We start from the raw sequence: 57671 nt of genomic DNA, 5'->3' as shown, positions 1-57671 counted from the left end.
GTTTTCCAGCAGGAAGTCGGAGAAGTACTTGCCCATTTCCTGTTCGACCGCGGTCTTCACTTCGGAAGAAACCAGCTTGTCTTTGGTCTGGGAGCTGAACTTCGGATCCGGTACTTTCACCGAAATAATCGCGGTCAGGCCTTCGCGGGCATCGTCACCGGTGGTCGCGACTTTATGCTTCTTCGCCAGACCTTCAGCTTCGATGTAGGTGTTCAGGTTACGCGTCAGTGCGGAACGGAAACCCACCAGGTGAGTACCGCCATCGCGCTGTGGAATGTTGTTGGTGAAGCACAACAGGTTCTCGTTGAAGCTGTCGTTCCACTGCAGGGCGATTTCAACGCCGATGCCGTCTTCACGCTGGATGTTGAAGTGGAACACCTGGTTGACCGCAGTCTTGTTGGTGTTCAGGTATTCAACGAACGCACGCAGGCCGCCTTCGTACTTGAACAGCTCTTCCTTGCCGCTGCGCTCATCCTTGAGGACGATGCCGACACCGGAGTTGAGGAATGACAGTTCACGAATCCGCTTGGCCAGGATGTCCCAGCTGAAGTGGATGTTCTTGAAGGTTTCAGCCGATGGCTTGAAGTGGATCTGGGTGCCCGTGGTTTCGCTCTCGCCCACGATTTTCATCGGCTCTTGCGGAACACCGTGGACGTAAGTCTGTTCCCAGATCTTGCCGCTGCGGCGAACGGTCAGGATCAGTTCTTTGGACAGTGCGTTCACTACCGACACACCTACACCGTGCAGACCGCCGGATACTTTGTAGGAGTTGTCGTCGAACTTACCGCCGGCGTGCAGCACGGTCATGATGACCTCGGCTGCCGAAACGCCTTCTTCTTTGTGCACGTCTACCGGGATGCCACGGCCGTTGTCGCGAACGGTGATGGACTCATCCGGGTGAATGATGATGCTGATGTCGTCGCAGTGGCCGGCGAGAGCTTCGTCGATCGAGTTATCGACCACTTCGAACACCATGTGGTGCAGACCGCTGCCATCGTCGGTGTCACCAATGTACATACCGGGACGTTTGCGTACGGCATCCAGGCCTTTCAGCACTTTAATGCTCGTTGAGTCGTACGTATTTTCTTCGCTCAATGCCTTCACTCCCGATGGTCGTGGGTCTGGGTGATACGGCCCTGTTCCACGTGGAACAAAGCGACTGGCGTTTCCGTCTGCCAGCCTTCCCTCAATAATTCGTGATCTACACAGGTGATAAAGACCTGGCAGCGTAAGTCTTCCAGCAAGCGGCAAAGCGCGCGTCGGTGGTGCTCGTCCAATTCGGACGGCAAGTCATCCACCAGATAAATACACTGTCCGCGTCGGGCCTGGCTCACCAGATGCCCTTGGGCAATCCGCAATGCACAGACCACCAATTTCTGCTGACCCCGGGACAAGATGTCCGCGGCATTATGTGCGCCCAGTCTGAGACGCAAATCAGCGCGTTGTGGTCCGGCCTGGGTGTGACCCATTTGCTGGTCCCGTTGAAGGGACCCAGCGAGTACGGCACTCAGTTCGCGGTCTTTGTCCCAGCCTCGGTAATAGCTGAGGGTCAAGCCTTCAAGCTCGACCAGTTCGCTCAAGGTCTGTTCAAAGACTGGTTTCAAGGCTTTGATGTAAGCGCGGCGGTATTCATCGATTTCAGCGCTGGCCTGGCACAGTTCCCTGTCCCAAACCGCTTGCGAAACGGCGTCAAGTGTACCATGTCGCAGCCAAGAGTTTCTCTGGCGCAGCGCCTTCTGCAAGCGCTGCCAGGTGGACATGAATCGCGGTTCCACATGGAATACGCCCCAGTCGAGAAACTGTCGGCGAATCTTCGGCGCGCCTTCAAGCAAGCGGAAACTGTCAGGGTTGATCAGCTGGAGTGGCAGGATCTCCGCCAGTTGCGCCGCGCTTCGGGCGTTCTGGCCATCGATGCGGATCTGAAATTCGCCCTGACGGTCGCGTGAAATACCTAACGCGCTGTGTCCACCCTCAGCCAATTCAACCTGGCCAAACACCGTACACGCCAATTGCTCGTACTGGATGACCGGCAACAGACGGCTGCTACGAAACGAACGGGCAAGCCCCAGCAGATGAATGGCTTCCAGAACACTGGTTTTGCCGCTGCCGTTGGCGCCGTAAAGAATGTTGATTCGGAGGGAGGGGGAGAAGGTCACCGGGTGCAAATTGCGCACCGCGGTGACCGAGACGCGACTTAGCGACATCTAGCTTCTGCTGAACATGATTACAGGCGCATCGGCATGACAACGTAAGCCGAGTCGTCGTTGTCGGATTCCTGCACCAGCGCACTGCTGTTGGAATCGGACAGGATCAGGCGAACTTGCTCAGTGGTCATCACGCCCAGTACGTCGAGCAGATAGCTGACGTTGAAGCCGATTTCCAGATTGCCGCCGTTGTATTCAACGCCCACTTCTTCTTCCGCTTCTTCCTGCTCCGGGTTGTTCGCCTGGATTTTCAGCTGACCGTTAGCCAGTTGCAGACGGATGCCACGGTACTTCTCGTTGGACAGAATCGCAGTACGGCTGAAAGCTTCACGCAGCGCCTGACGGTCGCCGAGTACCAGCTTGTCTCCGCCTTTTGGCAGAACACGCTCGTAATCCGGGAATTTGCCGTCGACCAGTTTCGAGGTGAAGGTGAACTCGCCGGTGGTCGCGCGGATGTGGTGCTGACCCAGGACGATGCTGACGATGCCGTCCGGTTCGGTCAGCAGGCGTGCCAGCTCAAGGATACCCTTGCGCGGAACGATGACCTGATGGCGATCCGGCTGACCGATATCGGCCTGCATCGAACACATGGCCAGACGGTGACCGTCGGTGGCAACAGCACGGATGATCCCGGCCGAAACTTCAAGCAGCATACCGTTCAGGTAATAACGAACGTCCTGCTGGGCCATGGCGAAGCTGGTACGTTCGATCAGACGACGCAGTTTGCTTTGTTCCAGGCTGCAGGTCAGCGAGCCCGGGCCTTCTTCCACTGTCGGGAAATCATTGGCCGGCAGGGTCGACAGCGTGAAGCGGCTACGACCAGCCTTGACCACCAGCTTCTGCTCATCGACCTTGATGTCGATCAGCGCATCGTTCGGCAGGCTCTTGCAGATGTCCATCAGCTTGCGCGCAGGCACGGTGATGGAACCTGGGTCTGCCGGCTCTTCAAGTTGCACACGACCGACCAGCTCGACTTCCAGGTCAGTACCGGTCAGCGACAATTGCTGGCCTTCGACAACCAGCAGCACGTTGGAGAGCACCGGCAAGGTCTGTCGGCGCTCAACGACGCCTGCGACCAGTTGCAGGGGTTTCAACAGGGCTTCGCGTTGAATGGTGAAATGCATGGTCTAGTCCCTTGCCTTAATAAGCTGCGCTGGTGTTCATCAAGTGGTCAGTGTACGCAGCAGGTTCTTGTAGTCCTCGCGGATGTCCGCGTCGGATTCCTTAAGCTCGTTGATCTTGCGACAGGCGTGCAAAACAGTCGTGTGGTCGCGGCCGCCAAACACATCGCCGATTTCCGGCAGGCTGTGGTTAGTCAACTCTTTGGACAATGCCATTGCAACCTGACGCGGACGTGCGACCGAGCGTGAACGACGCTTGGACAGCAAGTCGGAGATCTTGATCTTGTAGTACTCGGCGACTGTGCGCTGAATGTTATCCACAGAGACCAGTTTGTCTTGCAGCGCCAACAAGTCTTTCAGGGATTCGCGAATCAGCTCGATGGTGATGTCGCGTCCCATGAAGTGCGAGTGGGCGATCACGCGTTTCAGCGCGCCTTCCAGCTCACGGACGTTGGAGCGAATACGCTGGGCAATGAAGAACGCCGCGTCATGTGGCAGATCGACTTTGGCCTGGTCGGCCTTTTTCATCAAGATCGCCACGCGGGTTTCCAGCTCCGGCGGCTCGACGGCAACCGTCAGACCCCAGCCAAAGCGGGATTTCAAACGCTCTTCAAGGCCTTCGATTTCTTTCGGGTAACGGTCACTGGTGAGAATGACCTGCTGGCCACCTTCAAGCAGGGCGTTGAAGGTGTGGAAAAACTCTTCCTGCGAACGTTCCTTGCGGGCGAAGAATTGAATGTCATCGATGAGCAACGCATCCACCGAACGGTAGAAACGCTTGAACTCGTTGATGGCATTCAGTTGCAGCGCCTTGACCATGTCGGCCACGAAACGCTCCGAATGCAGGTAAACGACCTTGGCATTCGGGTTTTTCTTTAATAGGTGATTACCCACAGCGTGCATCAAGTGGGTTTTACCCAAGCCGACGCCACCATAAAGGAAAAGCGGGTTGTAACCGTGCTTGGGATTGTCTGCCACCTGCCAGGCCGCGGCCCGGGCCAGTTGGTTCGACTTACCTTCGACGAAGTTTTCGAAGGTGAAGGTGCGGTTCAGGTAACTGGTGTGCTTGAGCGCGCCTTCGACCTGCACCGTGCGTTGCTCGGAGCGAACCGGAGCTTGCTGCGAACTGGCGCCGGCCATCGGGTCGAAGCTGTCACGAGACGGCTCTTCATTGATCTCGGCCACTTTTTGCGTCGCACGCTTGGTCGGTGCGTTGGCAATCGATGCTGGCGCCGGAGCGCTGACAGGTGCTTGAGCAGCTTGAGCCTGAGATGCAGCGGCAGCCAACGGCGCGTTAGGCGCAGCTCGCGGTGTCGAACTGCGTTTGCTGCCTATTAATAAGGACAGCACCGGCGCCATGCCGTTGCCATGCTCATCCAGCAGTTCAAGAACACGGCCCAGGTACTTTTCGTTGACCCAGTCGAGAACAAAGCGATTCGGTGCGTAGACACGCAACTCGTCGCCTTCGGCTTCGACCTGTAGTGGACGGATCCAAGTGTTGAATTGTTGGGCAGGCAGCTCTTCGCGCAAAAGCTCCACGCACTGCTGCCAAAGTTCCACTGACACGGATATCCCCTAAGTTGAAAGCCGGTGAGGCAAAAACAAGCGGCCATTGTAACGACCAGACGCCGACTTATCCACACGAGGTGGAGCACTGACCGAGAAGAATCAACGTTTTATACGCAAAAAAGACGACCAGCGGTCTGTGCATAAGCTCTGTGGATAACCGGGTCTAAGGTCGTTGCACAAGTGGGGGGGAAACTCGGTGGATAACCAGCCTGTGGATAACAAGCTGTTTCACACACAGGTTATCCGACAGCGCAGCACAGGCTGCCCCCTGTTTTCCACGGTAGTTGTCATTCTCTGTACAGCCCGTAGTAGAAGGCCTGAAGGCACTTATCCACAGATGACCGCCTGCCTAGCTTTTATAAGCTTTACAGAAAAGCTTTAAATAATTCCTTTCTTATTTCTATTTCTAACGAGGGGTTAATCACGAACAAAACCTCTGGAGATCTATTTATAAGGAAACGCTGGTTGGAAATTGACCTAGAGGCTTGCTTTCTCTAGAATCCCCGGTCTCTTAAAACGGGGGCCATTCCGGCCCGTTGTGGACGAACCAGGTAACACGACAATGAAACGTACTTTCCAACCAAGCACTATCAAACGCGCTCGTACCCACGGTTTCCGTGCTCGCATGGCTACCAAGAACGGTCGTGCCGTCCTGTCGCGTCGTCGCGCCAAAGGTCGTGCGCGTCTGGCAGTTTGATAATCCGGCACTGGAGGTGAGTCAGGACTTCAGTCGGGAAAAGCGTCTGCTTACTCCCCGGCATTTCAAGGCAGTCTTTGACTCCCCTACCGGCAAGGTTCCGGGGAAAAATCTCCTGCTCCTTGCGCGCAACAACGATCTTGATCACCCCCGTCTCGGGTTGGTTATCGGGAAAAAGAGCGTAAAGCTCTCCGTCGAGCGCAATCGCCTCAAACGTCTGATGCGCGAATCGTTCCGTCTGCACCAGGATTCACTGGTCGGCTGGGACATCGTTATCGTCGCGCGCAAAGGTTTGGGTGACGTAGAAAACCCCGAATTGATTCAGCATTTCGGCAAACTCTGGAAGCGTCTGGCACGCAGCACGCCAGTACCAGCAGTCAAAACCGAAACTGTAGGGGTAGACAGTCCCGATGCGTAAACTGGCACTCGTTCCGATCCAGTTTTATCGCTATGCCATTAGTCCCCTGATGGCCAACCACTGTCGCTTCTACCCCAGTTGTTCCTGCTACGCGTTAGAGGCCATAGAAAATCATGGTCTTCTGCGCGGTGGCTGGCTGGCCTTTCGTCGTTTAGGTCGCTGTCATCCGTGGAATCCCGGTGGTTATGACCCGGTTCCACCTATCCCTACCTCCCGTTCTTCTTCGATGGCCGAGTAATCATGGATATCAAACGCACGATCCTGATCGTCGCCCTGGCAATCGTGTCCTACGTTATGGTTCTTAAATGGAACCAGGACTATGGTCAGGCTGCCCTGCCGACTCAGAATGTTGCTTCCAGTACTACCGCACCGGGCCTACCGGATTCGGCTACTGGCAATAATGCTTCTGTCAGTGACGACATTCCACGCGCCGCAAGCGATACCAGTGCTACAGCACCTGCTGAAACTCCAGTAGCTGCAAGCAAAGACCTCATCCAGATCAAAACGGATGTGCTCAACCTGGCCATCGATCCACAAGGTGGTGATGTTGCCCAGCTGACGCTGCCGCTGTATCCACGTCGCCAGGACCATCCGGAAATCCCGTTCCAGTTGTTCGATAACGGCAACGAGCGGACTTATCTGGCTCAAAGCGGTTTGATCGGCACCGACGGTCCGGACGCAAGTCCTGCCGGTCGTCCGGTTTACGCTTCGGAGAAGAAGGTTTATCAACTGGCTGACGGTCAGGACCAATTGGTCGTAGACCTGAAGTTCAGCAAGGACGGCGTCAACTACATCAAGCGTTTCACACTGAAACGCGGCCTGTATGACGTAACTGTTTCTTACCTGATCGACAACGAAAGTGCCAAGCCTTGGTCGGGTGCGATGTTCGCCCAGCTGAAGCGTGACGCCAGCTCCGATCCTTCTTCCAGCACTGCCACCGGCACCGCCACTTACCTGGGCGCCGCCCTGTGGACCAGTAACGAGCCGTACAAGAAAGTGTCGATGAAAGACATGGACAAGGCTCAGCTGAAAGAAACCGTCAACGGGGGTTGGGTTGCCTGGTTGCAACACTACTTCGTGACCGCTTGGATTCCGGCGAAGGGCGAAAACAATGTCGTCCAGACCCGTAAAGACAGCAAAGGCAACTACATCATCGGCTATACCGCCCCGGCATTGACGGTTGCGCCAGGTGCTAAAGCTGAAGTGAGCGCCGTTCTGTACGCCGGCCCGAAAAGCCAGGCTGTGCTGAAACAGTTGTCCCCAGGTCTGGAACTGACCGTCGACTACGGCATCCTGTGGTTCATTGCCCAGCCAATTTTCTGGTTGCTGCAACATATCCACGCCATCGTCGGCAACTGGGGCTGGTCGATCATTTTCCTGACCATGCTGATCAAGGGGTTGTTCTTCCCACTGTCGGCTGCCAGCTACAAATCCATGGCGCGCATGCGTGCAGTGGCCCCGAAACTGGCCGCGCTGAAAGAGCAACATGGCGATGACCGGCAGAAAATGTCGCAAGCCATGATGGAGCTGTACAAGAAAGAGAAGATCAATCCGCTGGGTGGTTGCTTGCCAATCCTCGTGCAGATGCCGGTTTTCCTTTCGCTGTACTGGGTTCTGCTGGAAAGCGTTGAAATGCGCCAAGCGCCGTTCATGCTGTGGATTACTGACCTGTCGATCAAGGATCCGTTCTTCATTCTGCCGATCATCATGGGCGCAACCATGTTCATCCAGCAGCAGTTGAACCCGACACCACCGGATCCGATGCAGGCCAAGGTGATGAAGCTGATGCCAATCATCTTCACCTTCTTCTTCCTGTGGTTCCCGGCTGGTCTGGTGCTGTACTGGGTAGTGAACAACTGCCTGTCCATCACTCAACAGTGGTACATCACTCGTAAAATCGAACGGGCTACCAAAGCAGCCGCTTGATTTACACTGTGGATAACCACTCAAAACGCCCCCTAGTGGGGCGTTTTGCTATCTGTCACTTTTGTCTGGATACCGGTTTATGAGCGTTCCTCGTGAAACCATCGCAGCCGTTGCTACCGCTCAAGGTCGCGGCGGTGTGGGCATCGTCCGTATTTCCGGGCCGTTGGCGAGCCTTGCGGCCAAGGCCATCAGCGGTCGGGAATTGAAACCCCGGTTTGCCCATTACGGCCCGTTCCTCAGTGAGAACGAAGAGGTGCTGGACGAAGGCATTGCGCTTTATTTCCCGGGGCCGAACTCCTTCACCGGCGAAGACGTGCTGGAACTGCAGGGCCATGGCGGGCCGATTGTTCTGGATATGTTGCTCAAGCGTTGTCTGGAACTGGGCTGTCGCCTCGCCCGTCCCGGTGAATTCAGCGAGCGCGCCTTCCTCAATGACAAACTCGACCTGGCTCAGGCTGAAGCCATTGCCGACTTGATCGAGGCGAGTTCTGCACAAGCGGCACGAAATGCGCTGCGTTCCTTGCAAGGCGCATTTTCCCAGCGTGTGCATAACCTGACCGAGCAGCTGATAGGCCTGCGTATTTATGTCGAAGCGGCCATCGACTTCCCTGAAGAAGAAATCGACTTCCTGGCTGATGGTCATGTCTTGGCCATGCTCGACAAAGTGCGCGATGAATTATCCACAGTACTTCGCGAAGCCGGGCAAGGCGCCTTGCTGCGTGACGGCATGACCGTGGTGATTGCCGGTCGGCCGAATGCCGGTAAATCCAGCCTGTTGAATGCTCTGGCGGGTCGGGAAGCAGCGATCGTGACCGAAATTGCCGGCACAACCCGGGACATCCTGCGCGAACATATCCACATTGATGGCATGCCGCTGCACGTGGTGGATACCGCGGGTCTGCGAGATACCGACGATCACGTGGAAAAAATTGGCGTAGAACGCGCACTGAAAGCCATCGGCGAAGCGGATCGCGTGTTATTGGTCGTCGATGCAACGGCGCCTGAAGCGTTGGACCCCTTCGCTTTGTGGCCGGAATTCCTCGAAATCCGCCCGGATCCAGCGAAAGTCACGCTGATTCGTAACAAGGCTGATCTGACGGGGGAAGCCATTGCCCTGGAAGTCAGTGAAGATGGCCACGTCACCATCAGCCTGAGTGCCAAGTCTGCTGGCGAAGGCCTGGAGTTACTGCGCGACCATCTGAAGGCCTGCATGGGTTACGAGCAGACTTCGGAAAGTAGCTTCAGCGCACGCAGGCGTCACCTTGAGGCCCTGCGTCATGCCAGTGCATCCCTTGAGCATGGCCGCTCGCAATTGACCCTGGCCGGTGCTGGCGAGCTGTTGGCCGAGGATTTGCGTCAGGCGCAGCACTCGCTGGGTGAAATCACCGGTGCATTCAGCTCTGATGACCTGTTGGGACGAATCTTTTCCAGCTTCTGCATCGGTAAATAACCCTTTCGTTGTTCACAGACAGGCCATTCGCGCCTGTCTGTCCTCTCTTTTTAAAAAATCGTCCCTCAGTGCCGAGCAGATAATGTCTGCTTGAGCGGTTTTCCTTCGCCCGGAATTAACCCGATACGCGCTTTTCTGTGGATTAAGCCCTGTGAATAACTGCCGCTAAGGGCAGTTGATAACAGGGCCTGAAAACTGAAGATAACCACCTCTGTGGATAACCACCCCTTTCATCCACAGGCTTAAACCGGTTATCCAAGGGTCTCTTGGCCACATGACCACAGGGTTTTAAATCTCTGTACACATTGATAATAAAGGCCTGTAGCGATCTATCCACAGAAAGGTGGCTCAGTAGAAATAAACATAAAAACAAAGATTTAATAAATTTCTCTCTTTTTAATTTCTATAACCCCGACTTCTCCACAGCTGGTTAAATTTTGTGCAAAGGGTTCTTTAGGAAGGGCGAAGTCCCTATACTTGTCGACCAGGTCCAGAAACCTGAGCTCAAACTATTCCTGATTACCTAACTGAAGCAGGCACGAGGTGCGTGGTGGATTTCCCTTCCCGTTTTGAAGTGATCGTCATCGGCGGCGGTCATGCCGGTACCGAGGCAGCACTGGCCTCAGCACGTATGGGTGCGAAAACCCTGTTGCTGACGCATAACGTGGAAACCCTCGGAGCAATGAGTTGCAACCCCGCCATTGGCGGGATCGGTAAAAGCCACCTGGTTAAAGAAATTGACGCCCTTGGCGGCGCGATGGCCATGGCTACCGACAAAGGTGGTATTCAATTTCGCGTGTTGAACAGCCGCAAAGGCCCGGCCGTGCGTGCAACTCGCGCCCAGGCAGACCGGGTTCTGTACAAGGCCGCTGTCCGCGAAGCATTGGAAAACCAGCCGAACCTGTGGATATTTCAACAAGCCGCTGACGACCTGATCGTCGAACAGGAACAAGTGCGCGGTGTCGTCACCCAAATGGGCCTGCGTTTCCTCGCGGATTCCGTGGTGTTGACCACTGGCACCTTCCTCGGCGGACTTATCCACATCGGCATGCAGAATTACTCCGGCGGTCGTGCCGGTGATCCGCCATCGATCGCCCTGGCTCGCCGTCTGCGTGAATTGCCACTGCGTGTGGGTCGTTTGAAAACCGGTACGCCGCCGCGTATCGACGGTCGTTCTGTGGATTTCTCGGTAATGACCGAGCAAGCAGGCGATACGCCGATCCCGGTGATGTCGTTCATGGGTTCCAAAGAGCAACACCCGAAACAGGTGAGCTGCTGGATTACCCACACCAACAGCCGGACCCACGAAATCATTGCCGCGAACCTCGATCGTTCGCCGATGTATTCCGATGCGGGATTGATCGAAGGCATCGGTCCGCGTTATTGCCCGTCGATCGAAGACAAGATCCACCGCTTTGCCGACAAGGAAAGCCATCAGGTCTTTATCGAGCCGGAAGGTTTGACCACCCACGAGCTGTACCCGAACGGGATATCCACATCCCTGCCGTTCGACGTGCAATTGCAGATCGTGCAATCGATCCGCGGCATGGAAAACGCACACATCGTGCGTCCGGGCTACGCCATCGAATACGACTATTTCGACCCGCGTGACCTGAAATACAGCCTGGAAACCAAAGTGATTGGCGGGCTGTTTTTTGCCGGTCAAATCAACGGCACCACCGGTTACGAAGAAGCCGGCGCCCAGGGTTTGCTGGCCGGCGCCAACGCAGCACTGCGTGCACAGGGCAAAGATGCCTGGTGCCCGCGTCGCGACGAGGCGTACATCGGCGTATTGGTCGACGACCTGATTACGCTCGGAACCCAAGAGCCGTACCGGATGTTCACGTCCCGTGCCGAATACCGCCTGATCCTGCGCGAAGACAACGCCGACCTGCGTCTGACCGAAAAAGGTCGCGAGCTGGGTCTGGTCGATGACGCGCGTTGGGCGGCGTTCTGCAAGAAGCGCGAAAGCATCGACCTGGAAGAGCAACGCCTGAAAAGTACCTGGGTTCGCCCGGGCACCGAGCAGGGCGATGCGATTTCCGAGAAGTTCGGTACGCCGCTGACCCACGAATACAATTTGCTCAACCTGCTGAGCCGTCCGGAAATCGACTACGCTGGTCTGATTGCCGTGACCGGTGGGGGCGCAGAAGATCCACAGGTCGCCGAACAGGTCGAAATCAAGACCAAGTACGCCGGTTACATCGACCGTCAGCAGGATGAAATCGCACGCCTGCGGGCCAGCGAAGACACCAAACTGCCTGTGGATATCGATTACACGAACATTTCCGGTCTCTCCAAAGAGATCCAGAGCAAGCTCGGCGCGACCCGTCCTGAAACCCTGGGCCAGGCGTCACGTATTCCGGGCGTCACCCCGGCAGCCATTTCGCTGTTGATGATTCATTTGAAAAAACGCGGCGCGGGCCGTCAGTTGGAGCAAAGCGCTTGAGTTCGTTGGTCACCTCGCAACACGCCGAAGAGTTATCCACAGGTGCTCGCCAGCTCGGTGTCACACTGACAGAAACCCAGCACGCGCAGCTGCTGGGTTATCTGGCCCTGTTGATCAAATGGAACAAGGCCTACAACCTGACCGCCGTGCGCGATCCGGACGAAATGGTCTCTCGCCATCTGCTCGATAGTTTGAGCGTCATGTCGTTCATCGAAAACGGTCGCTGGCTGGACGTTGGCAGCGGTGGTGGCATGCCGGGCATTCCGTTGGCCATCCTGTTTCCCGAGTCGCAAGTGACCTGCCTGGACAGCAACGGCAAGAAAACCCGCTTCCTGACCCAGGTCAAACTCGAACTCAAACTGGATAACCTGCAAGTTATCCACAGCCGCGTCGAAGCTTTCCAGCCTGCACAGCCATTCAACGGGATTGTTTCCCGGGCGTTCAGCAGCATGGAAAATTTCAGTAACTGGACTCGCCACCTCGGCGATGCCGATACGCGCTGGCTGGCAATGAAGGGCGTTCATCCGGCCGATGAGCTGGTAGCATTGCCAGCAGACTTCCACCTCGATAGCGAACACGCCCTGGCCGTCCCTGGTTGCCAAGGCCAACGCCATCTGCTGATACTGCGCCGCACGGCATGATTGGGAACACAAGCAAGAATGGCTAAGGTATTCGCGATTGCGAACCAAAAGGGTGGTGTGGGTAAAACCACCACCTGCATCAACCTCGCAGCTTCCCTGGTCGCTACCAAGCGTCGGGTGCTGCTGATCGATCTCGATCCACAGGGCAACGCCACCATGGGTAGCGGTGTGGATAAACATGGCCTGGAAAACTCGGTCTACGACCTGCTGATCGGCGAATGTGACCTGGCCCAGGCCATGCATTACTCCGAGCATGGTGGTTACCAGCTGTTGCCGGCCAACCGCGACCTGACGGCGGCCGAAGTGGTTCTGCTGGAAATGCAGATGAAGGAAAGTCGCCTGCGCAGTGCATTGGCGCCAATCCGTGAAAACTACGATTACATTTTGATCGACTGCCCACCGTCGTTGTCGATGCTCACGCTGAACGCACTGGTGGCCGCCGATGGGGTGATTATCCCCATGCAGTGCGAATACTTCGCGCTCGAAGGTTTGAGCGACCTTGTGGATAACATCAAGCGCATCGCTGAACTGCTTAACCCGAATCTGAAAGTCGAAGGCCTGTTGCGGACCATGTACGACCCGCGCCTGAGCCTGATGAACGATGTGTCCGCGCAGCTCAAGGAACACTTCGGCGAGCAGCTTTACGACACCGTGATTCCGCGCAACATTCGCTTGGCTGAAGCGCCAAGTTATGGGATGCCGGCGTTGGCGTACGACAAGACTTCACGGGGCGCCATTGCCTACCTGGCCTTGGCGGGCGAAATGGTTCGCCGCCAGCGCAAAAACTCACGCACCGCCGCCGCTCAGGCAACTTAAGGAATCCCCATGGCCGTCAAGAAACGAGGTCTCGGACGTGGACTGGATGCACTGCTGAGTGGTCCGACTGTCAGCTCGCTGGAAGAACAAGCGGTACAAGCTGACCAACGTGAGCTGCAGCACCTGCCCCTGGACCTGATCCAGCGCGGCAAGTACCAACCCCGCCGGGACATGGATCCTCAAGCGCTGGAAGAGTTGGCGCAGTCGATCAAGGCCCAGGGCGTGATGCAGCCGATCGTGGTTCGCCCGATCGGCAGCGGTCGCTTCGAAATCATTGCCGGTGAACGCCGCTGGCGCGCCAGCCAGCAGGCTGGCCAGGAAACCATCCCGGCGATGGTTCGTGATGTGCCGGATGAAACGGCCATTGCCATGGCGCTGATCGAGAACATTCAACGCGAAGACCTCAATCCGATCGAAGAAGCCGTCGCGTTGCAGCGTTTGCAGCAGGAATTTCAGCTGACTCAGCAACAGGTTGCGGAGGCGGTGGGCAAATCCCGCGTGACCGTGGCCAACCTGCTACGCTTGATCGCGTTGCCGGAAGTTATCAAAACCATGCTGTCGCACGGTGACCTGGAAATGGGTCATGCGCGTGCTTTGCTCGGTTTGCCGGAGAATCAACAGGTAGAAGGGGCGCGACATGTTGTCGCACGGGGGCTGACGGTGCGCCAAACTGAAGCACTGGTTCGCCAGTGGTTGAGTGGCAAACAGGAGCCTGCCGAACCGGTAAAACCGGACCCTGATATAGCCCGACTCGAACAGCGCCTGGCCGAACGCCTAGGCTCTGCGGTGCAGATTCGCCACGGTAAGAAGGGGAAAGGGCAGTTGGTCATTGGTTACAACTCCCTCGACGAACTGCAAGGTGTGCTTGCGCACATTCGTTGAAACATTTCCTCATGTAGCGTGCAGTCGGAAATCACTACCTGACAGTTGAATAGGGGCTGAACCGCCCCTATACTCTGCGCGCATTTTGTCGGCACAAATTATGCCAAGTTATTGATTTCTGGCAGCCGACCATTGGAGAGAAAACGTGATGGAAAGACGCACGCCAAACCGCTTGCCGTTCCATCGCCTGGCAGTTTTTCCGGTGTTAATGGCTCAATTTGTCGTTTTGCTGATTGCTGCTTTGGCGCTTTGGCAATGGCATGGAGTCGTTGCCGGGTACTCAGGACTTTGCGGAGGCCTGATAGCCTTGCTTCCCAATGTTTATTTCGCTCACAGGGCATTTCGGTTTTCCGGCGCCCGAGCAGCTCAAGCCATTGTCCGGTCATTTTATGCCGGCGAGGCGGGCAAACTGATTTTGACGGCAGTGCTCTTTGCATTGACGTTTGCAGGTGTGAAGCCATTGGCGCCGCTAGCTGTATTCGGCGTCTTCGTGTTGACCCAACTGGTCAGCTGGTTCGCGCCCCTGCTGATGAGAACAAGACTTTCGAGACCTTAGGGCGTTTGAGGCAACCATGGCAGAAACAACCGCTTCGGGCTATATCCAGCACCACTTGCAGAACCTGACTTTCGGTCAGCTCCCAACTGGCGGGTGGGGTTTTGCCCACACCGCAGCAGAAGCCAAGGAAATGGGCTTCTGGGCTTTCCACGTCGATACCCTCGGCTGGTCGGTCGCGTTGGGTCTGATCTTCGTTCTTCTTTTCCGCATGGCGGCAAAGAAAGCGACTTCCGGTCAGCCTGGTGCTTTGCAGAACTTCGTTGAAGTATTGGTCGAATTCGTCGATGGCAGCGTGAAAGACAGCTTCCATGGCCGTAGCCCGGTGATTGCACCGCTGGCACTGACCATCTTCGTCTGGGTGTTCCTGATGAACGCCGTCGACCTGATCCCGGTCGACTGGATTCCTCAGCTGGCCATCCTGATTACCGGCGACCACCACATTCCGTTCCGTGCAGTGTCGACCACTGACCCGAACGCGACCCTGGGTATGGCCCTGTCGGTGTTCGCGCTGATCATTTTCTACAGCATCAAGGTCAAGGGCATCGGCGGCTTCATCGGCGAACTGACCCTGCACCCGTTCGGCAGCAAGAACATCTTCGTTCAGGCCCTGCTGATTCCGGTGAACTTCCTGCTGGAGTTCGTGACGCTGGTTGCCAAGCCAATCTCGCTGGCACTGCGTTTGTTCGGCAACATGTACGCCGGCGAACTGGTCTTCATTCTGATTGCTGTGATGTTCGGCAGCGGTCTGCTCTGGCTTAGCGGCCTGGGCGTAGTTCTGCAGTGGGCGTGGGCTGTGTTCCACATCCTGATCATCACCCTGCAGGCGTTTATCTTCATGATGCTGACCATCGTTTACCTTTCGATGGCGCACGAAGAGAACCATTAAGACCAGTCTCGACTAGTCTGATGTCCCACTCGGTCAAACGAGTGGGTGCCCGAACAGGGCTATGAAACGATTTGTTTTACCGCTTTAAAATCTAAAAAACCTAAACCATACGACGTAAAAGTCGGGAGGAAAGATGGAAACTGTAGTTGGTCTAACCGCTATCGCTGTTGCACTGTTGATCGGCCTGGGCGCACTGGGTACCGCAATTGGTTTCGGCCTGTTGGGCGGCAAGTTCCTGGAAGGCGCAGCGCGTCAGCCAGAAATGGTTCCAATGCTGCAAGTTAAAATGTTCATCGTTGCCGGTCTGCTCGACGCCGTCACCATGATCGGTGTTGGTATCGCTCTGTTCTTCACCTTCGCGAACCCATTCGTTGGTCAACTCGCTGGCTAATTACTCGAACCTTCGAGTAGTTGGTGTGATGTGTAACGAACGAGCGAGGTGTTGGCGTGAACATTAATGCAACCCTGATTGGCCAGTCCGTTGCGTTCTTCATTTTTGTACTGTTTTGCATGAAGTTCGTGTGGCCTCCGGTCATCGCGGCTTTGCACGAACGTCAGAAGAAGATTGCGGATGGACTGGACGCTGCCGCCCGAGCAGCTCGCGACCTGGAATTGGCCCAAGATAAAGCGGGTCAACAACTGCGCGAAGCTAAAGCTCAGGCAGCCGAAATCATTGAGCAAGCCAAGAAACGCGGTAACCAGATCGTTGAAGAGGCTGTTGAAAAGGCCCGTATCGACGCTGACCGTGTGAAGGTTCAGGCTCAGGCCGAGATCGAACAGGAACTGAACAGTGTCAAAGACGCGCTGCGTGCCCAACTGGGTGCTCTGGCTGTCGGCGGCGCCGAGAAGATCCTGGGTGCCACAATCGATCAAAACGCGCACGCGGAGCTGGTAAACAAACTGGCTGCTGAAATTTAAGCGAGGGCGATCATGGCAGAATTGACCACGTTGGCCCGACCTTACGCTAAGGCAGCCTTCGAGCACGCCCAGGCCCACCAGCAACTGGCCTCTTGGTCAGCCATGCTCGGCCTGGCTGCAGCAGTGTCGCAAGACGACACCATGCAGCGCGTGCTCAAGGCCCCGCGACTGACGAGCGCAAACAAGGCCGCCACGTTTATTGACGTGTGCGGCGACAAGTTTGATGCCAAGGCACAGAACTTCATTAACGTCGTTGCCGAAAACGACCGTCTCCCGCTGTTGCCGGAGATCGCCGCTCTGTTTGACCTGTACAAGGCCGAACAAGAGAAGTCGGTAGACGTTGAAGTCACCAGTGCTTTTGCATTGAACCAAGAACAGCAAGACAAACTCGCCAAGGTTCTCAGTGCACGACTCAACCGGGAAGTGCGCCTGCAAGTTGCGGAGGATGCCGCCCTTATTGGTGGTGTCATCATTCGCGCCGGCGACCTGGTAATCGATGGTTCGATTCGCGGCAAACTCGCGAATCTTGCCGAAGCATTGAAATCTTGAGTTTGAAGGGGCAGCAGAGCAATGCAGCAACTCAATCCTTCCGAAATAAGTGAAATTATCAAGGGCCGCATCGACAAGCTCGATGTGACCTCCCAAGCCCGTAACGAAGGCACTGTCGTCAGCGTATCTGACGGTATCGTGCGGATTCACGGTCTGGCCGACGTAATGTACGGCGAGATGATCGAGTTTCCGGGCGGCGTCTTCGGTATGGCTCTCAACCTGGAGCAAGACTCTGTAGGTGCCGTTGTATTGGGCGCATACCAGACTCTGGCTGAAGGCATGAGCGCCAAGTGCACCGGCCGTATCCTCGAAGTTCCGGTTGGTAAGGAACTGCTGGGTCGCGTAGTCGACGCACTGGGTAACCCAGTTGATGGCAAAGGTCCGCTGAACAACACCTTGACCGACGCGGTCGAGAAAGTTGCTCCAGGCGTGATCTGGCGTAAGTCGGTAGACCAGCCTGTACAGACTGGCTACAAGGCTGTCGATGCCATGATCCCTGTCGGCCGTGGCCAGCGTGAGCTGATCATCGGTGACCGTCAGATCGGTAAAACCGCTCTGGCGATCGACGCGATCATCAATCAGAAAGACAGCGGCATTTTCTGCGTCTACGTAGCCATTGGTCAGAAACAATCGACCATCGCCAACGTGGTTCGCAAGCTGGAAGAAAACGGCGCACTGGCTAACACCATCGTCGTGGCAGCGAGCGCTTCGGAATCTGCAGCACTGCAATTCCTGGCACCGTACTCCGGTTGCACCATGGGTGAATTCTTCCGCGACCGCGGTGAAGACGCGCTGATCGTTTATGACGATCTGTCCAAGCAAGCAGTGGCTTACCGCCAGATTTCCCTGCTGCTGCGCCGTCCACCAGGCCGTGAAGCTTACCCAGGCGACGTGTTCTATCTCCACTCCCGTCTGCTGGAGCGCGCATCCCGCGTTTCGGAAGAATACGTAGAGAAGTTCACCAACGGCGCAGTGACCGGCAAAACCGGTTCCCTGACCGCACTGCCGATCATCGAAACCCAGGCTGGCGACGTTTCCGCGTTCGTTCCGACCAACGTGATTTCCATCACCGACGGTCAGATCTTCCTGGAATCGGCCATGTTCAACTCCGGGATCCGTCCTGCTGTGAACGCCGGTGTTTCGGTATCCCGTGTGGGTGGTGCCGCTCAGACCAAGATCATCAAGAAGCTCTCCGGTGGTATCCGTACCGCTCTGGCTCAGTACCGTGAACTGGCGGCATTCGCCCAGTTCGCTTCTGACCTGGACGAAGCGACCCGTAAGCAACTTGAGCATGGTCAGCGCGTTACCGAGCTGATGAAGCAGAAGCAATACGCACCTATGTCGATCGCTGACATGGCGCTGTCGCTGTATGCCGCTGAGCGTGGGTTCCTGACTGACGTCGAAATCGCCAAGATCGGCAGCTTTGAACAAGCGCTGATTGCTTTCTTCAACCGCGATCACGCCGAATTGATGGCGAAGATCAACGTGAAGGGTGACTTCAATGACGAAATCGATGCTGGCATGAAAGCCGGTATCGAGAAGTTCAAGGCCACCCAAACCTGGTAAGCCGCAGCGGGAGCCGCAAGGCTCCCGCTTGCTAACCTGATAGGTGTTACATGGCAGGCGCAAAAGAGATTCGCAGTAAGATTGCGAGCATCAAAAGCACGCAAAAGATTACCAGCGCCATGGAAAAAGTGGCGGTCAGTAAAATGCGCAAGGCACAAATGCGCATGGCTGCTAGCCGTCCTTACGCGGAGCGCATCCGCCAGGTTATTGGTCATTTGGCCAACGCCAACCCGGAATATCGCCACCCGTTCATGATCGACCGCGAAATCAAGCGCGTCGGTTACGTCGTGGTGAGCAGTGACCGTGGTTTGTGTGGTGGTTTGAACACCAACCTGTTCAAGGCCCTGGTCAAGGACATGGCGGTAAACCGCGAAAACGGCGTCGAGATCGATCTGTGTGTAGTGGGTAGCAAGGGTGCGGCTTTCTTCCGCAACTTCGGCGGCAACGTCGTAGCAGCTATCAGCCACCTGGGTGAAGAGCCGTCGATCAATGACTTGATCGGCAGCGTCAAGGTGATGCTGGATGCCTACCTGGACGGCCGTATTGATCGCCTGTCCGTGGTGTCCAACAAGTTCATCAACACCATGACGCAAACGCCTACCGTGGAGCAGTTGATTCCATTGGTGGCAACCCCGGATCAAGGCCTCAAGCACCACTGGGACTATCTCTACGAACCGGATGCCAAAGAGCTGCTTGACGGCTTGATGGTCCGTTACGTGGAGTCGCAGGTCTACCAGGCGGTGGTCGAGAACAACGCGGCTGAACAAGCTGCGCGGATGATCGCGATGAAGAACGCTACCGACAACGCCGGTGATTTGATCAGCGATTTGCAGCTGGTCTACAACAAGGCGCGTCAGGCTGCGATCACCCAAGAGATCTCGGAAATCGTCGGCGGCGCTGCCGCGGTTTAACGGTTCAAATATTCAGAGGATCCAGCTATGAGTAGCGGACGTATCGTTCAAATCATCGGCGCCGTTATCGACGTGGAATTCCCACGCGACAGCGTACCGAGCATCTACAACGCGCTGACTGTACAAAGCGCGGCCGCAACCACTCTGGAAGTTCAGCAACAGCTGGGCGACGGCGTGGTTCGTACCATTGCGATGGGCTCCACCGAGGGCTTGAAGCGTGGTCTGGACGTCATCGACTCCGGCGCAGCCATTTCCGTACCGGTCGGTAAAGCGACTCTGGGCCGGATCATGGACGTTCTGGGCAACCCGATCGACGAAGCTGGCCCGATCGACACCGACGAGCGCTGGGGCATTCACCGTCCTGCGCCAACCTTCGCAGAACAAGCGGGCGGCAACGACCTGCTGGAAACCGGCATCAAGGTTATCGACCTGGTTTGCCCGTTCGCCAAGGGTGGTAAAGTCGGTCTGTTCGGTGGTGCCGGTGTAGGCAAAACCGTAAACATGATGGAACTGATCCGTAACATCGCCATCGAGCACAGCGGTTATTCCGTGTTCGCCGGTGTGGGTGAGCGTACTCGTGAGGGTAACGACTTCTACCACGAGATGAAGGATTCCAACGTTCTGGACAAAGTGGCACTGGTTTACGGTCAGATGAACGAGCCGCCGGGTAACCGTCTGCGCGTAGCACTGACCGGCCTGACCATGGCCGAGAAGTTCCGTGACGAAGGTAACGACGTTCTGCTGTTCGTCGACAACATCTATCGTTACACCCTGGCCGGTACTGAAGTATCCGCACTGCTGGGCCGTATGCCTTCCGCAGTAGGTTACCAGCCGACCCTGGCCGAAGAGATGGGTACTCTGCAAGAGCGTATCACTTCGACCAAAAACGGTTCGATCACCTCGATCCAAGCGGTATACGTACCTGCGGATGACTTGACTGACCCGTCGCCAGCGACCACCTTCGCCCACTTGGACGCCACCGTCGTTCTGTCCCGTGACATCGCTTCCCTGGGTATCTACCCAGCGGTCGATCCACTCGACTCGACTTCGCGCCAGCTGGACCCGAACGTAATCGGCCAGGACCACTACGACACCGCTCGCGGTGTACAGTATGTTCTGCAGCGTTACAAAGAACTGAAGGACATCATTGCGATCCTGGGTATGGACGAGCTGTCGGAAGCCGACAAGCAGTTGGTAAACCGTGCTCGTAAGATCCAGCGTTTCTTGTCGCAGCCGTTCTTCGTGGCTGAAGTCTTCACCGGTGCTTCGGGTAAATACGTTTCCCTGAAAGACACCATTGCTGGCTTCAAAGGCATCCTCAACGGTGACTACGACCACCTGCCAGAACAAGCGTTCTACATGGTCGGCGGCATCGAAGAAGCGATCGAGAAAGCCAAGAAACTGTAATCCCGGCGCCCGGAAACGGGCGCTAATTTAGGTTGAGGCAATCAGATGGCTATGACAGTCCATTGCGATATCGTCAGCGCGGAAGGAGAAATCTTTTCCGGTCTGGTCGAGATGGTGATTGCGCACGGTGCACTGGGTGATCTTGGTATCGCCCTGGGTCACGCGCCGTTGATCACTAATCTCAAGCCGGGCCCGATCCGCCTGGTCAAGCAGGGCGGGGAAGAGGAGGTGTATTACATCTCCGGTGGTTTCCTCGAAGTTCAGCCGAACATGGTCAAGGTTCTTGCCGACACCGTGCAACGTGCTGTCGACCTGGATGAAGCCTCCGCTCAGGAAGCCGTCAAGGCTGCCGAGAAAGCCCTGCATGAGCGGGGCGCGGAATTCGACTACGGTTCTGCTTCCGCACGTCTGGCCGAGGCTGCAGCACAGCTGCGCACCGTCCAGCAGATCCGCAAGAAGTTTGGCCGCTAATAGGCCATCACTTGTTGCGCGATTGATTAAAAAGGGTAGCCTCGGCTACCCTTTTTTCTTTTCCGACGTTCATAACCTGGTCGCAGCCGCTGACCACCCAGGATTGGTAGCCAGTCATGTCACTTGAAATCGTTATTCTCGCTGCCGGCCAAGGCACCCGCATGCGTTCGGCGTTGCCGAAAGTTCTGCACCCGATTGCCGGCAACTCGATGCTTGGCCATGTTATCCACAGCGCCCGCCAACTTGATCCACAGCGCATCCATGTGGTGATCGGCCATGGCGCTGAAGCCGTACGTGAGCGCCTGGCGGCGGATGACCTGAATTTCGTCCTTCAGGACAAACAATTGGGTACCGGTCATGCCGTGGCTCAGGCTGTGCCGTTCATTGAGTCCGATACCGTACTCATTCTCTACGGCGACGTGCCGCTGATTGAAGTCGACACCCTGCAACGCCTGCTCAAGAAAGTCGCGCCGCAACAACTGGGCCTGTTGACTGTCGAGCTGGACGACCCGACCGGCTATGGCCGCATCGTCCGCGATGACGCTGGCAAGGTCACGGCAATCGTTGAGCAAAAAGACGCCAACGAAGCCGAGCGTGCGATCACTGAAGGCAACACCGGGATTCTCGCCCTGCCTTTCGCCCAACTGGGTAGCTGGATGAGCCGTCTCTCCAACAACAATGCCCAGGGCGAGTATTACCTGACTGACGTGATCGCCATGGCGGTCAACGACGGTTTGGTGGTCGCCACCGAGCAGCCGCACGACGCCATGGAAGTGCAGGGCGCCAACGACCGCAAGCAACTTTCCGAACTCGAGCGTCACTATCAATTGCGCGCCGGCCGCCGTTTGATGGCCCAAGGCGTCACCCTGCGCGACCCGGCTCGTTTCGATGTGCGCGGCGAAGTCACCGTTGGCCGCGATGTGCTGATCGACATCAACGTGATCCTCGAAGGCAAAGTCGTCATTGAAGACGACGTGGTGATCGGCCCGAACTGTGTGATCAAGGACAGCACCCTGCGCAAAGGCGTGGTGATCAAGGCCAACAGCCATATCGAAGGTGCGATTCTGGGCGAAGGCAGCGATGCAGGCCCATTCGCACGCCTGCGTCCGGGCACTGTCCTTGACGCGCGCGCGCATGTGGGTAACTTTGTTGAACTGAAGAACGCTCACTTGGGCGAAGGCGCGAAGGCCGGTCACCTGACTTACCTGGGTGATGCCGAGGTCGGCGCGCGCACCAACATTGGCGCGGGCACCATCACGTGCAACTACGACGGCGCCAACAAGTGGAAAACCGTGCTGGGTGAAGACGTTTTCATCGGTTCCAACAATTCGTTGGTAGCGCCTGTGGATATCTCTTCCGGTGCGACCACGGCGGCCGGTTCAACCATTACGCAGAATGTGGATAACGCACAATTGGCGGTAGGTCGGGCACGGCAGAAGAATATCGACGGCTGGAAGCGGCCGGAGAAGGTCAAGAAGAGCTGAGTTATCCACAGCCCTTCTAAACAACAAAATCGCAGCCTGAGAACGGCCTTCAGAGCCCTCACCTCAAGCTGCGATTTTTTTTGGTTATACACAGGCCTTTTTATCCCAACACGCTTGACGAAGTTTCGCCGATAGGTTTTGATTGCTTCCGTTATCTTTCGAATCGAAACTTACTAAGCCATGTCGAAGCGCAATACACCCCAACGCCGCCACAATATCCTCACCTTGCTCAACGAGCAGGGCGAAGTCAGTGTGGACGAGCTGGCAAAACGCTTCGAAACGTCGGAAGTTACGATTCGCAAGGATCTGGCGGCGCTTGAGAGTAATGGCCTGCTGCTACGTCGTTACGGCGGAGCGATCACCATGCCTCAAGAATTGGTGGCTGACATCGGCCAACCTGTCTCCAAATACAAACAAGCCATTGCTCGCGCCGCGGTCACGCGGATTCGCGAGCATGCGCGGATCATCATCGACAGCGGCAGTACCACGGCGGCCATGATCCCGGAACTCGGTCAGCAACCAGGACTGGTGGTGATGACCAACTCGTTGCACGTGGCCAATGCCTTGAGCGAGCTTGAGCACGAACCGGTGCTGTTGATGACCGGCGGCACCTGGGACCCGCATTCCGAGTCCTTTCAGGGGCAGGTCGCTGAGCAGGTACTACGCTCTTACGACTTTGATCAGTTGTTTATCGGTGCCGATGGCATCGACCTGGTCCGCGGTACGACCACCTTCAACGAATTGCTGGGGCTCAGCCGGGTCATGGCCGAAGTCGCCCGTGAAGTCGTCGTGATGGTGGAGGCCGATAAGATCGGCCGCAAAATCCCCAACCTGGAACTGCCATGGAGCAGCGTCCATACCCTTATTACCGATGATCGCTTGCCGCTGGAGGCACGCGATCAGATTCAGGCCCGCGGCATCAATTTGATTTGCGCGGCTGTCAGTCAGGAGAAATAGCATGTGTGGAATTGTCGGCGCAGTCGCAGAACGTAACATCACCGCCATCTTGCTCGAAGGCCTCAAGCGCCTGGAATACCGTGGCTACGACAGCGCCGGTGTGGCGGTCTTCACCAACGATGAGAAACTCGAGCGCATGCGTCGTCCGGGCAAGGTCAGCGAGCTGGAACTGGCACTCGAGGCCGAGCCTCTGGTCGGTCGCCTCGGCATCGCCCACACCCGTTGGGCCACCCACGGCGCGCCGTGCGAGCGCAACGCCCACCCGCATTTCTCCGGCGACCTGGCCGTGGTGCACAACGGCATCATCGAAAACCACGAAGCCCTGCGTGAACAGCTGAAAGCCTTGGGTTATGTGTTCACCTCGGACACCGACACCGAAGTCATCGCTCACCTGCTGAACCACAAACTCAAGGATTTGCCCGACCTGACCGCGGCCCTCAAAGCCACCGTCAAAGAGTTGCACGGTGCTTACGGCCTGGCGGTCATCAGCGCCAAGCAGCCGGATCGCCTGGTCGCCGCTCGCAGTGGTAGCCCGTTGGTGATTGGTCTGGGCCTGGGTGAAAACTTCCTCGCTTCCGACCAATTGGCCCTGCGTCAGGTCACTGACCGTTTCATGTACCTGGAAGAAGGCGATATCGCCGAGATTCGCCGCGACAGCGTGCATATCTGGGACGTTGACGGCAAAGCTGTCGAGCGCGAAACCGTGCAGTACCGCGACGGTGCCGAAGCCGCCGACAAGGGCGAGTTCCGCCACTTCATGCTCAAGGAAATCCACGAGCAACCGTCTGTTGTTCAGCGCACCCTCGAAGGCCGCCTGAGCCCGAACGGCGTGCTGGTACAGGCATTCGGTCCACAGGCTGCCGAGCTGTTCGCCAAAGTGCGCAACGTGCAGATCGTTGCCTGCGGCACCAGCTATCACGCCGGTATGGTTGCCCGTTACTGGCTCGAAGAGTTGGCCGGGATCCCGTGCCAGGTCGAAGTTGCCAGCGAATTCCGCTACCGCAAAGTCGTGGTGCAACCCGACACGCTGTTCGTGACCATTTCCCAGTCCGGCGAAACCGCCGACACCCTGGCTGCGCTGCGCAACGCCAAGGAACTGGGTTTCCTCGCGAGCCTGGCGATCTGCAACGTCGGCATCAGTTCGCTGGTGCGTGAATCCGACCTGACCCTGCTGACCCAGGCCGGTCGCGAAATCGGCGTGGCCTCGACCAAAGCCTTCACCACTCAATTGGTAGGCCTGCTGTTGCTGACCCTGTCCCTGGGGCAGGTTCGCGGCACTTTGGCCAAGGGCGTCGAAGCCACATTGGTCGAAGAACTGCGCCGTCTGCCAACCCGTTTGGGCGAAGCCTTGGCCATGGACAGCACCGTGGAGAAAATCGCCGAGCTGTTCGCCGAGAAAAACCACACGCTGTTCCTCGGCCGTGGCGCGCAATTCCCGGTAGCGATGGAAGGAGCCCTGAAACTCAAGGAAATCTCCTACATCCACGCTGAAGCCTACCCGGCTGGCGAACTGAAACACGGTCCGTTAGCGCTTGTGGATAACGACATGCCGGTGGTGACTGTGGCGCCGAACAACGAGCTGCTGGAGAAGTTGAAATCCAACCTCCAGGAAGTCCGCGCCCGTGGTGGCCAGTTGATCGTCTTCGCAGACGAGAAAGCCGGCATGACCAATGGCGAAGGCACGCACGTTGTGCACATGCCGCATATCCACGACATCCTGTCGCCGATCCTCTACACCATCCCGCTGCAGTTGCTGTCGTACTACGTTGCTGTGCTGAAAGGCACGGACGTTGACCAGCCGCGTAATCTGGCGAAGTCGGTGACAGTGGAATAAGTTATCCACAGGTGACCGAAACCCTTGGTTTCTGACAATAAAGACTGACACAAAACAATAAAGACTGACACTATAAAACATAGATTGACACAAGGCCGAACCCCCCGTATTTACGGGGGTTTCCATTTCTGGGCTGAGCCACCGGTCTAGATTCTCCGCTTCGTTTCGCTCCGGGAGTAGGCTAAAAAGCGCTATGCCATCGGCAGATGGTGAACGATTTTTTCCTATAACTATTTTTCAGGGCGAGGAGAGGCGGTCACGGCGGACGGAGGAGGAAGCATTGCGCGGTCGTAGGTTTTCGTCAGAGACAGACATTCAACGGCACATTACGAATGGATTCGGTAGCGGAGCTGGTGCCAGTTATCTGCCGTGGCTGCGCGTCCAAGATGTGCCTTCCAGAGGACGCTCCCACAAGATTCAAGGAGTGAAGATCGATCGCCTCCATCACCTCTTTTCTGACCTAGAACGCGCCTATTTTTTGGTATGTGAATTTTCGGAAAATGTTGTGGATATACGCGAACAGTATCCATTGCTGCCGCGAGAAAGTGCTCAAGCAATCGCTAGCTCTATTGGAGTGAGATACCCCAAGTATCCGAAGACAGTACTTCCTTACGTTATGACCACGGATTTTTTATTAACAATCAAAAAGTCCGATGGCAGCTTTAAATCCGTAGCCCGCACAATCAAATACCGCAGCGACCTCGAAGGTAAACAAGCCAAGAGAACGCTGGAAAAACTTGAGGTCGAAAAGCGTTTCTGGACTGGTCAACACGTTGATTGGGCCATTGTTACTGAAGAAATGTTCAGTCCCGACTTGATCAAGAATTTAGGCTTGCTCAGAAAATTCGCTCAGCTGCCGCGCGCCTTGGCAGAGCCCTCATTACATTCAGATTTTCTGGAACATTTAGCTAGCTGCCGTCCGTACCCGTGGAGTACTGCTGAAAGTCTGAGAAAGATTTCCGCACGTTTGTTTATCTCCTATCAAGATTCTCGGGCTTTATATCATCACCTGATATGGGCCAAGTCGATCAAGGTAGATTTGGTTGGTACTCCCATTCAAATGACTGCACCACTACCAACCTTTGAAATCATCGAAAACACAGCAAAAATTTTACTGGCGGCGGAGGGCTTATCATGAAAGTCCAAGTCAATGATTATTTCGAACCGGTCACTGAATTTTCGGTCGTTCCGGGCATCGTTAGGGTCTTGTATCTCAATGAGCGATACGATGCGGTGGTTTTGATCCAATTAACGGACCCGCCACGCCAACCGATTGGTTTGGGCTTGGAAGAGCTTCGCGGTTCCGTCATAGCAGGCGATACGAAGCCAGCCAAGATTGTTACGCCTGAGTTTCTCTTAGTGCTAGAGGATGACCTGGATGAGAAAAAGAAGCGGGAAAGGGATGAAAAGTGGAACATCATCGCGCCCCTGATCGACTCAGATTACCCAGGTCAGATATTTGCTCCCGGTGAGATGGGGCGAATGGTGGGCGCTAGAGCTGTTGAGCTTGGCATGCAGCGCAAGAGTATCTATCGACTTCTGTACCGTTACTGGATCAATGGCCAGGTTCGAAATGCGCTCTTGAAAAACTACGCGGGCGTCGGAGTTCCTGAGCGCAAGTATGATCCCGCAAAACCGCCCGGCAGGAAACCACGATACCAAGGTATTGCCGTTGCGCCGACCAAGCTTATTGATGCCGTGGATAAGCGCTGTATCCGTGTCGGTTACTCGTTATTCGTTGGGGATAAGACTTCTACGATAACCAGCGCCTATGTCGAGATGCTTAGAAGGTTCTACACAGCGAAAGACCTTTCGAAAAATCCAGAATCGGGTGGTCGCCTCCTACCCGATTCGGAAATTCCTTCCTTCAGGCAGTTCGATTATTGGGGAAAGCAATATTTCGACGAAGTTGAAACTGAACGCGGGCGTAAGGGAATGCGGAATTGGCTAAAAGATTGCCGCCCCCTTTCTGGAACCGTGCGTGACTGGCTTCGTGGTCCCTGCCATCAGTTTGAGATCGATGCCACCATTGCTGACATTTATCTCGTGAACGGCTACTCCAGGCGGATGCTCATTGGACGGCCGGTGGTGTACGTCGTCATCGATAGCTTCTCCGGCATGATCGTCGGTCTTTACATCGGGTTGGAGGGGCCGAGCTGGAACGGCGCGAGGCAAGCGCTGTTCAACGCTTTCACTTCGAAGGTTCAGTTTTGCGCTACCAACGGGGTCACAATCGATCCCGAAGAATGGGCCTGTCACCACCTCCCACATCACATCTACGCTGATCGAGGCGAGATGTTGGGGAAAGCAGCTGAAGGTCTTGCCACTGGCCTGAATATCGAGCTGGGAATCGCTCCGCCTTACCGGCCGGACTGGAAGTCGATGGTGGAGAGTCGGTTCGGTATCCTGAACGATTTGACGGGCATCAGGTGGCTACCAGGTGGCGTAGCGGCTAGGGAGAAGGAGCGTGGCGAGCGAGATTACCGACTCGACGCGACGCTCAGCATGAAAGAGTTCACTAAGATCATCATCCAGTGTGTCCTTCACTATAACCGCTTCAACCGGCAGCCCGACAGGCTCACTCAAGAGATGATGAACGACGGTGTCGACCCGACGCCGGTAGGTATTTGGACTTGGGCGTTGGAAAATGGCCACGTCGAACCAAACAATCATCCCGACGAGCTGGTTTATCTACATTTGCTTCCGCGCGAGCAAGCAACGGTGCAAAAGGGTGGTGTGCTATTCCGAGGGATGCACTATGTCTGTGATGTAGCGATCGAGAACAACTGGTTTGCGAAAGCCCGTAGCCGCGGGGTTTGGTCTATAGAGTGTTGGTATGATCCAAATTCCGCGGCACATATTTGGATCCGGGGCGACAACAAACAGTTCATCCGTTGCGATTTGCGTTCGTCCGATCACAAGTATGCTGATTATCGATCCGATGAAATTTTCGACCTGCTCGAAGCTTACCGCCAGGCTCCACCGGCTCATAAACGCGCTGAGTTGGAGAGTCGGATTTCGCTTCTAGAGGAGGTTAATCAAATCGTCAGTGGTGCGATGGCTGAGCGAAAAGAAGAGCCAGTCCCTGCGACCAAGGCCGAGATGATTGGAAATATTCGTGAGAACCGCGCTGTTGAACGCCTCAAGGAGCGGGAGACCGCCCATGTGCCAGAGGGTGTGAGGATTGACCCGCCTGGGCAAAAGGCAGAGACCGCCCCAGAACGCTCGGAGAACTTTGCCGGCCCTCGCAGCGCTCAGGTCATCGATATGCTCAAACGACTCCGCCCAGGACAAAACTAATGAAAGGCGCCCAAGTTTTCGCAAGCTACACCAAGCAGGCGATAGCGGACTACGCGGGAAATCCGCTCATCGAAGCGCTGCCACCTATCTTCTCAGAAGAGGTAGCAATCCAACTGATCTCGAATTTTCCCCGTCCTGTTGATCCAGAAGAGCTCGCCCTTGACCGTTCGACTCGGATCCACTGTATCGACCGGTTGAGGACGGTGGTTCAGCCTCTGATTGTCCACATGGATCTTGAGTCCGTATTTTCATTGCTGGTCCGACGTGGGTACGTCGGACGCAACCCGACTTCTCCAGACACTGTCAGACATCTACACTCGCTGTCGGGCGCACAGCGCTACCACGATGGATTCAAGTCCACTGCCGAAACGTTCAGTCTGGTTGGCCTTAGTGGCATTGGGAAGTCCACCGCCCTCGAAGCCATTTTGAGTCTCTACCCTCAAACGATCCGACACGAGCGTTATGAAGGAAAGCAGTTCGTTCATACCCAGATCACCTGGCTCAAGCTTGACTGCCCCCGAGATGGGTCGCTGGCAGGCTTCTGTCAGCAATTCTTCTATGCGGTCGGGCGAGCGTTAGGTGATGAGGATTACTACAAGCGGTATCGGGCCCGGAACATCAATGACTCGTTGCAACAAATGGAGCAGGTTGCGAGTACATTTTTCATCGGAGCTCTGCTGGTCGACGAACTTCAGAATCTGCACCTGGCGAAAACTGGGGGCAAGGACAACATGCTGAATTTCTTCCTCCATCTAGTGAACAACATCGGCATTCCCGTGGTGTTCATCGGGACAAATTCGATGATCAGCCTATTTTCGGACGTCATGCGCAACGCAAGGCGTTGCTGCGGCGTCGGGGTACTCGAATTTAAACGCTTTGAGAGGGACGATGACGAGTGGCGAATGCTCGTTGAAAACCTCTGGAGCTATCAGTGGTACCAGCAGCCGGCCGAACTGACCGAAGAAGTGTTTGATGCGCTGTATGAGCATACACAAGGCGTCACCGACTTTTTGGTGAAGCTTTTAGTGCTCAGTCAGAGGTATGCGATCCAGAGTGGTTCGGAATGCGTTACCGCCGAGACAATCGCGCTGGTGAGCAACACCAAGATGCAGATATTGAAGCCAGCTTTGTCCGCCCTGCGAAGCCGAGATCCGAAACGGATGCGGCAGTTCGACGATTTGCTTCCGATTGAAGACCAACTAAGCGATATGATGGCGTTCGATGGGTTGGCTCGGCCGGAACGACTGGCGTTGCTGCGCAGTGTCATCAGTCGCAGCGACAATAGTGCGCCAAAACCTAATGTGGCGCCCGTTAACCCAGTCAAATCGCAGTCGCCTGCGGCGGTAGCGGTTGAGACGTCAGAGGCACAGGCGCTAAGTGAAAGTGAAGACTCCATTGAGGCGTTGAAGAGCGCCGGTTGGATAAACAGCGATCTATTTGAGTTCTCTCTGTTGTATCGAAAGGGGTGAATAAAAGGTGCCGAAATGGGGCTCAAATTCCATTTCTTTCCGGCCGTGTTTCACGATGAGACGCTTCATAGCGTACTTTCAAGATACGCCCGCCTCTGTGGCATACGTAGCTGCAGAGCCGTTTTCGATGGAGCTCAGTCCGCTAACTTCTTCTCGCAGAACGTGGCTTTTCCGTGTCGACTAGCTGAGCTTGCCGAGGCGCTTCCGTGTGGCACAGGCCTATCGCTAGCTGAGGTTATAAAGCGCCATACGCTGCTGCCCTACTACGAACCTTTTTTGACCCAGCTACAGGTGGACGACGCCAATACCTTGATGGCGGGAAACGGCGAGGGGGTGATGCTAAGGTTGGGGTTAATTGCGAGTCGACTCGAATTCGCTTCGAGAGTGCGATTTTGCTTCGACTGTATCGACCAGGACATAGCCTGTGTGGGAGCAGCGTACTGGCACCGTGTGCATCAGCTTCCAGGCGTATTGATCTGTCCCCACCATGGAACCCAGTTGAAGTTCCTTGATTACCGCTGGTTTAGCCGAAATTCTCGAAGAATGCACTTACCGGACGATGAGGACGTTCAGTCTCACTCCATTTCGTTAGACATCCCTCAAAATCTACAAAGTGCTCTGCACGAAATAGCGCAGCGTTCGATGCAGGTGCTTGAGATCGATGTTCCTCCTTTATGTCCTGATGCTATTCGCTCGGTGTTTTTGGATGGTGCTATCGCCTTGGAAATGGCTTCCGACACTGGTCGGCTGCACTTAGGTAGATTGGCGCGGCACATGTCTGCGTTCTTTGAGGCTCTCCCCTCCTCAGGGGAGTACTCGATACTGAGCAAATCGTCTGCGGATATACCGGCGGCCTGGGTTGTGAAGCTTTTGCGTAAGCCGAGGGGCACCCATCATCCGCTGAAATTCATCCTGCTGGCCTGCGCGCTGAAGGTCGACATGGAAAGGATACTTCGGCAGAACGGGCCTATTACCGAGTCGCTGAATCGAACAGCCAATACCGAAACACCTGGTGGACGAGCTGCCAACAGATCTCCAACCAGTCGCTCAAGCACCATTGAGTATATGAGTGAGGCATCTGAAACGATCTGGAGGCTGGCGCTCTCGGGGGCTGACGCGAAGACCATAGCGTCAGTAACAAGGAACTCGGTTACATGCGTCTACCGAATGATACGCGCGATTTCGGATGGACCTGACCGATGGAAAGAGGCGAGGCTTTCGAAACAGCTGGGTGATAGGAGGACTCGATTTGAGGGGGATTACAGAGCTCGCCTAGCTCATGAGTGTCGAGATTATGTGTGGCTTCATCGAAACGATCGGCAATGGCTGTCTGAGCGCACACAAGAGCCAGGTAAAGCCCACAGACCGCGCAGACAGCAGACAGAAAGATTCAAAGACCTCGACCTTAACCTTGCCAATGAAGTGGTTCAATGCGCTGAAATGTTACGAACGCTTCCAGGTAAACCTGTCCGTATCTCACGGACAAAAATAGGCAGAGAGCTTCATGTGTTATCTAGGTTTGAAAAGCAGCTAAACAAGCTGCCGCACTGTGCGGCGGCACTGGCGGCCGAATGCGAAACCCTTGATGCATTCCATAGGAGGCGTTTGAGCTGGGCCGAGCGTAAGCTAAATCTAGACGGCAAAACAATTACTCAATCATCGATATATCGAACAGCGTGTATCAGAAAACCGCGTACAGGGGGACTGAATTCTGATTCTAGTATGGATATTGCTCTGTAACGCCGTCGCCAGAAGCCCCGTCAATGAGCAACGCTTAGATTCGCTGTGTGAGTTTTTGGCGAAGCAATACATAAAGGGTATTTATATTTGTTCGGTATTATATTATGACACCGAATAAAAAACGGCGAATTTTTTAAAGTAGTAGTTGGTGGCTGTTCGCTACTGTGTTGCGCTCATAAAAATCCTTGCCTGGGTACAGGGTGATATGTGATAAAAGTACTTCCTTCACGGGATTCGCCTCCTACCAGAACTCACGCTAAAAAATCGACTACTCATGTCCAGCATTCTTTTTTTTCCAATATCGATGCCAGATGAGACACTGTTATCTCGTATTACGAGGTACCATTTTTTGTCTGGAAACAAAACAGAGGCAGAAACGTTTCGTGACCTTTTTGGCGTTGCCCCATTTCAACTTTCGATTATACCAAAGCAATTAGGGAGCCTTGCGTCTCGATTACCTGGAGTTAAAGAAAGTAACTTTAATGAATTGCTTGAAATTAATACTTATTTTCCTGCATACAAACCTTTTATAGGGTTGTCAAAAGATCCATCTAAAGTACTGGACAGAGTTTTGTCAGATGTTGCCCGAGTGCCTAGGTGGGAGGGTACAAAAAATAGCAGAGCCAAGATTTGCTTAGCCTGTGTGCAGGCTGACCTCATAGAGTCAGGTTACGCATATTGGCACCGAGCTCATCATGTACCGGGCGTTACAGCCTGCTGGCGGCATGGCGAGGAACTTCTTCAATCTTGTCAGGATTGTTCTCACCCTTTCTTTCGTAGAAACAAGTTATTGCCTAACTTAACCGATGATTGTGTTTGTGGGTGGAGCGCTATTAAACCTGCGAACCGTTTACTAGCCTCATCTGAAGAACAAGAATATGCAGTTTTTGTAAATGATATTTTGCAACGCAATCTGCCATCGGTGGATTATAAGGTTTTAGCTGCCTGTTATCGGCGTCAAGCAAAGAAGCGTGGGTTTGTTCATGGAAATCTGATTGGTACTGCTAAATTGTTTAGCAGTATTCGTGAAAAGTTCGGCGATGAAATTATTTCGAAAATTGACCTGGCATACGCAGCTGGCATCCGACGTCAATGGATTAGACTATCGACAACAAGAGGTCAAATCGATATGCCGTTGGCACGGCATCTTCTAATATCTCTCCATCTTTTTGGTAGTGCAGAAAAATTTGAGAAATGCTTGGCAGAGGAGTCTCTACTTACTAGCTTGGTAAACCCGACGGCCCGTCTTAAAGAGAAAGCTTTGCCAGAAAGTAAAAAAAAGGCTTATCGAGAAAAAATCTCAATACTACTTGAAGTTAAGCCAGGTATTGGGATGGACTATCTTTGGGTTAATGCTTATCAAGTAACACGTTGGCTCAACGAAAACGATAAGGACTGGTTATTGAGTGAAATCAAAAGGGACGTAAAGCAGAAGAATATTGTCGACTCGGTGGTAAGTGATGAGGACGAAAAATACGCAACCATTCTTAAAGAAGGCGTTGAGAATTTGTACCGCATCACCCAAATACAGGTTCGAGTAAATATAAGTAACATGCTTGCACTTTTGCCGCGAAAAGTAAGTAGGGATCGTGCGACTCGTAAGTCGTTTCCGTTGGTGTCAGAACAACTTGAGCTTCATCTAGAATCTCTTTGGCATTTCCGGTTACGGAGATTTATATGGACGATGTCGGAGATCGCGAGGCTTAAGTTACCCCCAAACAGCTCCAGCTTCAAATTATTGACTACGGTGCCTCATGTGGCGTGTCTGGCGTTGATAAATCACTTCGAGTGGGATTTAGAATACATGGTTAAGGAAGGTATTGATGCTGAAATGATGCTTAGAAATACCGGCGTCTCGCGGCAATGGGAAGGTCCACCGGGTTATGATATTCCTATGGGTGGCAATGCATACATGGAGATGATTGCGTCCAATTCAAAGCCCTAGTAGATATTTTATGGAATGGCATAGCAATGCTCTGGTTCCGATGAACTCTGAGGCGTATTGCTGGGCGGTGGATGTCACTAATTATACTGACCCAGCGGCATAGCGACGAGGCATTGGAGGTGCACCGCTATCAGCGGCTTCAGCAGACAAAGGATCGATGTCGCGTACGCCAATATCGCTCCGCTCAATGCCGCAGACATCGGATTTCATGACGCCTCGTCTTCACTCCCATTAGCAGTTGGATTCAAGCATGGGCAATGGCATGGCGTCGGTAACTGGCGCAAGCCATTCCAGATGGCGACACCACCGATCGAAATAGTGGTGTTCAGTGAGGCGAGGTATACGTAGAGCTATAGGTCTTGAGAGCGTGAGCCCACAATCAGTGATATCTCGGCGTAAATCAGACCATAGCGAAAGGGCTAACCGTCAGCTTTTGAGCAGATGAGCCAAGTTTTGCGTGCTGTTCATCAGAGTTAAGACCGAGCGATTTACGTGCAGCTATGCTGACTGGTGTGATTGATCATTCGACTCGATTTTTGAAGTGGGTCGGAGGGACGAATGAATCTAGCGGGCCTAGTAGAACTGCTTTCCGGTGGTGAAAAAATACCTGGATGTGAGCTTGCTCATTCAGACGCCGTGGCTCTGGTCGGATTTTACTTCCCTGGACGCCCCTATTGCCTAGTCGCTGACTGGACAGTGGTTGATTTAGCTGTCTCCCCCCGTCAGTTAAAGGTCGTTGTTAGAAGAGGAGTCACTCCTACTTTGGTCAACGCTTTATTTGTTCTCCACGATAGCAAAGGACGTTTCCCACGCGGTCATTGGGTAAGAACCTCATTGGGTGTTTCCTTCACCCACGATTGCCTGTTCGAGACAAAAAACACCGTTTATGTGTTGATGGGACCCGGCCGAAGGATACGAACAGACCTGGACGTCGCGCAGAGCCTGTACTGAGAGTCACGGGTGCGTAATGTGGCATCCATCGACGTTCAATGTTTTGGGCTTCGTCCGACTCAACCCTCCCGGTATTTTCTCGGTGCTTACCAAGACATGGCGTTGGCCACGTATCAGCAATCGTTTCCTAGAGCCAGGCCCATGGGGACCTTGTTTACTTCAGGGGAGCCGAGCAGCGTGCTTGCTTCAAGTCAAATGAATGGCTCGCACCCACAGAGCCCTTGGCGATGGTGGTGGGCTTTCTAAGGTTAAGTGCAAATTCTAGCGGAGTGACGGCACATGACCATGCCCTGCGAGCGTACCCGGAGTACTGTCCAGACAGGCGAGTTCTTGCGTGAGCTGTCTCGAGATCAGACCCTCCCAGAATCTGTTCATCAGCAGGCAAAACGCCTCCTGCGGCATTACCCACAACCATGGGTGATCTTTGGGATAGGTTCTTTCGAAGAGTTGCTTCAAACGAAGGATCCGAGCGATCCAGCGCGAGAGTTCGCGATAGTGGTCCACACTCCCCAGTTGAGCTCCAGCACTGACGGATAAGGCTGGAAAAACTTTCTCAGACTGAGTCTATGATAGAGACCATGGTCTGTGACAATCCGAGATGATGCTGTCCGCGCTTCAACGCTCCGACCCTCGTGCTGATGAACGGCATATACTATTATGCTGTATGCATATACAGTTAGTGGGTTTTTGCGGCCTTACTCATCACCTAAGTGTTGAAGCCCTTAGGTGGTGTCAGGTGTCGAGATAAGCCCTGAAGTTTGTTGGGTAAGGTGTTATTTTCAGTGATTCCATATTGATACTATCGGAACGGAATTCGACCTATGATCACACTGAAAACAGCCATCATTCACAGCTTTAAGAAGCTGGCCAAGACCAGCTTTATCTCCGAGGTGGTCAAGAAGGATGTGGCGCTCGATACTGAAAATCCTGCGTTGCATTTTCTGGTCAATGGTATCCACGGCCTCATCGGCAAAGAAGGCAACAGCGTGGTCTATGGCCAGTTTGCCAATGATGACCGTCAGGGGCCGTTTCCAGAGCGCTTCACCGCGTTCGTAGAAGTACAAGATGATAAAGCGCAATTTATCGACTTGACCCACTTGGCAATGGACCAACTGGTGGAGCAAGCCGGTAATCAAGTCTTGTCGACTGGTGGACACATCCTTTGCGCCCAGTACACCTCGGGCGCAACCGACTTTTTCCTGGTCGCCAGCATGAAGGAGCGCGGTGGTATTCAGCTGGACGAAAACTACGTGCCGAAGGAAATTCAAGAGGTCGATCTCAACAAGGTTCAGCAGGCCGCCAGGATCAACTTGGCTAGCTTCGTGGCCATAAAGGCTATGGCTGCTGCGGCCGCTGCTGCGCCTGAGCAGGATGAGGATGACGCGGAGGATGAAGTGGATTCAACCTACCTGTGCTTCATCAGCCGCGGCCGTGATAGTCAGGCATCTGACTATTTCATTTCTGCACTGGGTTGTGCGAAAGGAGTGGCCTCCGGACGCGCTACCAAAAATGCCATTGATAACGTTGCCCGGTTTTTTCGCGACAACAAAGCGTTAAAAAGCTTTGGTTATAAGGCCAAAGAGGCGGTGATCAAATATCTGGAGGAGCAGTTGGCCGCAGGCAAGTCCGCGCGCCTGGACGCCATCTGCCACGTCGCTGTCGCACACGTACCTGCTGACTTAGTGGATGAAATCGTTGGGCTGAAAGACTATTTGAATAGTGAGAAACATAAGGTGCCGGACGACTTTACGGTCAATGCAAAATCGCTGAAAGAGAAGACCCGTATCAAGGGGGACGCTGCTAACTGGTCGTTGCAATTCGAGCGTGGAGCGTTAGGTAAGGATCCGGCCGCAGACGTTTACTATGATGAGGGACGGAAGAAGTTGACCCTGTCCAATCTGACTGCCGAACTGGTTGGTGTGATCGAGAAAGAATTGCTGGCTAGGGCTGGCTAAGAATGTTTTCCAATGTGGTAGCTCTCTACCGTGCCCTCGGAGCGCCCACCATTGAGGATGGGGTCATCCGCTATGAGGGGAGGCCAACGCCAGACATTATTGGTGCGTTGCGAATGTGTGATGACCTGCCCGCAGCCTATGGCAAGTTCGAGCATTGCTCCGAAGAAGCTGACTCACTCGATATTGAGTTTCGCTTGCCATCGAACGAGTCGGGCCGGTTCTACGCGAACTTAGGCGAGTTTGTCGCTCGCAATGGCTCATTGGGCAAGGGCCAATTTCCGAGCAACGTGTACATTGTTGAGCTCAGTTGGGCGGATAGTGATGACACCGAACCTTCGGCGATTAAGGCGCTCAGGCGCGTCTGCCGGCTGATCGAGCTGCTTGCACTGCTAGCGATCGGCGTCGACAAAGACAGCAGTCCAGATGGTTATAACCTGTTTTTTGCCTTGCCTCCTGATGGGGCTAAGCCTCCGAGAACTTTTCTGTTACCTACCCAGGTTGACGTCAAGGTTCTTGACTATGAGCTCAACCACCTGAGCTTGTTGGAAGAAATACTCAATCGAAAAAACGAAAACAAGGCGCACCTCTCCGAACGAAAATTGATGATTCGGATGGCGGTGGCGAGCGTCATCGAGAAGTTTGAGAGCGAGCAGAATCTGTTCTTGGTGATCGTGCGGGAGTGGCGGGAGGTCCTCGCCACGTACCGTGCGAATCTGCAAACCTACGTCTATAGCTTCTCGTTTGAGCGGGCCCGGCGCGAGGTGGCCCAGGCTGAAATCGACTATGGCACTAAGCTTAGCGGGGTACTGGGCGACATCGCGGGCAAGATGCTTGCCCTGCCGATATCGTTAGCAGGTCTGGTCGTGCTGGAGAAAACAACCTCAAAATTCGAAGGTTTTATTCTTGTCCTTGGCCTGGCAGTGGTCTCTGTGGTTCTGCTTGCGATCCTGCACAATCAAATGCTGCAAACAGAGCGCCTGCTACACAGTTTCAATGTCATCTTCGATGATTTTAAGGACAAGATAAAAACCTATCCCCCAAAACTTCAGGGCTTGCTCAGGATTACCATCGACCAGGTCGACAAGCAGGGCCGAACGCTAACCAAGACCTTTCGCTTGCTGAAGGGGCTGTCCTTGCTGCCAATCGTCGGGGCCTTGCTGCTGGCCGCGATTAAATACTGGGATGGTTTCATATGGCTATTGATGACCATCCTGTCGATCGTGTTTTCCGCGCTCAACGGAGCTCCGAGCTTTCTCAGCCCGTAATGGCATTTGTAACACGTTCGCTGCCTCATCTAGCTGTGCGCAAACGAATCATGCTACTGGAGTGTGCCAAGCAGCTCTCCGTGATATGGGGGATATGCATTTTCCAATAAAAGGCTCGTAGATACTTCATGTAGAACTCGAGCTAGTTTCTGATGCTCTTATAACGCATTCACGTACCCGCCAAAAAATGAAATTTCTAAGAGTCGAACTCACGAGTACAGGGACACCTTACACATATGTAATATTCGCGGCAGCTTTCTGAAAGGCATCATTGGTTATCCTCTAGTCAGAAGTAAGTGAGCTCTAGGAGAAAATCATGAAAGCATTAAAAGCACTTTTCGCCGTTTCTATTTTAACCTTGTCTTCATTAGCCATGGCTGAGGGCGGCGGTGACCGCGTTTACGGTCGGATGATGCAAGAAAACCAACAGGCGATGGAGCAATATGCCTTAAAAAATGGTAAGGCCATCCCTGAAGTTGTTCATTATGAATATGGTATGAACCTCGATATTCAGAAGGTGGTCAGTGTCACACAGGCCAACAAAACCTGTAGTGTTGCGCCTTCGCGCATGACCTATGAAGACTCGGCGGGCAAGCTTAATACCGTGGAGTACAAGATTATGGGTACCAACTGCCCACATGGAAGCTAGCCCCTTAGGGTCATGTCTACGTCAGATCATTCAATTACGCTTTTTAAGCATGCTTACTGGTCGCTGACATAGAAGTAATTTTCAGGTCACGCTGGAGTTATCTTTTGTATGAAATTATGTCTGCCTGCACGTAGAGGGAATCCCTATGTGCCGGTGGCTTTTTATAATGATAAAAATATTTCATAAAGAAACTCTGCCAAGCTAAAGCCTGGAGTGTTAAATGAACAATAAAAGCTTTTATGGTCTTTCTCTCATTGCCCTTGGCATGAGCATGGGGCAAGTTGCAGTGGCTGTTGAGCAAAAACCTGAGGGGTTCATTGAAGGGAGCACCTTTAGTCTTCTCAATCGTAATCTCTATTTCAATCGTGACTATCGAAAGGGCCAGTCAAGTCCTACAGGCAATGGCTACGCTGAAGAATGGGCTCATGGGATTATTGGACGTTTTGATTCGGGCTTTACCCAAGGCACCGTCGGGTTCGGCATTGATGCATTTGCAATGGTAGGACTCAAGCTTGATTCGGGTGATGGGCGCTCGGGGGCTCGAAGCTCAGTGGATGTCATGCCCTACAACAGCAAAGGCCAACCTGAAGACTCTTACTCAAAAGTAGGCGGAGCCGCGAAGGCTCGCTTTATGGATACGGTGGTCAAAGTAGGAGACGTATTTCCATCCACACCTGTCGTGGCGTATGGCGATTCTCGACTGCTGCCAGAGAGCTTTAGGGGGGCAACGTTCACCAATACCAGCATTAAAGACCTGACCATTCAGGGGGGCCGGCTGCATGCGATGAGCCAACCCAATTCGAGCAGCATGCGTGACGGCTTTTCGACTTTCTATGCCGGTGCTGTTGATGCTCCGTGGATTGCTTACCTAGGGGGGGATTACACCGTCAATGAGTTCGTTGGTGTGAGTCTTTACGCCAGCCAATTCAAGGACGTTTGGAATCAGTATTACGCTGGCACCTCCCTTAATTACCCGCTCTCAGACAACGTCGCGTTGATCGGTGGATTAAATTACTACCGTGCCGTCGACGAGGGTAAAAAACTCCTTGATAGCTTTGATAACAACATTTGGAGCGGCAAAACTGGGGTCAAATTCGGCGCTCATACGGTGACTGTTGGCTATCAGCGTAGCAACGGTAATGACGACTTCGATTACCTGCGCCAATCGGACTCAATTTTTCTGGATAACTCCATCCAATACAGCGACTTCAACTCTCCGAAAGAGCAATCCTTGCAGCTTCGCTACGACCTGGATATGCAAGCGTTCGGCATCCCAGGCCTAAGCTTCATGACCCGCTACGCGAAGGGGTGGGACGCTGATTATTCCAACGCGAACAGCGTGTATATGCGTCGCGGAGCAGATGGAGCGCCATTGCAAGACCAAAAGCGGTGGGAGCGAGACATTGAGGCTAAGTACATCATCCAGTCAGGCTCTCTGAAGGACATGTCACTGCGTGTTCGCCAAGCAACCACGCGTGCTACCGATTTCGAATCTGATTTGGACGAGGTCCGACTGATTGTCGAGTACCCACTGCAACTACTTTAACGAGCACTAACCTGCGGCACCAATTGTTCGACTACCAGGTACACCCCGTCTCCTTGTTTCTCCTTTGGTTTGGGAGGCGGCTTAGGCGCCCTAGTGGCGCCTTTTTTTATGTGCGCCCAGCATGGGCGCAATCTTGTGGGTGAAAGTCCCGCCGTAAGCTGACCACAGCGAACGAAGTGAAGCGCAACTGCATGAGGGCGACCGAGTGTGGGGAGGAAGCGTGAATCGAAACCGCGAGCCGATGTACAAGAACCGGATACAAGGCGAAGCCGACCAGGGCGAGCGGGCATAAAACCGCGAAGCTCTTGTGGTCAAGGGTCAGGCAGCGTAAATCCGGCGGTTGTGCGGTGAAGGATTGCGTTCTTACCTGGGGAGATCTCGCCTTGTGCCTGAAAGGGCGACGGCGCGAGTCGGAGCGAGAAGTCAGCAGAGGCCGTAGTAGTCTTTTTTTTTTTTTTTGACGAAGGGCCGAACGAGAGAAAGCGTCATAGGCCATGTTGATGCGAAAGACCGGAAGTCAGATGCCTGCCAAACGCGGGGCGGACGGAGATAACGAGCGTTGAAACCGTGAGAAATCCTGTCAGCGACGAGGTCAATCGCCCGCAAAATGAACCCGATAACGCAGGACAAGGGCTGCTGGAACGGGCCTTTGCGAGAGAAAACCTGAAACGGGCGTGGAAACGGGTCAAGGCCAACAAAGGTGCAGCGGGAGTCGACGGTCTGGATATTGATCAGACGGCCGAGTACCTGCTGACCCAATGGGCGGGGATTCGTGAACAGCTTCTTTCAGGAGTCTACCGGCCCAGTCCGGTACGGCGTGTGGTCATTCCCAAACCTGACGGCGGTCAACGCGAGTTGGGTATCCCAACGGTCACCGACCGTTTGATCCAACAAGCGTTGCTGCAAGCCTTGCAGCCATTACTCGATCCGACCTTCAGTGAACACAGCTACGGCTTCCGTCCGGGACGCTGTGCGCAGGACGCCGTTTTAGCGGCTCAGCGCTATGCCTCTTCAGGACGTAAAGTGGTGGTGGATGTTGATCTGGAGAAGTTCTTCGACCGGGTCGATCACGACATCTTGATGGATCGTTTGCGCAAACGGATTACGGATCAGGCGGTTATCCGGCTGATTCGCGCCTATCTGGATGCGGGAACGCTGATCAATGGCGTGGTCGAGAAAAGCCGCTGCGGGGCGCCGCAAGGCGGCCCACTGTCGCCGTTGTTGGCGAACGTGCTGCTGGACGAAGTGGATCGGGAGCTTGAACGCCGAGGCCATTGTTTCGTGCGCTATGCCGACGATGCGAACGTGTATGTGCGCAGTCAGAAGGCGGGGCAGCGGGTAATGGCCCTGCTGAGGCGGCTGTACGAAAAGCTGCACTTGAGCGTCAACGAGAGCAAGAGTGCAGTGACGAGCGCGTTTGGTCGCAAGTTTCTGGGCTATGAGTTGTGGTCAGCCCGAAGTGAAGTCAAGCGCGCGGTCTCTTATAAGGCGCAGAAACAGTTCAAGCAGCGTATCCGCTGGCTTACCCGGCGCTCCTGCGGGCGTAGCTTGCAACAGGTCGCAGATAATCTCCGGCCTTATCTTTTGGGCTGGAAAGCCTACTTCACGTTGTCGCAAACACCGGCAGTCTGGCGCAAGCTGGACGAATGGATACGACATCGACTGAGAGCGATCCAGCTCAGGCAGTGGAAGCGTGGCCCTACGATCTATCGAGAGCTGCGGACACTGGGGGCGAGCCAGCAGGTGGCGCAGAGGGTGGCCAGTAACTCTCATCGCTGGTGGCGTAATAGCCGTTTTGAGTTGAATCGTGTGCTGAATATTGCGTGGTTCGACAGGCTGGGATTGGCGCGCCTCTCATAACCTCAATCTCTCGAACCGCCCGGTGCGGACCCGCATGCCGGGTGGTGTGGCAGGGGAGCGGCCTATGAAGGCCGTCCCCTATGCCGATGTGGATTGACATAAGGGCGGGACGTTCTGTTGTCAGTACCTGTGTTCGCCCCGCTTGGTAAACCTGCCGTCTAGGATCTTTTGATCCTTTGACAGGCAATCTCCATTCATAACTGAGACTGAAGGTGCAGAGTCATCGTCGATGTTCACTTCGACTGCGTGCGCATCGTTTAGTTGAGGGCGTTATAGAGTGGGGCTGAGGGGAACAGCAGGAGAGGCGGCCAACAGTAGCTCATTGTCTTGGCGTGTTGCTGAGCGTGGAATGGACAGTATGTGTCCCGCTGCATGGCTATGTCGCTAACCATGCAGGGACAGGATTGAGGGGCCAGATTAGTTTCCGGGGTATTCAGCAATGACCTGGTCTGCGCCTGCTTTGGACAAGCCGATTACCTGGTAAGCATCACGTTTTCCGTTGACTTCCATGCCCGGAGATCCAGCCGGCATGCCAGGAACGGCGATCCCGAGAAGGTCGTCACGTTTGCTCATCGCAATGATTTGCTCGGCGGGCACGTGACCTTCAACAAACTTTCCATTGATCATTGCTGTGTGGCAGGACGAGAGTCGTGGAGCAACACCGAGATCCTGCTTGACCGCGCTCATGTTGGTTTCTACATGATCAACGACGGTGAAGCCGTTAGCTTCAAGGTGCTTGATCCACTTCTTGCAGCATCCACAGTTAGCGTCACGATGGACGTCGATCGTCAACGACTCTGCTGCATGACCAGCTGAACTGATAAACAGAGCCGCAAATGCAGCGAGGCGAAGTGCCCGACCGGGACGAAGAAAGTTATTTCGCATGGGTATGTTCCTTCCCATCAGCGTGGGTATGAGTTTTTGGCTGAGTGGCCGGAGTTGCAGGGGCGTCATGTGAAGCCTCCACAGCTTGAGGATGGGCGTGTTCGGTACTTTCATCCTGAGAAGGCGCTGCGGCCGCCTCATGGGCATGAGCGCTGTTTCTCTCGCCATGATGGTCGCCTGCTTCGGCTATCTCTTCGGCTGCACCCGCATCATGATGCCCCGCGACAGCCCCTTTTTGGCCCTCATGCTGGCCTTCATGGTTATGCATTTTGCTCTCGCCGCCACCGTGTTGATGACCACCGCTGCTGGTTGCTAGAGCTTTGTATTGCTCTGCATCCAATGAAGGCAGTTGCTGGAGAAAAGCGACCATTCCCCATATGTAGGGATCGGCCATGCTTTTACCCCAAGCGGGCATGCCTGTGGATTTGATTCCATGCTTGATGATCCAGAATGCTGCGGCAGGGTTTCCATCAACGCCCAGTTTTGAAAGATTCGGTGGTGCAGGGTAAAGGCTATTACTTAACTCGGTTCCTGCAATACCCGGAGCCAGATGGCAACCGATGCACATAGAGTTGTAGTTGCCAGCACCTGCGCGGATGAGAGCTTCTTCGCTCAGGTCGGGGACTTTAATATCGCGTGAGCGCACAGCAATCGAGCGATCCCGAGCAGTGGAAAGAAGTGAGTGAACGGGGCCGAAATGCGGATCATCCGCCCCAACATTGATCACACCAAAATACACCACGCCGGCACCTACTATTGCGGCGACCACCCCGGCAGCAGTCAATGTTTTCAATGTTCTTTTCATGTCAGCCCCTCAAAACCACATCCGAATACCGGCGACAAACCGGGCCTCGTTGGCATCCTCTCCTTCATCGCTGGCCAGATCTGCCGTATTGCCGTAGGAGCGGCTCCAGCTAACCCCAATGTAAGGGGCAAATTGGCGAACAATCTCATAACGCAATCGGAGCCCTACTTCGGTGTTTGCCAATCCAGACCCAATGCCGCGCTGAGGATCATTTTTTCCGTAAAAATTGGCTTCGGCCGTCGGCTGCAAGATCAAGCGATTGGTCAGCAGAATGTCGTAGTCGCCTTCCAATCGAGCAGCGGTTTGACCGTTCTCACCGATATAGGCAGTCGCTTCGGCTTCAAAGTTATAGAGGGCCATGCCCTGAATACCGAGCGCTCCCCAAGTTTGTGGTGACCCGGGCTTGAAGTCTTGTCGTACGCCGGTGACGACATCCCACCATGGACCGATGGAGTGCCCCCAAAGTGCTGAGAGTTCTGCGTTTTCCGTTACGCCATTGGTACGTTCGCCTTCCGAGCGCAACCACAGTCGGTCAAGGTCACCGCCGATCCATCCTTTTGCATCCCAAGCCAATGCACTACCGTTGTCAGCATCCTGGTACTCAAACTTATCCAGCAGCATGAAGGAGTTGACCTTCTTGTCGTGAACTCCATGACCAGCCACATCAGGGAACGCGGCTGCACGGTCAGCGTCGGTCAGTACAGGGATTGGAGTTCGGCTGGTGGTGGTAGCCCCTCCATCCATACTTTCCATACCGTCCATTGCTCCATTGTCCATGCTCATCTTGCTGTGATCCATTGCCCCCATCTTGCTATGGTCCATAGCTCCCATCGAGCCGTGATCCATCTTGGAGTGATCCATCTCTTCTGCCGCCTGGGCCATGAAAGAGAAAGCAGGACTGGTAGAGACTGCCAGTGCCATCAACATTGGGCGTAAATACTTACTGGTCATGATCTCAATCTGCCTTTTTGGTTTTTTGGTCATGATCCATCGACTCATGGCTCATCTTGCTGTGATCCATTGACCCGTGATCGGGCTCTGACTCATTTATCGAAGTTGCAGGCTTGCTCGTTGCTTTCGCAGGAGTAGCAGGTGAATGATCACTACTATCTTCGACTGCCAGCGCCACGGACGAGAGTCCACCCATCAAGCCGACGGCAAAGAGGCAACCGACCAGCGATTTACGATTTAGGTATGTGCTCACAGATCGTCTCCTTTACTCATCAACCCGTACTTCACGGAACATGCCCATTTCCATATGGAAAAGCAGGTGGCAGTGATAGGCCCAGCGACCTAAGGCATCAGCGGTGACTCGATAGCTGCGCTTGGTACCTGGTGGCATGTCGATTGTGTGCTTGCGCACCATGAACTTGCCGTTCTCATCTTCAAGGTCGCTCCACATGCCGTGAAGGTGGATGGGATGGGTCATCATGGTGTCGTTCACCAGGGTGATGCGAAGACGCTCCCCATACTTCAGACGAAGCGGCTCGGCGTCAGAAAATTTGATTCCGTTGAAGGACCACGAAAATTTCTCCATGTGACCGGTCAGATGAAGCTCAATAGTGCGATTGGGCTCGCGGCCGTCAGGGTCTTGGAAAGTGCTTTTCAGATCTGAGTAGGTGAGCACTCGACGACCATTGTTCCGCAAACCAATGCCTGGATCGTTTAACTTTGGCGTTGGGTTCATGGCTTGCATGTCAACCAAGGGGTTGTTGGTTTCGGACGCTGGGTGAGCCTGCATTTCGCCACCCATACTGCCCATCCCTGCCATCTTGCTGTGGTCCATGCCGGCCATGTTGGACATGTCGCCTTTGTCCATGCCCGCCATCTTGCTGTGGTCCATACCGGCCATGTTAGTCATGTCACCGCTGTCCATGCCGGTCATCCCGGTCATGTCACTTTGGTCCATTCCCGCCATCTTGCTGTGGTCCATGCCAGCCATGCCTGACATGTCACCTTGTTTCATATCGCCGCCGCCCATACCAGCCATGCTGCCATGGTCCATGCCCGCCATACCGCCCATACCCATGTCATCCATGGTCAAAAGCGGCCGAGGATCGATCGCAGGTACCTGTGCCTTTAATCCTTCGCGAACTGCCAAGGTTCCACGTGCATAACCGGTTCTATCCATGGACTGGGCGAAGATTGTGTAAGCCTCTTCGCTGGCAGGTTCTACGATCACGTCATACGTTTCTGCCACGGCGATGCGGAACTCATCGACGCTGACTGGTTTGACATGTTGGCCGTCAGCCGCCACAACGGTCATTTTCAAACCAGGGATGCGGACGTCGAAGTAGCTCATAGCTGAGCCGTTGATAAAGCGCAGGCGCAGCTTCTCGCCCGGCTTGAAAATACCGGTCCAGTTACCGTTAGGCGCTTGGCCATTCATGAGATAGGTGTAAGTATCCCCACTGACGTCTGCGAGATCAGTGGGGTTCATTTTCATTTCAGCCCACATCTTCCGGTCGGCCACGGCAGCAGACCAACCTTGCTTACCGACGTCGTCGATAAAGTCGCCCACGGTCCGTTTGTGGTGGTTGTAGTAGTCCGATTGCTTCTTGAGCTTGGCCATGACGCGACTAGGATCTTCATCGGTCCAGTCAGTCAACATCACCACATAGTCGCGGTTGTACTGGAAAGGTTCAGGCTCTTTCGAGTCGATGACGATTGGACCGTAAACGCCTGCCTGCTCCTGCAAACCGGAGTGGCTGTGGTACCAGTACGTACCGTTCTGATGCACCTTGAATTTGTACTCATACATCCCATCGGGCGCGATGCCATGGAAACTCAAACCCGGTACACCATCCATGTTGGCGGGCAGAATGATCCCGTGCCAATGAATGGAGGTGTCTTGATCTAGGCGATTTTTCACACGCAGTGTGACCGTCTCGCCTTCGCGCCAGCGCAGCAAAGGTCCGGGCAACGAACCATTGATGGTCATGGCTGTGCGCGGCGAGCCAGTTATGTTTACAGGGGTTTCACCAATAAACAGATCAAATTCGTTACCGGTGAGAACGCTCGGCAGACCAGGACTGGTCACTGCCCATACAGGAGTGCGCCACAGACCAAGGCCGCCAAGAATGCCACCAGCGGCCAGGCCTTTAACGAATGTCCGCCTAGAGGTTTTGGAATGCATGCCGTTTATGTCCAATCAGTCAAAAGGGAAGCTGTACGAAACAACCAATGAGTTGCCCGGATGAGCTTCGCCCACCGTCACAAAAAACGAACTCTTACGGTAAGCGAGCTCAGAAATTGCCACATTTAAACCACCATAGTGATTACATTTCTGTCAGCTTGGAAATGTACCCAGCTATTTAGCAATTCTTGTGGTCCATCGCTTTGGCTTGGCTTTCTGCGACGGGAGGTTGGGAGCTTTGCGTTTGAGCTACTTGGTACGACTCCATCGAATTATTCCTAGCCGCTTCCATGCGCGCGAAAGACCGGTCACCACCACCTTCAGCCATAGCAAAAGAAGAGATGGTCAGGGCTGCGATGACGAACAAGGATTTGATAGGGTTCATTTGGGTTTCCTCGGATGAGTATTCGGTAACCCCTGAATCCACTTCAGTGTTGATTCTTAGGGGTGAGCTTAAGGCTCAATAGGACTATAAGACTTATCCCCTGTCAGGAAGCTTAGGCCAATATTACAGTTGTGTCAGGTTGCGATATTTCTCTTGAGGAATACGCTATTTAATCCGTAAGGTTTCGATCTTCCAACGTTACACCCCTATTTATTGAGTATCAGTTGAGGTGCCTACCATTGTAAGTATCCGATAGCTTTCAAGGTGCAGACGTTTTTTTTAGTTTCTGCACCGGAACTGCAAATGTGAGCCTGGATGCACCGCGTCAACACTTAAGTGTTCGATGCTCATGGAAAATAACAACGCTACTGAGAGTGATTGAGTGTGAGTATTAATTTTGAGAAAGCGCTTGGCCCCGCAGCAAGAGCGTTAATTTATCGTAGTCAAAGAGCTGAAATTCTGAGTAACAATATTGCAAACGCTGATACGCCGAACTTCAAGGCCCGAGACTTAGATTTTTCTACTGTGCTTGCAAGCCAGACAAAAGAAACTCCTGCTACTCCGTTTTCTTTGAAGACAACAAATGTAAAACACATAACAGGACAAGAATCAGCAAGTGATATTTACGGAGGTGCTTTGCTTTACGGCACACCGGCTCAACCTGCCATTGATCAAAATACTGTCGATCAGCAGGTTGAGATCGCAAAGTACACAGAAAATGGAATACGTTTCGACGCCGCTTTTACTAGGTTGAATGGAGCATTCAAAGGTTTGCTAAAAGCTCTCCGAGGTGATTAGTAGCGCAAGGGCTTGCGAGTGGTAATTGTGGCCGACGTGGCTGCTTCGGTACTCCCTGAGGGTTAACCAAGGGGAGCCCCTGTATACGGGGCTCTGACCATGGAAAGGTGCCAGCATTCAAGCGCTGATCTGGGAAGGAAAACCTAACACCTCGACAGCTTTACGAATCTGCTCTGGGCTTTCGCTGCTTTCAACACTCACCTTACCGGCTGACCGATCCACGGAAACAGTAGCTTCGTTGTCCAGTGACTGAATCGCTTTGGTGATTTTGCTGACGCAACTGCCGCAACCAATGCCTGATACATCTAAGACGAACATGGTTATTCCTCTCATGCTGAGCGGTCTCTTTTCACCGCACCGACAGCATCAACGTTGACACGATGGTAAGGTCAACAGTTATCTGTTTCGAGTTGCGAGCGTCAATGATGGGTAATTGCACAGACTTGACCACCGGTTTGCATTTGGCCTGACCAACCATTTGCATCGTATTCGACCAGTACGCTGCCGGCAGAGAACGGCCAAAACTGAACGCTCATCCCGAACGTCTGAAGCTTGAGAGCCTCACTGACAAGGCCACCTCGCACAGCACATATTGACCCTGCGTTCGCCCCCGCTTTCCCGTTGGTCTCGCCAAAACCCTAGCTCTGAATGGAGGCTTTCCAAACGCTCAGACCAAGAGTACTGTAATAATTACTACATAATAAATATCTTACTCTACATGAAAAATTGGCTAGCTCTGATTCTCGGTTTACCCACTGCCAATGCCACTGAGCGCATGCGGGCCTGGCGTGCTTTGAAAGCATCAGGTGCGGCGGTTTTGCGCGATGGTGCCTATTTGTTGCCTGACACCAATGTCTGTCGTGAAGCCTTGGCGTCTGTCGAACGCGACATCCTTTCCATCAATGGCACTGCTTACATCCTGCCGGTGGTCGATCCGCAGGGTGAGCGTTTTGTCAACTTGTTCGATCGTAGCGATGACTACAGCAAGCTACGCGTAGAGATCGAAGAATGCCGTGGGCAACTCAACCCTGAAAACGCATTGGCCACCACCAAACAGATTCGCAAGCTGCGCAAAACCTACGATCAGCTTTCCAGCATCGATTACTTCCCTGGCAAGCCGAAGCAGCAGATTGACTCAGCCTTGCAGGAGCTTGAGACGGCAGTCAGCAGAGCGTTATCTGTGGATGAACCCCATAGCCGCGACCAGCTCATAACGGCACTCAATCGTGGCGACTATCAAGGTCGTGTCTGGGCGACACGTAAGCGTCCATGGGTTGATCGCCTGGCGTGTGCCTGGTTGATTAGTCGCTTCATCGACCCCAAAGCCCGGATCCTCTGGCTTAACAGCCCAACAGACTGCCCAGCAGATGCCTTGGGTTTCGATTTCGATGAAGCAACCTTCAGTCATGTCGGCAACTGCGTGACCTTCGAAACCCTGCAAGCCAGTTTTGAGCTCCAAGAGCCCGGCCTAAACCGTATCGCGGCCTTGGTGCACTACCTCGATATCGGTGGCATTGCGCCGGTGGAGGCTGCCGGCATCGAGCGTTTGCTGGCTGGGCTGCGCGAAACCATTACCCACGACGACCATCTGCTGGCAGCCGCAAGTGCCATCTTCGATGGCCTGCTCGCCGGGTTCATGAAGGAGGAACAACCCAATGAATAAGTTTGTGGCCCCAGAGATTGAAGAAGAGCTGTCGAGACCGGAAGCAATCAGTTTGCGTGAGGCATTCTGGTTCTGGCTGAAGCTCGGCTTCATCAGTTTCGGCGGGCCAGCGGGACAGATTTCAATCATGCACCAGGAACTGGTAGAACAGCGGCGCTGGATTTCCGAGCGGCGGTTTCTGCATGCCCTCAACTACTGCATGCTACTCCCGGGGCCAGAGGCTCAGCAGTTGGCTACCTACATTGGCTGGTTGATGCATCGAACCTGGGGCGGAGTTATTGCCGGTGCACTGTTTGTACTTCCCTCACTGTTCATCCTTATTGCTTTATCGTGGATGTATATCGCCTTCGGCGACGTGCCCGTGGTGGCTGGGCTCTTCTATGGGATCAAACCCGCCGTGACCGCCATCGTAGTGCAGGCGGCACACAGGATCGGCTCAAGGGCGTTGAAGAATAATTGGCTGTGGGCAATAGCGGCGGCATCATTTACAGCGATCTTTGCGTTCAATGTTCCTTTCCCGCTGATCGTCTTAGCGGCCGCGATAATCGGGTATTTCGGAGGGCGTCTGGCGCCCGAGAAGTTTCGAGCAGGGGGCCACAGCGCCGCCAAAAAGTCCTTCGGCCCAGCCTTGATCGATGATGACACTCCATCCCCGGAGCATGCTCGGTTCAGCTGGTTGAAATTAGCATCACTCGCACTTATCGGCGCGACATTGTGGGCATTGCCGATGGGGATTTTGACCGTCCTCTTTGGTTGGGGTGGCACCCTGACTCAAATGAGCTGGTTCTTTACCAAGGCCGCGTTGCTGACCTTTGGCGGAGCCTACGCTGTGCTCCCGTATGTCTATCAAGGCGCGGTTGGTCACTATGGCTGGCTAACTCCGACCCAGATGATCGACGGGCTGGCTCTAGGGGAAACCACGCCAGGGCCGCTGATCATGGTGGTGGCCTTCGTCGGCTTTGTCGGGGCCTATGTCTCGCAGGTGTTCGGTGCCGATCAAATGTTTCTGGCCGGGGCTGTCGCCGCCTCCCTGGTGACATGGTTCACCTTCCTGCCCTCGTTCCTGTTCATCCTCGCTGGTGGCCCGCTGGTGGAGTCAACCCACAACGAACTCAAGTTCACTGCACCGCTAACTGCCATTACAGCGGCAGTGGTTGGAGTAATCCTCAATTTAGCGTGTTTCTTCGGTTATCACGTGCTGTGGCCGAAAGGCTTCAGCGGCAATCTCGACTGGCCCTCAGCCCTGATCGCCATTGCAGCGGCAATTGCCTTGTTCCGCTTCAAGCGGGGCGTTATTCAGGTGCTGATGGCCTGCGCACTCGTCGGATTGGCAGTACATATGATGCGCTAGACCGCGAGAGTGGATTAACAATTTCTGACGGGCACTGGGTCCGCCAGATCACCCAGCCTACCGAGCTAGGCAGGAGGTGTTCCATGAGGTGGATTACCCGTGAACGACCGAAGATCGACCGCATCGCCTGTCCTTGGTTGATCGCTCGTTTTATCGATCCCCAACCCGAGTTTTTATACGTCCCCAGTGGTGATGTGCTGCGGCTAGCGGCGGAGCAAGACGCTGCGCCCTACGACATTCCCGGCGTAGAACTTACCCATGAAGGCGAACTGTGCAGTTTCGATGCGTTTCTGAAAAAGTACCAGCTCAGTGAACCAGCCTTGCAGCACTTGGCCAAGATCGTACGCGGCGCTGATACCTCTCGCCTGGATCTGACTCCGCAATCAGCTGGGTTGTATGCCATCTCACTGGGACTGTCGCAGCGATATTCCGACGATCATGAAATGCTTTCGCATGGACTGATCCTGTACGACGCACTCTATGCATGGTGCAAGGAGTGCCAAGGTGAATCGCATAACTGGCCTCCACAAATGTGAGAAAGCCAGCTTGCATCAAAGCCCAGCCTCAAGCTGGGCTTTTGCCGTTTAGTGGCAGTGGTAGTCGTTCGTTTTATGGTTGCGATGGCAACCTTTTGAATCAGTACCGCCGCTGTGCGCGAAGGCAGCAACGGAAGTAATCGAAAGTAAAGTGGCGATCAAAATGGCAGACAGTTTCATCAGGGCTTGCTCCATGCTCATGTTTTTATATCCGTGAGACCTCTCACGCTTCGCAGCGTATGGCTAATTGCCTTCACTGGGCAAGCGACTTCCTTACAACGTAGCTGGTGAGTTCAAACACTCGGACGTCGCCTTATGCGTTCAGGCCAATCCAGCCATGGAAACCTACGTACAGACCAACACCGATGATCAACACGCTGGAAAGGTACGGTGCACGACGAGCCACGGTGCCCAGCCACGGCCAGCGGTTGGAAGCCTGTTTAGCACCAATGGCCGCAGCAGTCCCCACCGCCACCAAGGTAATCGCCAAGCCGATGCTGAAGCACAGGACGAGCATGCCACCCAGCGCCACTTCTTTAACCTGAAGGCACAGCAGTAGGACGGTAATGGCGGCAGGGCACGGAATCAGACCGCCAGTCAGACCAAACATGATGATCTGACCCGTGGTGACCTCGCGGTTGGTGAAGCGTTTACGGATATCGTTGGCATGTGCACGTTCGTGCGCATCCTGATAGCCATCAATCGACAACTCCAAGCCTTCCAGCTCGGAATGCGCATGCCCATGGTCATGCTCCTGGTACTCCAGATCGTAATCATGGGAGTGACCCGCATGCCCAAGACTCAAGCGAGCACTAAATTCATGAGGCTCTGGAATATCGACCTTCGATTCCAGGAAGCCTTCGCGCTCGACGAATGAAAACGTTTGAGTGCTGCCGTCTGGACGGGTAGTAGTGAGACGAACGTCTGAAGCAGGCCACGCATGCCCGGTCAACGCCTTCAAGCGCCAGTGCGGTGACATGCCCTCTTCAAAGATCGACAGTTCCATGCGCCCGTGACCGGTATCGATCCGATGAGTTTCATCATGGTGACCATGGTCATGCTCGCAGTGATGGTGATCATCACCTTGCTCGAACTTGAACATCTGCTCACCGCGCCAGGTACGCCACAGCATCCAAAGCGCAATCACGATGATCAAGGCGGAGGACGCGAGCTGGAAGTAAGGCTCTGTGGTCTCGGCATCCAGACCTTGCCCTAGATACATGCCGCCGATGGCGACCAACCACACCACAGCGGTGTGTGAAAGCGTCGCGGCCAAGCCCAACAACACGGCCTGTTTGACCGAGCCACGGATGGCGACGATGAAGGCAGCCATCATGGTTTTTGAATGGCCAGGTTCCAGGCCATGCAAGGCCCCGAGCAGAATAGCGCTCGGGAAATACAGCCAGGCGTGAGCCCCGCCTTGTTGTAGCAGTTCAGCGAAGTTGGGCATGTCAGACCTAGAGGTACTTGGTGATTTGCTTGAAGGCTTCCAGTGGTGCGCGCTCACCATTGTTCAACGCCGAGACGGTGTCCTCTAGGCAGTGATCGATGTGATCCTGAATAAGGGTGCGCTTGGCTTGGCACACCGCTTTTTCAACCGCATGCAGCTGCTGGGCGATGTCCACGCACTGACGTCCCTCTTCGATCATGGTGATGATGCCGCGTAAATGGCCATCCGCTCGTTTGAGGCGCTTGATGATCGCCTCATGACTTTGGTGGGTGTGGGGATGGCTGTGTTCGTGTTCGTGCTCACTCATGACTTGAGCCTCAGGCCTCAATGAATTACGCTGGCATCCTATCCTCCCTAGGGGGATATGGTCAAACGCATCAAAGCCCTACTAAACGAGTTGAAACCCGAACGCTATGTTCAGCAGGACACTGACAACGACAGTGGTAATCGCACTTGCTCTCGCCATGTTTGTGGCCTGGGCCGGGCATACCTATACGTTGTCAGTCACGTCGAAACAGCCAGCCTGGGAGATTGCGCAAGACACCCATCACTCCCATGAACAGCAAGCTGAAATGTCGTGTGCGAGCTGCTCGGATCACTATCACTCCCCGTTGACCCCTGACCATCAACACGAAACGCCACAGCTCACCTCGGCATTGAATTTGGCTACGCAGCCGAAGATCTCTATGCGGGTCGACGCGCAGCGCTATTCCGTTCCCCGCCCGCCGATATTCTTGATCGAGCGGCCACCTCGTCCTTCGTTCGCAGCCTGACCATGGCCGCGCAAGCGGCCCACTATCACTGCAACGTAGGATTTATCCATGCATTCGCACTCGATGAGCGGCGTTGACGCATTTACTGCGCCTTCGCGTCGCCTGCTACTGCTGCTGTTTTTATTTGTCGCGTCACTTTTCCTCGCAATACCTGAGGCTATGGCTCATGCCGTCGCCGAAGGTGATAAGGGGTTCATCCAGGAAAGCTCAGGCGTCATGTTGCTGCCCTTCATCTACATGGGCGCCAAGCACATGATGACGGGATACGACCACCTGCTGTTTCTGTTCGGGGTGATCTTCTTCCTCTACCGCCTGAAAGATGTGGGGCTCTACGTCACGCTTTTCGCCGTAGGCCACTCGATCACGCTGCTGCTGGGTGTGCTGACTGAGGTCAGCATCAGCTCTTACATCATCGACGCCATCATCGGTTTCTCGGTGGTTTACAAGGCGCTCGATAACCTCGGCGCATTCCAGCGTTGGTTCGGCTTCCAACCCAACACCAAGGTGGCCACGCTGATCTTCGGCCTGCTCCATGGTTTCGGTCTGGCCACCAAGATTCAGGAGTACGAGATCTCGCCTGAAGGCCTGATTCCGAACCTGATCGCCTTCAATGTTGGTGTCGAGATCGGCCAATTGCTGGCCCTCAGCGCGATTCTCATTCTGATGGGGTACTGGCGGCGCACCGGCAGTTTCTGGCGCCACGCCTATACCGCCAACGTCGCCATGATGAGTGCCGGTTTCCTCCTGATGGGTTACCAGATCACCGGCCTGTTTATCTCCGCGTAAGGAATTCTGACCATGTTCAATACTCCGCTTCCAACTGTTAATGAATTGCCTAGCACTCGCAAACTGGTGCGTTCGACTGTCATTGCACTGCTGACAGCGGTCGGCCTGCTGGTGACTGTTGTCATGCCTTCGGAATACGCCGTTGATCCAACGGGTGTGGGCCGAGCACTGGGGCTGACCCAGATGGGCGAACTGAAGATCATCCTTGCCCAAGAGGCGTTGGCGGATGCAGCGCCGCCGCAAGCAGTAGCTCCAGCTCCAGCTCCGCAGATTGTGCAAATCCAACCTGCTGCATTACCTGCGATCCACCCAGCGGCGGCACCTGCCCCAGCTTTTAAGACCAATCAAATGACCGTCACGCTCAAACCTGGTGAAGGGACAGAAATCAAACTGGAAGTGCTGAAGAGCAAGACTGTCAGCTATGAATGGACAGCGGCTGGTGGGCCTGTGAACTACGACACCCATGGCGAGCCGTACAACGGTGGAAAGGGTTACTTCCACAGCTACAACAAGGGCAAGCAGGTCAAAAGTGATAAAGGTGAATTCACCGCCATTTTTGACGGCACCCACGGATGGTTTTGGCGTAATCGCAGCAATAACGACGTAACCATTTCACTGAAGACGAGCGGTGACTACCTGAGCGTCAAACAGTGATCCGAAACAGCGCTGGCTGTTCTACTGCCTAAAACGCGGGGTTCAGCCTGTCCACAGACTATTTGTTTCATCCATTTTTTGAAGAGTAATCCCATGAAACTCCCAATCACTCTGACTCGTTCAATGCTGCTGATTTGCTTCCTGGGCTTGATGACGGCATGTGGCGGTGGTGAGAAAGGCGCAACCTCTGAGAGCGCTGAGCACGGACATTCGCACGAGTAACACTCTAAAAAACAAGGCCGCGATTGCGGCCTCGTTTTTTCTGCAAGACGAAAAGTTCTAACCTCATATCTCGAAAACAAATGACGGCTATGGGTCGTTATGAGCCCCTCAGCTTTGATGTCTGGTTGGTCAAATCCTCTGCAATCGGTGGTCAGTCAAATGCAAATGACTGGTCAGGTCGTATGCAAACGCATGGCAAGTGCGCTGCAATTTCGCAATTGAAGCTCAGTCAATTCGAGTATTCCTCAGTCTCAATGCATTGAAAACTACAGACGCAGAACTGACGCTCATGGCTATGGCAGCGATCATTGGCGACAAGAGGTGTCCCGTCAGTGGATAGAGCAAGCCTGCGGCAAGGGGGATACCCATCGAGTTGTAAAGAAAGGCGAAACCCAAGTTTTGCCGCATGTTTTTTACTGTTGCGACCGAAAGAGCCCTTGCTCGTAAAATCCCCATCAGGTCGCCTTTTACCAGCGTGAGTTGCGCGCTATTCATCGCAACGTCAGTCCCTGTCCCCATGGCAATGCCCACATCTGCTCGCGCCAGGGCCGGAGCATCGTTGATACCGTCACCAGCCATGGCGACCTTCCGGCCGTATTGCTGGAGGTCTGCGACCAGACGCTCCTTGTCCTGAGGTTTCACTTCACCGTGGACTTCTTCAATCCCCATCTCCCTGGCGACAGCCCGAGCGGTGGTGAGCCCGTCGCCAGTAGCCATGATGATTTTGATGTCATCAGCCTTGAGCTTGGTGACTGCTTCTTTGGAGGTCGGCTTAATTGGATCTGATACTGCCAACAACCCTGCCAATACCCCGTCGACTGCGAGGTAGATGATGCTGATGCCGTCAAGTCGCAACAACTCTGCACGCTCTTGTAGGGGCTTGGTGTTTACGCCTGCGGCTTCCATCAGAGCGGTGTTTCCCAGCTGGATCTTCTTGCCATCAACGATGCCACTGACCCCGATACCTGAACCAGACTCAAAGGATTCTGGCTTGGTGAGCTTAATGTTCTCGGTTCGGGCGTGATCGACGATTGCATGAGCCAAGGGATGTTCGCTGCCCTGATCAAGGCTGGCAGCCAGCTGAAGAACATCGTGGGGATTGAAACTGGGTGTGGCCTCCACACTGTGAAACACTGGCCGTCCCTCTGTCAGGGTGCCTGTCTTATCGACAATCAGCGTGTCGATCTTGCAAAGGTTTTCGATGGCACTGGCATCCCTGAACAGCACACCCATGCTGGCTGCTTTACCCGTCGAAACCATGATCGACATGGGCGTAGCAAGACCTAGCGCACAGGGACAAGCGATGATCAGCACAGCAACAGCGTTGATCAGACCAAACACCCAACTGGGCTCAGGGCCAAAAAGCCCCCAGCCGACTAATGTCAGTATCGCAATCGCGATAACACCCATCACAAAGTAGCCAGCAATAGAGTCGGCCATTCGTTGCATTGGTGCTTTGGAGCGCTGAGCCCGAGCGACCATCTGTACGATTTGTGACAGCATGGTCTCGGCGCCGACCTTCTGCGCCTCCATTACCAAGCTGCCATGTGTATTCAGCGTGGCGCCGATCAGGCTATCTCCAGCTCTCTTCATTACCGGCACTGGCTCACCAGTGAGCATGGACTCATCCACTGCACTTTCACCCTCCAGTACTGAGCCATCAACTGGCACCTTTTCACCAGGCCTGACCCGCAGATGGTCTCCAAGGTGGACATGGGTGAGAGGAATGTCTTCTTCCTGTCCATCGGCATTGATCCGGCGTGCGGTCTTGGGCGATAGACCGAGAAGAGACTTAATGGCGGCGGAGGTTTGCGATCGGGCTTTGAGCTCAAGAA

Annotated in this window: 54 protein-coding genes and 1 pseudogene (2 of these 55 running past the window's edge); 40 read left to right on the top strand and 15 right to left on the bottom strand. The window is 54.5% G+C overall.

Annotation, left to right across the window (positions count from 1 at the left end):
* The 4 genes in view from gyrB to dnaA are tightly spaced (at most 39 nt apart) and all read right to left on the bottom strand, a layout consistent with a single transcriptional unit that may run on beyond the window.
* A protein-coding gene (gyrB, locus tag H8F22_RS18250; protein ID WP_027926201.1) for a DNA topoisomerase (ATP-hydrolyzing) subunit B crosses the window boundary here: on the bottom strand, positions 1 to 1095 show its start. 1323 nt of this gene lie to the left of the window's left edge; the window shows 1095 of its 2418 coding nt (coding positions 1-1095); its start codon is at positions 1093 to 1095; its stop codon lies off the left edge, out of view.
* A 5-nt stretch (positions 1096 to 1100) separates the two neighbouring features.
* Positions 1101 to 2204 carry a DNA replication/repair protein RecF gene (gene recF, locus H8F22_RS18245; protein ID WP_194940517.1) on the bottom strand — a complete coding sequence of 368 codons (1104 nt, stop codon included), beginning with the start codon at positions 2202 to 2204 and terminating at the stop codon, positions 1101 to 1103.
* A 20-nt stretch (positions 2205 to 2224) separates the two neighbouring features.
* Complete coding sequence (dnaN, locus tag H8F22_RS18240) at positions 2225 to 3328, bottom strand: DNA polymerase III subunit beta (protein ID WP_017341709.1); 1104 nt, start codon at positions 3326 to 3328, stop codon at positions 2225 to 2227.
* Positions 3329 to 3367: 39 nt separating this feature from the next.
* Complete coding sequence (gene dnaA / locus H8F22_RS18235; protein WP_027926202.1) at positions 3368 to 4891, bottom strand: chromosomal replication initiator protein DnaA; 1524 nt, start codon at positions 4889 to 4891, stop codon at positions 3368 to 3370.
* A gap of 565 nt (positions 4892 to 5456) precedes the next feature.
* On the opposite strand from dnaA, the gene rpmH reads away from it, so the two are divergent.
* The 34 genes and pseudogenes from rpmH (at position 5457) to ltrA (ending at position 42392) form a co-directional block, all read left to right on the top strand.
* Positions 5457 to 5591 carry a 50S ribosomal protein L34 gene (gene rpmH / locus H8F22_RS18230; RefSeq protein WP_003213577.1) on the top strand — a complete coding sequence of 45 codons (135 nt, stop codon included), beginning with the start codon at positions 5457 to 5459 and terminating at the stop codon, positions 5589 to 5591.
* Positions 5592 to 5607: 16 nt separating this feature from the next.
* The gene (gene rnpA, locus H8F22_RS18225) at positions 5608 to 6009 is read left to right on the top strand and encodes a ribonuclease P protein component (RefSeq protein WP_027926203.1); all 402 of its coding nucleotides are present in this window, start codon (positions 5608 to 5610) and stop codon (positions 6007 to 6009) included.
* Complete coding sequence (gene yidD / locus H8F22_RS18220) at positions 6002 to 6247, top strand: membrane protein insertion efficiency factor YidD (RefSeq protein ID WP_077430980.1); 246 nt, start codon at positions 6002 to 6004, stop codon at positions 6245 to 6247. Before rnpA ends, yidD begins: the two co-directional genes overlap by 8 nt.
* 2 nt (positions 6248 to 6249) lie before the next feature.
* A complete protein-coding gene (gene yidC, locus H8F22_RS18215; protein ID WP_027926204.1) occupies positions 6250 to 7935 on the top strand; it encodes a membrane protein insertase YidC in 1686 nt (561 codons plus the stop codon).
* 79 nt (positions 7936 to 8014) lie between these two features.
* Positions 8015 to 9385, top strand: coding sequence for a tRNA uridine-5-carboxymethylaminomethyl(34) synthesis GTPase MnmE (mnmE, locus tag H8F22_RS18210; protein WP_027926205.1), 1371 nt, complete (start codon positions 8015 to 8017; stop codon positions 9383 to 9385).
* Positions 9386 to 9935: 550 nt separating this feature from the next.
* Positions 9936 to 11834, top strand: a complete 1899-nt coding sequence (gene mnmG, locus H8F22_RS18205; protein WP_027926206.1) for a tRNA uridine-5-carboxymethylaminomethyl(34) synthesis enzyme MnmG — start codon at positions 9936 to 9938, stop codon at positions 11832 to 11834.
* Entirely contained in the window at positions 11831 to 12475 is a 645-nt protein-coding gene (gene rsmG / locus H8F22_RS18200; protein WP_027926207.1) for a 16S rRNA (guanine(527)-N(7))-methyltransferase RsmG, read from the top strand. The genes mnmG and rsmG overlap by 4 nt, the downstream gene beginning before the upstream one ends.
* An 18-nt stretch (positions 12476 to 12493) precedes the next feature.
* Complete coding sequence (locus H8F22_RS18195) at positions 12494 to 13291, top strand: ParA family protein (protein ID WP_027926208.1); 798 nt, start codon at positions 12494 to 12496, stop codon at positions 13289 to 13291.
* Positions 13292 to 13300: 9 nt separating this feature from the next.
* A complete protein-coding gene (locus H8F22_RS18190; protein WP_008027541.1) occupies positions 13301 to 14173 on the top strand; it encodes a ParB/RepB/Spo0J family partition protein in 873 nt (290 codons plus the stop codon).
* Positions 14174 to 14321: 148 nt separating this feature from the next.
* Positions 14322 to 14729: a F0F1 ATP synthase subunit I gene (locus H8F22_RS18185; protein WP_027926209.1), complete on the top strand. Its 408-nt coding sequence runs from the start codon at positions 14322 to 14324 to the stop codon at positions 14727 to 14729.
* Between the two features lie 16 nt (positions 14730 to 14745).
* Positions 14746 to 15615 carry a F0F1 ATP synthase subunit A gene (gene atpB, locus H8F22_RS18180; protein ID WP_027926210.1) on the top strand — a complete coding sequence of 290 codons (870 nt, stop codon included), beginning with the start codon at positions 14746 to 14748 and terminating at the stop codon, positions 15613 to 15615.
* Between the two features lie 133 nt (positions 15616 to 15748).
* Positions 15749 to 16006, top strand: coding sequence for a F0F1 ATP synthase subunit C (gene atpE / locus H8F22_RS18175; protein ID WP_002555987.1), 258 nt, complete (start codon positions 15749 to 15751; stop codon positions 16004 to 16006).
* 56 nt (positions 16007 to 16062) lie between these two features.
* Positions 16063 to 16533, top strand: a complete 471-nt coding sequence (locus tag H8F22_RS18170) for a F0F1 ATP synthase subunit B (protein WP_008027535.1) — start codon at positions 16063 to 16065, stop codon at positions 16531 to 16533.
* 12 nt (positions 16534 to 16545) lie between these two features.
* On the top strand, positions 16546 to 17082 hold the full coding sequence (locus H8F22_RS18165) for a F0F1 ATP synthase subunit delta (protein ID WP_027926211.1): 537 nt from the start codon (positions 16546 to 16548) through the stop codon (positions 17080 to 17082).
* Positions 17083 to 17103: 21 nt separating this feature from the next.
* On the top strand, positions 17104 to 18648 hold the full coding sequence (gene atpA, locus H8F22_RS18160) for a F0F1 ATP synthase subunit alpha (RefSeq protein ID WP_027926212.1): 1545 nt from the start codon (positions 17104 to 17106) through the stop codon (positions 18646 to 18648).
* Positions 18649 to 18698: 50 nt separating this feature from the next.
* A complete protein-coding gene (atpG, locus tag H8F22_RS18155) occupies positions 18699 to 19559 on the top strand; it encodes a F0F1 ATP synthase subunit gamma (protein WP_027926213.1) in 861 nt (286 codons plus the stop codon).
* A 27-nt stretch (positions 19560 to 19586) separates the two neighbouring features.
* Positions 19587 to 20966 (top strand): F0F1 ATP synthase subunit beta, encoded by a 1380-nt coding sequence (gene atpD, locus H8F22_RS18150; protein WP_027926214.1) that lies wholly within the window; start codon positions 19587 to 19589, stop codon positions 20964 to 20966.
* A gap of 45 nt (positions 20967 to 21011) precedes the next feature.
* Positions 21012 to 21437 (top strand): F0F1 ATP synthase subunit epsilon, encoded by a 426-nt coding sequence (locus H8F22_RS18145; RefSeq protein WP_027926215.1) that lies wholly within the window; start codon positions 21012 to 21014, stop codon positions 21435 to 21437.
* Positions 21438 to 21553: 116 nt separating this feature from the next.
* The gene (glmU, locus tag H8F22_RS18140; RefSeq protein ID WP_059181897.1) at positions 21554 to 22921 is read left to right on the top strand and encodes a bifunctional UDP-N-acetylglucosamine diphosphorylase/glucosamine-1-phosphate N-acetyltransferase GlmU; all 1368 of its coding nucleotides are present in this window, start codon (positions 21554 to 21556) and stop codon (positions 22919 to 22921) included.
* A gap of 180 nt (positions 22922 to 23101) precedes the next feature.
* Positions 23102 to 23878, top strand: coding sequence for a DeoR/GlpR family DNA-binding transcription regulator (locus H8F22_RS18135; protein ID WP_027926217.1), 777 nt, complete (start codon positions 23102 to 23104; stop codon positions 23876 to 23878).
* Between the two features lies 1 nt (position 23879).
* Positions 23880 to 25712 (top strand): glutamine--fructose-6-phosphate transaminase (isomerizing), encoded by a 1833-nt coding sequence (gene glmS, locus H8F22_RS18130; protein ID WP_027926218.1) that lies wholly within the window; start codon positions 23880 to 23882, stop codon positions 25710 to 25712.
* A 280-nt stretch (positions 25713 to 25992) separates the two neighbouring features.
* On the top strand, positions 25993 to 26850 hold the full coding sequence (locus H8F22_RS18125) for a TnsA endonuclease N-terminal domain-containing protein (protein ID WP_102594539.1): 858 nt from the start codon (positions 25993 to 25995) through the stop codon (positions 26848 to 26850).
* Positions 26847 to 29012, top strand: a complete 2166-nt coding sequence (locus H8F22_RS18120) for a Mu transposase C-terminal domain-containing protein (RefSeq protein ID WP_102594526.1) — start codon at positions 26847 to 26849, stop codon at positions 29010 to 29012. The genes H8F22_RS18125 and H8F22_RS18120 overlap by 4 nt, the downstream gene beginning before the upstream one ends.
* The gene (locus tag H8F22_RS18115) at positions 29012 to 30481 is read left to right on the top strand and encodes an ATP-binding protein (RefSeq protein ID WP_194940516.1); all 1470 of its coding nucleotides are present in this window, start codon (positions 29012 to 29014) and stop codon (positions 30479 to 30481) included. The genes H8F22_RS18120 and H8F22_RS18115 overlap by 1 nt, the downstream gene beginning before the upstream one ends.
* 15 nt (positions 30482 to 30496) lie before the next feature.
* Positions 30497 to 30970, top strand: a pseudogene (locus H8F22_RS32970) (TniQ family protein); the annotation flags it as partial.
* A 9-nt stretch (positions 30971 to 30979) separates the two neighbouring features.
* Positions 30980 to 32221 carry a TnsD family Tn7-like transposition protein gene (locus H8F22_RS18110; RefSeq protein ID WP_306461194.1) on the top strand — a complete coding sequence of 414 codons (1242 nt, stop codon included), beginning with the start codon at positions 30980 to 30982 and terminating at the stop codon, positions 32219 to 32221.
* A 274-nt stretch (positions 32222 to 32495) separates the two neighbouring features.
* Positions 32496 to 34166 (top strand): TnsD family Tn7-like transposition protein, encoded by a 1671-nt coding sequence (locus H8F22_RS18105; protein WP_102594529.1) that lies wholly within the window; start codon positions 32496 to 32498, stop codon positions 34164 to 34166.
* 558 nt (positions 34167 to 34724) lie between these two features.
* The gene (locus tag H8F22_RS33080; protein ID WP_371857866.1) at positions 34725 to 35117 is read left to right on the top strand and encodes a DUF6957 family protein; all 393 of its coding nucleotides are present in this window, start codon (positions 34725 to 34727) and stop codon (positions 35115 to 35117) included.
* 279 nt (positions 35118 to 35396) lie between these two features.
* A complete protein-coding gene (locus H8F22_RS33075; RefSeq protein ID WP_102594530.1) occupies positions 35397 to 35654 on the top strand; it encodes a BPSL0761 family protein in 258 nt (85 codons plus the stop codon).
* Between the two features lie 284 nt (positions 35655 to 35938).
* On the top strand, positions 35939 to 37072 hold the full coding sequence (locus H8F22_RS18100; protein ID WP_047535429.1) for a nucleoid-associated protein: 1134 nt from the start codon (positions 35939 to 35941) through the stop codon (positions 37070 to 37072).
* A gap of 2 nt (positions 37073 to 37074) precedes the next feature.
* A complete protein-coding gene (locus H8F22_RS18095; protein WP_102594531.1) occupies positions 37075 to 38337 on the top strand; it encodes a hypothetical protein in 1263 nt (420 codons plus the stop codon).
* Positions 38338 to 38653: 316 nt separating this feature from the next.
* A complete protein-coding gene (locus tag H8F22_RS18090; RefSeq protein WP_102594532.1) occupies positions 38654 to 38986 on the top strand; it encodes a DUF2790 domain-containing protein in 333 nt (110 codons plus the stop codon).
* 220 nt (positions 38987 to 39206) lie between these two features.
* Entirely contained in the window at positions 39207 to 40532 is a 1326-nt protein-coding gene (locus H8F22_RS18085; RefSeq protein ID WP_102594533.1) for an OprD family porin, read from the top strand.
* A 567-nt stretch (positions 40533 to 41099) separates the two neighbouring features.
* On the top strand, positions 41100 to 42392 hold the full coding sequence (gene ltrA / locus H8F22_RS18080) for a group II intron reverse transcriptase/maturase (RefSeq protein ID WP_017341082.1): 1293 nt from the start codon (positions 41100 to 41102) through the stop codon (positions 42390 to 42392).
* A 417-nt stretch (positions 42393 to 42809) separates the two neighbouring features.
* On the opposite strand, the gene H8F22_RS18075 is transcribed toward ltrA, so the two are convergent.
* The 6 genes from H8F22_RS18075 to H8F22_RS18050 all read right to left on the bottom strand — a co-directional run bounded on the left by H8F22_RS18075 (position 42810) and on the right by H8F22_RS18050 (position 47603).
* Positions 42810 to 43277, bottom strand: coding sequence for a DUF411 domain-containing protein (locus H8F22_RS18075; protein WP_102594534.1), 468 nt, complete (start codon positions 43275 to 43277; stop codon positions 42810 to 42812).
* Entirely contained in the window at positions 43267 to 44082 is an 816-nt protein-coding gene (locus H8F22_RS18070) for a c-type cytochrome (protein ID WP_102594535.1), read from the bottom strand. Before H8F22_RS18070 ends, H8F22_RS18075 begins: the two co-directional genes overlap by 11 nt.
* Before the next feature lie 9 nt (positions 44083 to 44091).
* On the bottom strand, positions 44092 to 45066 hold the full coding sequence (locus H8F22_RS18065; protein WP_102594536.1) for a copper resistance protein B: 975 nt from the start codon (positions 45064 to 45066) through the stop codon (positions 44092 to 44094).
* On the bottom strand, positions 45038 to 45286 hold the full coding sequence (locus H8F22_RS18060; RefSeq protein ID WP_177426693.1) for a hypothetical protein: 249 nt from the start codon (positions 45284 to 45286) through the stop codon (positions 45038 to 45040). Before H8F22_RS18060 ends, H8F22_RS18065 begins: the two co-directional genes overlap by 29 nt.
* 12 nt (positions 45287 to 45298) lie before the next feature.
* Positions 45299 to 47218: a copper resistance system multicopper oxidase gene (locus H8F22_RS18055; protein ID WP_102594537.1), complete on the bottom strand. Its 1920-nt coding sequence runs from the start codon at positions 47216 to 47218 to the stop codon at positions 45299 to 45301.
* A gap of 178 nt (positions 47219 to 47396) precedes the next feature.
* On the bottom strand, positions 47397 to 47603 hold the full coding sequence (locus tag H8F22_RS18050; protein WP_102594538.1) for a co-regulatory protein PtrA N-terminal domain-containing protein: 207 nt from the start codon (positions 47601 to 47603) through the stop codon (positions 47397 to 47399).
* Positions 47604 to 47987: 384 nt separating this feature from the next.
* Between H8F22_RS18050 and flgB the strand changes: the two genes are divergently transcribed.
* A complete protein-coding gene (gene flgB, locus H8F22_RS18045; protein ID WP_102595265.1) occupies positions 47988 to 48401 on the top strand; it encodes a flagellar basal body rod protein FlgB in 414 nt (137 codons plus the stop codon).
* Positions 48402 to 48518: 117 nt separating this feature from the next.
* Here the strand turns inward: flgB and H8F22_RS18040 are convergent, their stop codons facing one another.
* Positions 48519 to 48719 (bottom strand): heavy-metal-associated domain-containing protein, encoded by a 201-nt coding sequence (locus H8F22_RS18040; protein WP_102595266.1) that lies wholly within the window; start codon positions 48717 to 48719, stop codon positions 48519 to 48521.
* 400 nt (positions 48720 to 49119) lie between these two features.
* On the opposite strand from H8F22_RS18040, the gene H8F22_RS18035 reads away from it, so the two are divergent.
* From H8F22_RS18035 to H8F22_RS18025, 3 genes are all read left to right on the top strand, one after another.
* The gene (locus H8F22_RS18035) at positions 49120 to 50064 is read left to right on the top strand and encodes a chromate resistance protein ChrB domain-containing protein (protein ID WP_102595267.1); all 945 of its coding nucleotides are present in this window, start codon (positions 49120 to 49122) and stop codon (positions 50062 to 50064) included.
* Positions 50057 to 51415 (top strand): chromate efflux transporter, encoded by a 1359-nt coding sequence (gene chrA, locus H8F22_RS18030; protein WP_102595268.1) that lies wholly within the window; start codon positions 50057 to 50059, stop codon positions 51413 to 51415. Before H8F22_RS18035 ends, chrA begins: the two co-directional genes overlap by 8 nt.
* 83 nt (positions 51416 to 51498) lie before the next feature.
* Complete coding sequence (locus tag H8F22_RS18025) at positions 51499 to 51951, top strand: chromate resistance protein ChrB domain-containing protein (RefSeq protein ID WP_102595269.1); 453 nt, start codon at positions 51499 to 51501, stop codon at positions 51949 to 51951.
* Positions 51952 to 51999: 48 nt separating this feature from the next.
* Here the strand turns inward: H8F22_RS18025 and H8F22_RS18020 are convergent, their stop codons facing one another.
* From H8F22_RS18020 to H8F22_RS18010, 3 genes are all read right to left on the bottom strand, one after another.
* The gene (locus tag H8F22_RS18020) at positions 52000 to 52152 is read right to left on the bottom strand and encodes a YHYH domain-containing protein (RefSeq protein WP_228758831.1); all 153 of its coding nucleotides are present in this window, start codon (positions 52150 to 52152) and stop codon (positions 52000 to 52002) included.
* Between the two features lie 112 nt (positions 52153 to 52264).
* A complete protein-coding gene (locus H8F22_RS18015; RefSeq protein ID WP_102595270.1) occupies positions 52265 to 53401 on the bottom strand; it encodes a nickel/cobalt efflux protein RcnA in 1137 nt (378 codons plus the stop codon).
* A 7-nt stretch (positions 53402 to 53408) separates the two neighbouring features.
* Positions 53409 to 53708 (bottom strand): metal-sensing transcriptional repressor, encoded by a 300-nt coding sequence (locus H8F22_RS18010; protein WP_069557030.1) that lies wholly within the window; start codon positions 53706 to 53708, stop codon positions 53409 to 53411.
* A gap of 514 nt (positions 53709 to 54222) precedes the next feature.
* Between H8F22_RS18010 and H8F22_RS18005 the strand changes: the two genes are divergently transcribed.
* Both H8F22_RS18005 and H8F22_RS18000 read left to right on the top strand, forming a co-directional pair.
* Complete coding sequence (locus H8F22_RS18005; RefSeq protein ID WP_102595272.1) at positions 54223 to 54960, top strand: HupE/UreJ family protein; 738 nt, start codon at positions 54223 to 54225, stop codon at positions 54958 to 54960.
* 12 nt (positions 54961 to 54972) lie between these two features.
* Positions 54973 to 55614 carry a transmembrane anchor protein gene (locus tag H8F22_RS18000; protein WP_102595273.1) on the top strand — a complete coding sequence of 214 codons (642 nt, stop codon included), beginning with the start codon at positions 54973 to 54975 and terminating at the stop codon, positions 55612 to 55614.
* A 447-nt stretch (positions 55615 to 56061) separates the two neighbouring features.
* Here the strand turns inward: H8F22_RS18000 and H8F22_RS17995 are convergent, their stop codons facing one another.
* Positions 56062 to 57671, bottom strand: partial view of a heavy metal translocating P-type ATPase gene (locus H8F22_RS17995; protein WP_102595274.1) — the 3' portion only. The gene runs 748 nt beyond the window's last position; the window shows 1610 of its 2358 coding nt (coding positions 749-2358); its start codon lies beyond the right edge, outside the window; the stop codon is at positions 56062 to 56064.

This window comes from Pseudomonas mucoides (assembly GCF_015461845.1).
GTDB lineage: Bacteria > Pseudomonadota > Gammaproteobacteria > Pseudomonadales > Pseudomonadaceae > Aquipseudomonas > Aquipseudomonas mucoides.
Note: the sequence above shows the minus strand (reverse complement) of the source record. Positions and strands in the feature narration are given on the sequence as shown.

Bases quoted from the DNA above. Each gene is read 5' to 3' on its own strand.
- recF (WP_194940517.1), bottom strand. From the start codon at position 2,204: ATGTCGCTAAGTCGCGTCTCGGTCACCGCGGTGCGCAATTTGCACCCG.
- dnaN (WP_017341709.1), bottom strand. From the start codon at position 3,328: ATGCATTTCACCATTCAACGCGAAGCCCTGTTGAAACCCCTGCAACTG.
- rpmH (WP_003213577.1), top strand. From the start codon at position 5,457: ATGAAACGTACTTTCCAACCAAGCACTATCAAACGCGCTCGTACCCAC.
- yidD (WP_077430980.1), top strand. From the start codon at position 6,002: ATGCGTAAACTGGCACTCGTTCCGATCCAGTTTTATCGCTATGCCATT.
- yidC (WP_027926204.1), top strand. From the start codon at position 6,250: ATGGATATCAAACGCACGATCCTGATCGTCGCCCTGGCAATCGTGTCC.
- mnmE (WP_027926205.1), top strand. From the start codon at position 8,015: ATGAGCGTTCCTCGTGAAACCATCGCAGCCGTTGCTACCGCTCAAGGT.
- H8F22_RS18195 (WP_027926208.1), top strand. From the start codon at position 12,494: ATGGCTAAGGTATTCGCGATTGCGAACCAAAAGGGTGGTGTGGGTAAA.
- H8F22_RS18190 (WP_008027541.1), top strand. From the start codon at position 13,301: ATGGCCGTCAAGAAACGAGGTCTCGGACGTGGACTGGATGCACTGCTG.
- H8F22_RS18185 (WP_027926209.1), top strand. From the start codon at position 14,322: ATGGAAAGACGCACGCCAAACCGCTTGCCGTTCCATCGCCTGGCAGTT.
- atpB (WP_027926210.1), top strand. From the start codon at position 14,746: ATGGCAGAAACAACCGCTTCGGGCTATATCCAGCACCACTTGCAGAAC.
- atpE (WP_002555987.1), top strand. From the start codon at position 15,749: ATGGAAACTGTAGTTGGTCTAACCGCTATCGCTGTTGCACTGTTGATC.
- H8F22_RS18165 (WP_027926211.1), top strand. From the start codon at position 16,546: ATGGCAGAATTGACCACGTTGGCCCGACCTTACGCTAAGGCAGCCTTC.
- atpA (WP_027926212.1), top strand. From the start codon at position 17,104: ATGCAGCAACTCAATCCTTCCGAAATAAGTGAAATTATCAAGGGCCGC.
- atpG (WP_027926213.1), top strand. From the start codon at position 18,699: ATGGCAGGCGCAAAAGAGATTCGCAGTAAGATTGCGAGCATCAAAAGC.
- atpD (WP_027926214.1), top strand. From the start codon at position 19,587: ATGAGTAGCGGACGTATCGTTCAAATCATCGGCGCCGTTATCGACGTG.
- H8F22_RS18145 (WP_027926215.1), top strand. From the start codon at position 21,012: ATGGCTATGACAGTCCATTGCGATATCGTCAGCGCGGAAGGAGAAATC.
- glmU (WP_059181897.1), top strand. From the start codon at position 21,554: ATGTCACTTGAAATCGTTATTCTCGCTGCCGGCCAAGGCACCCGCATG.
- H8F22_RS18135 (WP_027926217.1), top strand. From the start codon at position 23,102: ATGTCGAAGCGCAATACACCCCAACGCCGCCACAATATCCTCACCTTG.
- glmS (WP_027926218.1), top strand. From the start codon at position 23,880: ATGTGTGGAATTGTCGGCGCAGTCGCAGAACGTAACATCACCGCCATC.
- H8F22_RS18120 (WP_102594526.1), top strand. From the start codon at position 26,847: ATGAAAGTCCAAGTCAATGATTATTTCGAACCGGTCACTGAATTTTCG.
- H8F22_RS18115 (WP_194940516.1), top strand. From the start codon at position 29,012: ATGAAAGGCGCCCAAGTTTTCGCAAGCTACACCAAGCAGGCGATAGCG.
- H8F22_RS18105 (WP_102594529.1), top strand. From the start codon at position 32,496: ATGTCCAGCATTCTTTTTTTTCCAATATCGATGCCAGATGAGACACTG.
- H8F22_RS33080 (WP_371857866.1), top strand. From the start codon at position 34,725: ATGAATCTAGCGGGCCTAGTAGAACTGCTTTCCGGTGGTGAAAAAATA.
- H8F22_RS33075 (WP_102594530.1), top strand. From the start codon at position 35,397: ATGACCATGCCCTGCGAGCGTACCCGGAGTACTGTCCAGACAGGCGAG.
- H8F22_RS18100 (WP_047535429.1), top strand. From the start codon at position 35,939: ATGATCACACTGAAAACAGCCATCATTCACAGCTTTAAGAAGCTGGCC.
- H8F22_RS18095 (WP_102594531.1), top strand. From the start codon at position 37,075: ATGTTTTCCAATGTGGTAGCTCTCTACCGTGCCCTCGGAGCGCCCACC.
- H8F22_RS18090 (WP_102594532.1), top strand. From the start codon at position 38,654: ATGAAAGCATTAAAAGCACTTTTCGCCGTTTCTATTTTAACCTTGTCT.
- H8F22_RS18085 (WP_102594533.1), top strand. From the start codon at position 39,207: ATGAACAATAAAAGCTTTTATGGTCTTTCTCTCATTGCCCTTGGCATG.
- H8F22_RS18075 (WP_102594534.1), bottom strand. From the start codon at position 43,277: ATGCGAAATAACTTTCTTCGTCCCGGTCGGGCACTTCGCCTCGCTGCA.
- H8F22_RS18070 (WP_102594535.1), bottom strand. From the start codon at position 44,082: ATGAAAAGAACATTGAAAACATTGACTGCTGCCGGGGTGGTCGCCGCA.
- H8F22_RS18065 (WP_102594536.1), bottom strand. From the start codon at position 45,066: ATGACCAAAAAACCAAAAAGGCAGATTGAGATCATGACCAGTAAGTAT.
- H8F22_RS18055 (WP_102594537.1), bottom strand. From the start codon at position 47,218: ATGCATTCCAAAACCTCTAGGCGGACATTCGTTAAAGGCCTGGCCGCT.
- H8F22_RS18050 (WP_102594538.1), bottom strand. From the start codon at position 47,603: ATGAACCCTATCAAATCCTTGTTCGTCATCGCAGCCCTGACCATCTCT.
- H8F22_RS18040 (WP_102595266.1), bottom strand. From the start codon at position 48,719: ATGTTCGTCTTAGATGTATCAGGCATTGGTTGCGGCAGTTGCGTCAGC.
- H8F22_RS18035 (WP_102595267.1), top strand. From the start codon at position 49,120: ATGAAAAATTGGCTAGCTCTGATTCTCGGTTTACCCACTGCCAATGCC.
- chrA (WP_102595268.1), top strand. From the start codon at position 50,057: ATGAATAAGTTTGTGGCCCCAGAGATTGAAGAAGAGCTGTCGAGACCG.
- H8F22_RS18025 (WP_102595269.1), top strand. From the start codon at position 51,499: ATGAGGTGGATTACCCGTGAACGACCGAAGATCGACCGCATCGCCTGT.
- H8F22_RS18020 (WP_228758831.1), bottom strand. From the start codon at position 52,152: ATGAGCATGGAGCAAGCCCTGATGAAACTGTCTGCCATTTTGATCGCC.
- H8F22_RS18015 (WP_102595270.1), bottom strand. From the start codon at position 53,401: ATGCCCAACTTCGCTGAACTGCTACAACAAGGCGGGGCTCACGCCTGG.
- H8F22_RS18010 (WP_069557030.1), bottom strand. From the start codon at position 53,708: ATGAGTGAGCACGAACACGAACACAGCCATCCCCACACCCACCAAAGT.
- H8F22_RS18005 (WP_102595272.1), top strand. From the start codon at position 54,223: ATGCATTCGCACTCGATGAGCGGCGTTGACGCATTTACTGCGCCTTCG.
- H8F22_RS18000 (WP_102595273.1), top strand. From the start codon at position 54,973: ATGTTCAATACTCCGCTTCCAACTGTTAATGAATTGCCTAGCACTCGC.